Source organism: Pseudomonadales bacterium (genome assembly GCA_024234215.1).
Classification (GTDB): Bacteria; Pseudomonadota; Gammaproteobacteria; order Pseudomonadales; family UBA5862; genus JACKOQ01.
In genome coordinates, this window is the sequence record JACKOQ010000002.1 from 1 (window position 1) to 57671 (window position 57671).

General features: G+C 64.5%; 51 protein-coding genes, 1 tRNA gene and 1 pseudogene (1 of these 53 running past the window's edge). 17 read left to right on the plus strand and 36 right to left on the minus strand.

Translation table 11 applies throughout. The annotated features are described in order from the left end of the window. The coding region (locus H7A13_04310; GenBank protein ID MCP5332564.1) for a circularly permuted type 2 ATP-grasp protein at positions 1-784 on the plus strand (784 nt) is incomplete at its 5' end. 2 nt (positions 785-786) lie between these two features. Continuing rightward, positions 787-1761, plus strand: a complete 975-nt coding sequence (locus H7A13_04315) for an alpha-E domain-containing protein (GenBank protein MCP5332565.1) — start codon at positions 787-789, stop codon at positions 1759-1761. Positions 1762-1837: 76 nt separating this feature from the next. On the opposite strand, the gene H7A13_04320 is transcribed toward H7A13_04315, so the two are convergent. Further along, positions 1838-2101, minus strand: a complete 264-nt coding sequence (locus H7A13_04320; protein MCP5332566.1) for a hypothetical protein — start codon at positions 2099-2101, stop codon at positions 1838-1840. A gap of 410 nt (positions 2102-2511) precedes the next feature. On the opposite strand from H7A13_04320, the gene H7A13_04325 reads away from it, so the two are divergent. From H7A13_04325 to H7A13_04340, 4 genes and pseudogenes are all read left to right on the plus strand, one after another. After that, entirely contained in the window at positions 2512-4269 is a 1758-nt protein-coding gene (locus H7A13_04325) for an arginine--tRNA ligase (GenBank protein MCP5332567.1), read from the plus strand. A 12-nt stretch (positions 4270-4281) separates the two neighbouring features. Continuing rightward, positions 4282-4974 (plus strand): SPOR domain-containing protein, encoded by a 693-nt coding sequence (locus H7A13_04330; GenBank protein ID MCP5332568.1) that lies wholly within the window; start codon positions 4282-4284, stop codon positions 4972-4974. Between the two features lie 794 nt (positions 4975-5768). Continuing rightward, positions 5769-5855: pseudogene (locus tag H7A13_04335) on the plus strand (VPLPA-CTERM sorting domain-containing protein). Between the two features lie 313 nt (positions 5856-6168). Next, entirely contained in the window at positions 6169-6768 is a 600-nt protein-coding gene (locus tag H7A13_04340) for a VPLPA-CTERM sorting domain-containing protein (GenBank protein ID MCP5332569.1), read from the plus strand. Positions 6769-6877: 109 nt separating this feature from the next. Here H7A13_04340 and nuoN read toward each other — a convergent pair whose 3' ends face one another. From nuoN to H7A13_04405, 13 genes are all read right to left on the minus strand, one after another. Further along, positions 6878-8338 (minus strand): NADH-quinone oxidoreductase subunit NuoN, encoded by a 1461-nt coding sequence (nuoN, locus tag H7A13_04345; protein MCP5332570.1) that lies wholly within the window; start codon positions 8336-8338, stop codon positions 6878-6880. Next, complete coding sequence (gene nuoM / locus H7A13_04350; protein MCP5332571.1) at positions 8335-9867, minus strand: NADH-quinone oxidoreductase subunit M; 1533 nt, start codon at positions 9865-9867, stop codon at positions 8335-8337. The genes nuoN and nuoM overlap by 4 nt, the downstream gene beginning before the upstream one ends. Before the next feature lie 21 nt (positions 9868-9888). Beyond that, positions 9889-11736 (minus strand): NADH-quinone oxidoreductase subunit L, encoded by a 1848-nt coding sequence (gene nuoL, locus H7A13_04355; protein ID MCP5332572.1) that lies wholly within the window; start codon positions 11734-11736, stop codon positions 9889-9891. Next, the gene (gene nuoK / locus H7A13_04360) at positions 11733-12041 is read right to left on the minus strand and encodes an NADH-quinone oxidoreductase subunit NuoK (protein ID MCP5332573.1); all 309 of its coding nucleotides are present in this window, start codon (positions 12039-12041) and stop codon (positions 11733-11735) included. Before nuoK ends, nuoL begins: the two co-directional genes overlap by 4 nt. Positions 12042-12113: 72 nt before the next feature. Then, positions 12114-12620: an NADH-quinone oxidoreductase subunit J gene (gene nuoJ, locus H7A13_04365; GenBank protein ID MCP5332574.1), complete on the minus strand. Its 507-nt coding sequence runs from the start codon at positions 12618-12620 to the stop codon at positions 12114-12116. A gap of 38 nt (positions 12621-12658) precedes the next feature. Continuing rightward, positions 12659-13198, minus strand: coding sequence for an NADH-quinone oxidoreductase subunit NuoI (nuoI, locus tag H7A13_04370; GenBank protein ID MCP5332575.1), 540 nt, complete (start codon positions 13196-13198; stop codon positions 12659-12661). Positions 13199-13208: 10 nt separating this feature from the next. Further along, on the minus strand, positions 13209-14201 hold the full coding sequence (nuoH, locus tag H7A13_04375) for an NADH-quinone oxidoreductase subunit NuoH (protein ID MCP5332576.1): 993 nt from the start codon (positions 14199-14201) through the stop codon (positions 13209-13211). Beyond that, positions 14198-16939, minus strand: a complete 2742-nt coding sequence (nuoG, locus tag H7A13_04380) for an NADH-quinone oxidoreductase subunit NuoG (GenBank protein ID MCP5332577.1) — start codon at positions 16937-16939, stop codon at positions 14198-14200. The genes nuoH and nuoG overlap by 4 nt, the downstream gene beginning before the upstream one ends. Before the next feature lie 48 nt (positions 16940-16987). Next, a complete protein-coding gene (gene nuoF / locus H7A13_04385; protein MCP5332578.1) occupies positions 16988-18283 on the minus strand; it encodes an NADH-quinone oxidoreductase subunit NuoF in 1296 nt (431 codons plus the stop codon). Between the two features lie 8 nt (positions 18284-18291). Further along, positions 18292-18825: an NADH-quinone oxidoreductase subunit NuoE gene (gene nuoE / locus H7A13_04390; GenBank protein ID MCP5332579.1), complete on the minus strand. Its 534-nt coding sequence runs from the start codon at positions 18823-18825 to the stop codon at positions 18292-18294. Beyond that, the gene (nuoC, locus tag H7A13_04395) at positions 18812-20590 is read right to left on the minus strand and encodes an NADH-quinone oxidoreductase subunit C/D (protein ID MCP5332580.1); all 1779 of its coding nucleotides are present in this window, start codon (positions 20588-20590) and stop codon (positions 18812-18814) included. The genes nuoE and nuoC overlap by 14 nt, the downstream gene beginning before the upstream one ends. A gap of 45 nt (positions 20591-20635) precedes the next feature. After that, the gene (locus H7A13_04400) at positions 20636-21304 is read right to left on the minus strand and encodes an NADH-quinone oxidoreductase subunit B (protein ID MCP5332581.1); all 669 of its coding nucleotides are present in this window, start codon (positions 21302-21304) and stop codon (positions 20636-20638) included. Between the two features lie 2 nt (positions 21305-21306). Further along, complete coding sequence (locus H7A13_04405) at positions 21307-21723, minus strand: NADH-quinone oxidoreductase subunit A (GenBank protein ID MCP5332582.1); 417 nt, start codon at positions 21721-21723, stop codon at positions 21307-21309. A 266-nt stretch (positions 21724-21989) separates the two neighbouring features. Between H7A13_04405 and uvrD the strand changes: the two genes are divergently transcribed. Then, a complete protein-coding gene (uvrD, locus tag H7A13_04410; protein ID MCP5332583.1) occupies positions 21990-24161 on the plus strand; it encodes a DNA helicase II in 2172 nt (723 codons plus the stop codon). Between the two features lie 42 nt (positions 24162-24203). On the opposite strand, the gene H7A13_04415 is transcribed toward uvrD, so the two are convergent. Next, positions 24204-24280 (minus strand) — tRNA-Arg (locus H7A13_04415). Positions 24281-24496: 216 nt separating this feature from the next. After that, a complete protein-coding gene (locus tag H7A13_04420) occupies positions 24497-25558 on the minus strand; it encodes a VPLPA-CTERM sorting domain-containing protein (protein ID MCP5332584.1) in 1062 nt (353 codons plus the stop codon). Between the two features lie 210 nt (positions 25559-25768). Here H7A13_04420 and rnr point away from each other — a divergent pair, with 210 nt between their 5' ends. Further along, entirely contained in the window at positions 25769-28102 is a 2334-nt protein-coding gene (gene rnr / locus H7A13_04425; protein MCP5332585.1) for a ribonuclease R, read from the plus strand. Positions 28103-28135: 33 nt separating this feature from the next. After that, positions 28136-28870 carry a 23S rRNA (guanosine(2251)-2'-O)-methyltransferase RlmB gene (gene rlmB / locus H7A13_04430; GenBank protein ID MCP5332586.1) on the plus strand — a complete coding sequence of 245 codons (735 nt, stop codon included), beginning with the start codon at positions 28136-28138 and terminating at the stop codon, positions 28868-28870. Positions 28871-28876: 6 nt separating this feature from the next. Here rlmB and H7A13_04435 read toward each other — a convergent pair whose 3' ends face one another. Both H7A13_04435 and mscL read right to left on the minus strand, forming a co-directional pair. After that, on the minus strand, positions 28877-30691 hold the full coding sequence (locus H7A13_04435) for a pyruvate kinase (GenBank protein ID MCP5332587.1): 1815 nt from the start codon (positions 30689-30691) through the stop codon (positions 28877-28879). Between the two features lie 177 nt (positions 30692-30868). Further along, positions 30869-31258 carry a large-conductance mechanosensitive channel protein MscL gene (mscL, locus tag H7A13_04440; protein ID MCP5332588.1) on the minus strand — a complete coding sequence of 130 codons (390 nt, stop codon included), beginning with the start codon at positions 31256-31258 and terminating at the stop codon, positions 30869-30871. Between the two features lie 237 nt (positions 31259-31495). Between mscL and H7A13_04445 the strand changes: the two genes are divergently transcribed. The 4 genes from H7A13_04445 to uvrC all read left to right on the plus strand — a co-directional run bounded on the left by H7A13_04445 (position 31496) and on the right by uvrC (position 37544). Beyond that, entirely contained in the window at positions 31496-34336 is a 2841-nt protein-coding gene (locus H7A13_04445; GenBank protein MCP5332589.1) for a valine--tRNA ligase, read from the plus strand. A 272-nt stretch (positions 34337-34608) separates the two neighbouring features. Continuing rightward, on the plus strand, positions 34609-34959 hold the full coding sequence (locus H7A13_04450; protein MCP5332590.1) for a cold-shock protein: 351 nt from the start codon (positions 34609-34611) through the stop codon (positions 34957-34959). A 58-nt stretch (positions 34960-35017) separates the two neighbouring features. Beyond that, positions 35018-35656: a UvrY/SirA/GacA family response regulator transcription factor gene (uvrY, locus tag H7A13_04455; GenBank protein ID MCP5332591.1), complete on the plus strand. Its 639-nt coding sequence runs from the start codon at positions 35018-35020 to the stop codon at positions 35654-35656. A 61-nt stretch (positions 35657-35717) separates the two neighbouring features. Next, positions 35718-37544 carry an excinuclease ABC subunit UvrC gene (uvrC, locus tag H7A13_04460; GenBank protein ID MCP5332592.1) on the plus strand — a complete coding sequence of 609 codons (1827 nt, stop codon included), beginning with the start codon at positions 35718-35720 and terminating at the stop codon, positions 37542-37544. A 379-nt stretch (positions 37545-37923) separates the two neighbouring features. On the opposite strand, the gene H7A13_04465 is transcribed toward uvrC, so the two are convergent. From H7A13_04465 to H7A13_04495, 7 genes are all read right to left on the minus strand, one after another. Then, positions 37924-39435, minus strand: coding sequence for a trehalose-6-phosphate synthase (locus H7A13_04465; GenBank protein ID MCP5332593.1), 1512 nt, complete (start codon positions 39433-39435; stop codon positions 37924-37926). Further along, entirely contained in the window at positions 39428-40531 is a 1104-nt protein-coding gene (locus tag H7A13_04470; protein ID MCP5332594.1) for a mechanosensitive ion channel family protein, read from the minus strand. The genes H7A13_04465 and H7A13_04470 overlap by 8 nt, the downstream gene beginning before the upstream one ends. Further along, entirely contained in the window at positions 40528-41316 is a 789-nt protein-coding gene (gene otsB / locus H7A13_04475) for a trehalose-phosphatase (GenBank protein ID MCP5332595.1), read from the minus strand. The genes H7A13_04470 and otsB overlap by 4 nt, the downstream gene beginning before the upstream one ends. After that, positions 41309-42550 (minus strand): glycosyltransferase, encoded by a 1242-nt coding sequence (locus H7A13_04480; GenBank protein MCP5332596.1) that lies wholly within the window; start codon positions 42548-42550, stop codon positions 41309-41311. Before H7A13_04480 ends, otsB begins: the two co-directional genes overlap by 8 nt. Then, a complete protein-coding gene (locus tag H7A13_04485; GenBank protein ID MCP5332597.1) occupies positions 42547-43212 on the minus strand; it encodes a hypothetical protein in 666 nt (221 codons plus the stop codon). Before H7A13_04485 ends, H7A13_04480 begins: the two co-directional genes overlap by 4 nt. Before the next feature lie 583 nt (positions 43213-43795). Next, the gene (locus tag H7A13_04490) at positions 43796-45532 is read right to left on the minus strand and encodes a bifunctional protein-serine/threonine kinase/phosphatase (GenBank protein MCP5332598.1); all 1737 of its coding nucleotides are present in this window, start codon (positions 45530-45532) and stop codon (positions 43796-43798) included. A 39-nt stretch (positions 45533-45571) separates the two neighbouring features. After that, positions 45572-46390, minus strand: coding sequence for a formate/nitrite transporter family protein (locus H7A13_04495; GenBank protein ID MCP5332599.1), 819 nt, complete (start codon positions 46388-46390; stop codon positions 45572-45574). Positions 46391-46658: 268 nt separating this feature from the next. Here H7A13_04495 and pgsA point away from each other — a divergent pair, with 268 nt between their 5' ends. The 3 genes from pgsA to H7A13_04510 all read left to right on the plus strand — a co-directional run bounded on the left by pgsA (position 46659) and on the right by H7A13_04510 (position 48568). Next, positions 46659-47252, plus strand: a complete 594-nt coding sequence (pgsA, locus tag H7A13_04500) for a CDP-diacylglycerol--glycerol-3-phosphate 3-phosphatidyltransferase (GenBank protein ID MCP5332600.1) — start codon at positions 46659-46661, stop codon at positions 47250-47252. Positions 47253-47296: 44 nt separating this feature from the next. Further along, positions 47297-47800, plus strand: a complete 504-nt coding sequence (locus tag H7A13_04505; GenBank protein MCP5332601.1) for a hypothetical protein — start codon at positions 47297-47299, stop codon at positions 47798-47800. 225 nt (positions 47801-48025) lie between these two features. Further along, on the plus strand, positions 48026-48568 hold the full coding sequence (locus tag H7A13_04510) for a DUF4188 domain-containing protein (protein MCP5332602.1): 543 nt from the start codon (positions 48026-48028) through the stop codon (positions 48566-48568). Between the two features lie 61 nt (positions 48569-48629). Here H7A13_04510 and H7A13_04515 read toward each other — a convergent pair whose 3' ends face one another. Genes H7A13_04515 through H7A13_04550 form a run of 8 tightly spaced genes read right to left on the minus strand, consistent with a single transcriptional unit; the run spans position 48630 to position 55334 of the window. After that, positions 48630-49079, minus strand: a complete 450-nt coding sequence (locus tag H7A13_04515) for a nuclear transport factor 2 family protein (protein MCP5332603.1) — start codon at positions 49077-49079, stop codon at positions 48630-48632. After that, on the minus strand, positions 49076-49837 hold the full coding sequence (locus tag H7A13_04520; protein MCP5332604.1) for an SDR family NAD(P)-dependent oxidoreductase: 762 nt from the start codon (positions 49835-49837) through the stop codon (positions 49076-49078). The genes H7A13_04515 and H7A13_04520 overlap by 4 nt, the downstream gene beginning before the upstream one ends. Further along, positions 49834-50364 carry a DUF3833 domain-containing protein gene (locus H7A13_04525; GenBank protein MCP5332605.1) on the minus strand — a complete coding sequence of 177 codons (531 nt, stop codon included), beginning with the start codon at positions 50362-50364 and terminating at the stop codon, positions 49834-49836. The genes H7A13_04520 and H7A13_04525 overlap by 4 nt, the downstream gene beginning before the upstream one ends. Further along, entirely contained in the window at positions 50358-51602 is a 1245-nt protein-coding gene (locus H7A13_04530; protein ID MCP5332606.1) for an MFS transporter, read from the minus strand. Before H7A13_04530 ends, H7A13_04525 begins: the two co-directional genes overlap by 7 nt. Continuing rightward, on the minus strand, positions 51599-52138 hold the full coding sequence (locus H7A13_04535; protein ID MCP5332607.1) for a chalcone isomerase family protein: 540 nt from the start codon (positions 52136-52138) through the stop codon (positions 51599-51601). The genes H7A13_04530 and H7A13_04535 overlap by 4 nt, the downstream gene beginning before the upstream one ends. Further along, positions 52104-53318: a class I SAM-dependent methyltransferase gene (locus tag H7A13_04540; GenBank protein ID MCP5332608.1), complete on the minus strand. Its 1215-nt coding sequence runs from the start codon at positions 53316-53318 to the stop codon at positions 52104-52106. Before H7A13_04540 ends, H7A13_04535 begins: the two co-directional genes overlap by 35 nt. Further along, complete coding sequence (locus H7A13_04545; protein ID MCP5332609.1) at positions 53315-54088, minus strand: DUF1365 domain-containing protein; 774 nt, start codon at positions 54086-54088, stop codon at positions 53315-53317. Before H7A13_04545 ends, H7A13_04540 begins: the two co-directional genes overlap by 4 nt. After that, the gene (locus tag H7A13_04550) at positions 54048-55334 is read right to left on the minus strand and encodes an FAD-dependent oxidoreductase (GenBank protein ID MCP5332610.1); all 1287 of its coding nucleotides are present in this window, start codon (positions 55332-55334) and stop codon (positions 54048-54050) included. Before H7A13_04550 ends, H7A13_04545 begins: the two co-directional genes overlap by 41 nt. 152 nt (positions 55335-55486) lie before the next feature. Between H7A13_04550 and H7A13_04555 the strand changes: the two genes are divergently transcribed. Next, entirely contained in the window at positions 55487-56428 is a 942-nt protein-coding gene (locus H7A13_04555) for a MerR family transcriptional regulator (protein MCP5332611.1), read from the plus strand. Between the two features lie 71 nt (positions 56429-56499). Here H7A13_04555 and H7A13_04560 read toward each other — a convergent pair whose 3' ends face one another. The 3 genes in view from H7A13_04560 to nth are tightly spaced (at most 34 nt apart) and all read right to left on the minus strand, a layout consistent with a single transcriptional unit that may run on beyond the window. Next, entirely contained in the window at positions 56500-56793 is a 294-nt protein-coding gene (locus tag H7A13_04560; GenBank protein ID MCP5332612.1) for an antibiotic biosynthesis monooxygenase, read from the minus strand. A 34-nt stretch (positions 56794-56827) separates the two neighbouring features. Further along, positions 56828-57634 (minus strand): thioesterase family protein, encoded by an 807-nt coding sequence (locus tag H7A13_04565; protein MCP5332613.1) that lies wholly within the window; start codon positions 57632-57634, stop codon positions 56828-56830. Next, positions 57631-57671, minus strand: partial view of an endonuclease III gene (gene nth / locus H7A13_04570; GenBank protein MCP5332614.1) — the 3' end only. Its footprint extends 706 nt past the window's final position; 41 of the gene's 747 nt are visible here — the last part of the coding sequence; its start codon lies beyond the right edge, outside the window; it ends in the stop codon at positions 57631-57633. Before nth ends, H7A13_04565 begins: the two co-directional genes overlap by 4 nt.

A 57671-nucleotide genomic window follows, 5' to 3' on the forward strand; every position in this document is an offset into this window, starting at 1 on the left:
CCAGGTGGTGGTGCTGACACCGGGCATCTACAACTCCGCCTACTTCGAACACGCCTACCTCGCCCAGCAGATGGGCTGCGAACTGGTCGAAGGACGCGACCTGGTGGTCGGCAAGGATGACATCGTCTACATGCAGACGATGGCGGGACTGAAACGGGTCGATGTGATCTACCGCCGCATCGACGACCTGTTCATGGATCCGGAGGCGTTCAACCCGACATCGCTGCTCGGCGTTCCCGGCCTGATGCGCGCCTGGAAGGCAGGCAATGTCGCCCTCGCCAACGCCCCGGGCGCCGGTGTCGCCGACGACAAGGTGGTCTACGCCTTCGTCCCCGAGGTGATCCGCTACTATCTGGGCGAGGAGATCGCGCTGCCCAACGTCCCCACCTGGCTCTGCATGAAGCCGGGCGACCGGGAGTATGTGCTCGACCATCTGGCCGAGCTGGTGATCAAACCGGCCAACGAATCGGGCGGCTACGGCATGCTGATCGGCCCCCACGCCAGCAAAAAGGAGCTGGCCCAGTTCGCCAGACTGATTCAGGACAACCCGCGCAACTACATTGCCCAGCCGACCCTCAGCCTCTCCACCGTGCCGACTCTGGTCGATCAGAAGATCGAACCGCGCCATGTCGACCTGCGTCCGTTCATCCTCTCCGGCCGCCAGACCTTCGTCACCATGGGCGGCCTGACCCGGGTCGCACTGCGCAAGGGCTCACTGGTGGTCAACTCCTCGCAGGGTGGGGGCAGCAAGGACACCTGGATCGTCGATGAGGAGAACCGCTGATGCTGCTCGCGCGCGTTGCCGAAAACCTTTACTGGATGGGTCGCTACCTGGAGCGGGCCGAGAACCTGGCACGGCTGATCAATGTCAACAGTCACCTGCTGCTCGACCTGCCCAAGGGCATCGCCCCCGGCTGGCGGCCGCTGATCGAGATCACCGGCAACATGGCGCTCTACAGCGAGCGCCAGAGCGAATTCGACGAAGTGCGGGTGCTGCGCTTTCTGGTCACCGCCGACGACAACCCGGGGTCGATTCTGGCAAGCCTCTACTACGCGCGCGAAAACGCCCGCACCATCCGCGACATCATCCCGCGCGAAGCCTGGGAGCTGATCAACGCGCTCCACCACTATGCCAGAGAAAACCAGGCCAGCGCCCTCTCCAAACGGGGACGGTTCGACTACCTCAACCAGATCATCCTGCGCAACCAGACCCTCACCGGCTGCCTGGTCGGCACGATGAACCGCGATGCCGGGTACACCTTCGTCAGCCTGGGGCAGAACATCGAGCGCGCCGACATGACCAGCCGCTTCATCGACGTCCAGTCGGCCAACCTGATCGATGACGAACAGCCCGAGGAGCATCCCCGCAACGCCATCCAGTGGATCAGCGTGCTCAAATCACTCTCGGGTTATCAGGCCTATCGGCGGGCCATGCAGGTGCGGGTGCGTCGCACCGCTGTGCTGCGCTTTCTGCTGCAACATCGGGAATTTCCACGCACCGTGCGCCATGCCCTCGCCGAAGTCGCGGCCAGCCTGCGCAGCCTGCCCAACCATGACCGGCCATTGGCGCTGGCGCTGCGACTCGAACAGGGCATCGAGAACAGCGACGTCGAACGGCTGTCGCAGCAGGCACTGCATCGGCTGATCGACGAGTTGCAGATCGGGTTGGGGGAACTGAGTCAGGCAATCGCCGAGCGCTACTTTCTCAAGCCACATCCGACCGTCGCGGAACAGTCGCAGGATGCATTGGACGTGGAGTGAGCGACTCGCCAAAAAAACGGCCGCTCCAGAACAGAGCGGCCGTCATGTACCGACAGGCAAACCTGCCCTGCAAGTCCTACTTGCAGGGAACCACCTTGCGCAAGGTGTCCTTGGCCCACAGCGCCTGATCATCCGGTGTTGCGCCATCTTCATGCCACTTCTCTTTCACTTCGAGACAGAAAGAGCCGGCATTCTCGATCTGCGGTGCCGGATCGACCGGCTGCTTGCCACCCACCTGCAGGTTGGGGTTCGAGCTGCTGTAGTTCGGGGTAATGGTGTTGCCCATGCAACCGGCCAGAACCAACGCCATCATGCCCAATACAACGGGACGAACGGACATCAAACCCTCCTGGCGCCAGAAGCGCGACGACGAATCAAAACAGTGGAGCGGGCCACGGTCGAAACCGCGCTGCCCGAGCGGCCGCGCATTTTCAGGCGCCCAGTAAAAAGTGTCAATTCAAGGTGTTGGTCCAGCACCTTTGGCACTCTGGACAGTTTTTGCTGAGCCGGCTTGCCGAGGAGAGCAGACCGAAGCGATGGCACGGATGACGCGTAGCGTTTCGTGGCAGTGGGTGAATTGCGCCCGGATGACTGCAGTGGCGACGCGCGACCAGAGGGTTCTGAAGCTGAGTTCTGCCGCCGCCACGCGCGCTTTGGCCGATCTGGTCGATCTGGCATAATGGCTGCTCTTTCGCAGTCCGTTGCGAGCCGGTTTTGGCCGGAGAACCTTCCGCAGTTTCACGCTCCTTCATGAAAGAATCCCTCGCCGCACTGCTTAAGACCGCCCTCACACAGCTCCAGAATCTCGGCGAGCTGCCTGCCGAACTGACCTTCGACCCGCAACTGGAGCGGACCCGCGACCGCCAGTTTGGCGACTATGCCAGCAACATCGCCATGGAGCTCGCCAAGGCGGCACGGCAGAACCCCCGCCAACTGGCCAGCCGCATCGTGGCAACGCTGCCACCCAGTGAGCTGCTGCTGAAGGTGGAAGTGGCCGGCCCTGGCTTCATCAACTTTCACCTGGCGACCGCCCGCCAACATGCGGTGATCGACCAGATTCTGGCGCAGGGTGCCGGGTTTGGCCGCTCCAGCCTCGGCAGCGGCCAGCGGGTGCAGGTCGAATTCGTCTCGGCCAACCCCAATGGCCCGCTGCATGTCGGCCACGGCCGGGGCGCCGCCTATGGCGCAGCAGTCGCCAGCCTCTTTGCCGCCTGCGGCTTCGAGGTGACCCGCGAGTACTATCTCAACGATGCCGGCCGACAGATGGACATCCTCTCCATCAGTCTCTGGCTGCGCTATCTGGAGCTGCTGGGTGAAGCCATCCCCTTTCCCAGCAACGGCTATCGGGGTGACTACGTCATCGACATCGCCCGGTTGCTGCAAGCCGAGGTCGGCAATGGCTGGTACCAGCGAGCAGCGGCCCTGTTCGATGGCCTGCCGCCCGACGAACCGGCCGGTGGCGACAAGGAGGCGCATGTCGATGCACTGATCGAGCGCGCCAAACAGCTGCTCGGTGCTGACTATGGCCGGCTGTTCGATTTTGGACTGACCCACATCCAGCGTGAAATCGCCGCCGACCTGGCCGAGTTCGGCGTCCACCATGACCAGTGGTTCTCCGAGCGCAGCCTGACCGAAAATGGCGAGGTGGAGGCCGCGCTGGCGCTGCTGCAGCGTCAGGGGCTGCTCTACGAAGCCGAGGGCGCGCTCTGGTTCCGCTCCACCCGGTTCGGTGATGACAAGGATCGGGTGGTCCGCCGCGAGAATGGCGTCCACACCTATTTCGCCTCCGACATCGCCTACCACCACAACAAGTTTCAGCGCGGCTTCGACCGCATCGTCAATGTCTGGGGCTCCGACCACCACGGCTACATCGCCCGGGTGAAGGCCGCGATCGCCGGCCTCGGTCATGACCCCGACCGGCTCACCGTGCAACTGGTGCAGTTCGTGATTCTCTATCGCGGCAGCGAGCGAGTGCAGATGTCGACCCGCAGCGGCTCTTTCACCACCCTGCGCGAGCTGCGCAGCGAGGTCGGCAACGATGCGGCGCGCTTCTTCTATGTGACGCGCAAGTCGGACCAGCACATGGATTTCGACCTCGATCTGGCCAAGTCACAGAGCAAGGACAACCCGGTCTACTACATCCAGTACGCCCACGCCCGCATCGCCAGCATGGTGCGCAAACTGGCCGAACAGGGCGAGGCCTGCGACGATATCGCCACCGCCGAACAGTTGACGCTGCTGAGTGAAACGCGAGAACAGCAGCTGGTTGCCGAGCTTGCGCGCTATCCAGAGGTGATCGAACAGGCCGCGCTCCAGTGTGATCCCCACCTGCTCGCCCACTACCTGCGCGACCTGGCCAGCCACTTTCACATCTACTACAACGGCCATCGGGTGCTGGTCGAAGAGCGCGTCCTGCGCACCGCCCGCATCGCCCTCTGCCGCGCCGTGCAGCAGGTCATCGCCAACGGTCTGGGACTGCTCGGTGTAGCAGCCCCCAGTACCATGTAGCGCGGAATCGCCATGCCTGCCGCCAAAAAACCGCAAACCCACGCCACCCGACGCCGCCAATCGGCCGCTGATTCACGCAAATCGGCGCTGATCTGGTATGGCAGCGGCGTGGTCAGCGGCGCGCTGGCTTCGCTGCTGGTGGGCCTGTCGCTCTGGCCGGTCGGCCCGGCAGCCATCACCGCACCCGGCATACCGGGTGATGCCGCAACCGCACCAGCGGCAAAGAGCCACAACGGCCCCGCCAAACCGCGCTTCGATTTCTACACTGTGCTGCATGATCAGGAGGTCAGGGTCTCGGAAGATGATCCGGTGCTGGCAGGCAGCAAAAACCCGCCCACCGCGAGTACGCCGGTCACGCCCACCGAACCCGCCAGAACGGCACCCGCCGTCGCAAGCGCCACGCCTCCCGGCAAACCGCCAACCAGCGACAAAACTGCGGAGAGCCCCAAACCCGTGGCCAGCGAAACCGGCAAGGAGCGCTATCTGCTGCAGGTCGGCTCCTTCACCCAGCCCGAAGAGGCCGACCGGCTCCGCGCCCAGTTGCTGCTGCTCGGCCTGCAGGCGTCAGTCCAGAAGATTCCGCGCGACGGACAGACCTGGCACCGGGTTCAGGTCGGCCCATTCTCATCGCAGGAGCAGCTCAACACCGCCCGCCGCAGCATGAGCCAGCAGCAGATCGAGAGCATCGTGCTGAAGCTGCGCTGACTGCACACCTCCCGGCGCGCATGACGCCGACCCCGGATCACTCTCCCCTTCCCGAAAGACTCGACACCGTTCCCCGCCAGAGAGAAATTGTCCATTTTTTTTACAAAAAGAATGTTTTTAGTGCTAATACTTTTTTGATATATTTTTAATAATATGATTTTAAAGATAAAAAAATAATTGGACCAATCATTGCTTTAAATTTTTAGGAGAGAAGTGATTCCTCTCCCATCCCCTTCAATCGAAGTCTCAGGAGTTGTGCAATGATCAAAACCGCCATCAAACAGACCAGCCTGGCCTCGCTCTGCGCCGCTTCGCTGCTCGCGCTGAGCGCACAGGCTGCCTCGGTCAGCTATCTGCTGAACGAATCGAATTCGCTGCCCGATGCCCCATATGCCACGGTCACCATCGACGACCTTGGCACGTCCGACACCATCCAGTTCACCGTCACGCCGAACCATGCCGAACTGGCGCCCGGATCGAACTACGGTGTGCAGCAGTTCGGTTTCAACGTGATCGGCAGCATTGCCCCGGGCACGACGTGGACTCTGCCCAGCAACTGGTCACAAAGCGGGTCTCAAACCATGAGCACATTCGGCAACTTTGAGGTCGAGGTCAAGAAAGCGGGTCAAGGTGTCCGCCAGGATCCACTGGTCTTCAGCCTGAAAAATTCCGGCCTGACGGTGAACAGCTTCGCCGAGGGTTCGACGACCGAAGGCTATTACTTTGCCGCGCACATCGCGGGCTTTACTGCCCCCGTGGTGACTGGACAAAGCACCTGGGTCGGGGGCTCGACGGTGGCTCCGGTTCCGGTTCCGGCCGCAGCCTGGCTGTTCGGTACTGGCTTGGCTGCCCTGGGCCTGGTGCGCCGCCGCGGCGCCTGAGAGTTCGGGCGCTTGGGATGTCCTCAGGCAGAGCAATCTGCCTGAGGATCCACCATGCAACAGCGTGATCGACAAAGAGGCAGGACTTCTGCCCGTGCACCCCAAAATATCGATATTGCGTGCCGGTTCGCATCATTCCAGTTGCATGTTTTCGCTTCATTTATCCATATTATTGATTTAAAAAAATAAAAAATAATTGGCGCTTTCATTGCTGGCCATGGGTGTGACAGGAGTGCTTGCAATCCCGTCCTGATCCAAAGGCGGTCCTGCCCCTTTGGTTGCCCGCTGAACTTGAAGTATCAGGAGCAATGCAATGAGCAAAACCATCGAACAGGCCGGAATGGTCTCACTCTGTTTCGCCTCCCTGCTCGCGGCAAGCGCGCAGGCTGCCTCGGTCAGCTATCTGCTGGATCAGTCGAATGAACTGACCGATGGCGTGCCCTATGCCAAGGTCACCATCGACGACGATGCCGCAAACACCCTCACCTTCACCGTCAAGCCGCTTGGAGTCTTCACACCCGACAGCAATTTCGGCGTGCAGGAGTTTGGCTTCAACGTGAACGGCAGCATGGCAACGGGCGTAACATGGAATCTGCCCACCGATTGGGAGTCCAGCGGGCCGAAGAACCTCAGCGAATTCGGAACCTTTGACTTCGTCGTCAGCGGGAAAGGCAACGCGCGTCAGGATCCGCTGATCTTCAGCCTGCACGATGCCGGGTTGACGCTGGACAGCTTCGCTGATGCCTCAACCAAAGGCTACTACTTCGCCGCGCACATTGCGGGTTTTGCCACCCTGGAAGGGCAAACCAGCGCCTTCGTCGCTGGCTCGACCACGGTGCCGGTTCCAGCCCCCGCCTGGCTGCTCGGCACTGGTCTGGCAGCTCTGAGCCTGGTGCGCCGCCGTAACGATTGAATCAACTGTTCGCTGCGCCTCACCAAGCTGATCCCCAATCAGATGGATCTGGAAAATGAAAGGGGTGGCGTCCGAGACGCCACCCCTTTCATCGAGCGCCGCTGGCGTCTCAGACCGCGCTGGAGAGAATGAAGATCTGGATCAAATCGAGCAGCGGCTCGGGATAGATGCCGACCACCACGGTCAGCGCGAACAGAATCGACACCATGATGCCGCCGGCGCGCTGCCCCCAGTCGAACTTCGGCTCGTAGCGGCGCATGCCCGGCTTGGCCATGTAGAGTGCCGCCATCGCCTTCAGGTAGTAGAAGACGCTCAGCGCACTGCCGACCACCACCACCCCCAGCAGTCCCCACAACTGGGCGTTGGCGCCGGCGGTGAAGACATAGAACTTGCCGATGAAACCGGCCGTCAGCGGAATGCCCGCCAGTGACAGCAGCGCAATGGTGAGCACGGCGGCGAGATAAGGCCGTTGCCAGAACAGTCCGCGGTAGTCAGCCAGCATGTCGGCATCGCGCTCCTTCTCGGCCCGCGACATCAGCGCCACCACGCCAAAGGCCGTCATGGTGGCCAGCACATAGGTGAGCAGATAGACCAGCACCGCCTCCAGACTGATGGCATGCCCCGCCAGCACGGCAACCAGCAGGTAGCCGAAGTGGGCGATCGACGAGTAGCCAAGCATCCGCTTGAGGTTGGCCTGATTCAGCGCCAACAGGTTGCCGAACAGGATCGACAGCACTGCGATGACCTGCAGCAACATGTAGAAGGCCTCGCTGCCGCTGGCGGGCGTCACCGAGAGAAAGCGGAAGAAGACCGCGAACACCGCAATCTTGCTGACGGTGGCCAGAAAGGCGCCGACCGGCGCGGGCGCACCCTCATAGACATCGGGCGTCCACAGATGAAAGGGCACGAAAGAGAGCTTGAAGCCCAGCCCCACCACCATCAGGCCGGTACCGATCAGCATCAGCGGCTCAAGAATCGCCTCGGGCGACAGGTAGGCACTGATGCCCTGGAACGACAGTGCACCGCTCTTGGCGTAGATCAGCGCCATGCCGAACAGGATGAAGGCCGAGCCGGCGGCCGACAGAACCAGGTATTTGATGCCCGCCTCCAGCGAATGGCGCTGGTTACGGGTGTAGGCGACCATGCCATAGAGCGGCACCGACAGCAGTTCCAGACCGATGAACAGTGCGGCCAGATGGTTGCTGGCCACCAGCACCATGCCACCGGTGGCGGCAATCAGCAGCAGCATGTAGAACTCTTCGCGGTTGCCGTGATAGCCGTTCAGATAGACATGGGCCAAGGTGGCGCAACCGAGGGTCGCGATCAGGATCAGCACCATGAAGAACGCCGCATAGGCATCGACCACCAGCAGTTCGGTCACATTGGCCAGATGACCCTGCCACAGCCCCCACAGCAGCACGAGGAGCGCCAAATTCAGCCCGACGACCGTCAGGGTGGCATTCCAGAAATGATTCCGGCGAAAGGCAACGGTCAACATCACCGCGATGGCTGTGGCCGAGGTGATCAGAACCGGCGCGAGCGGCAGCAGATCGGTCAAGGCAATGGTCATGGCGCAGCGGCCTCGGCAGCTTGAATGGCGGCGGCATAGATCTGCTGAACCTGACCGATGGCGGCCGCCGATGTGTTCAGCAGGGGTTGCGGGTAGAAACCGATCCAGAGCGTCAGCACCACCAATCCCAGCAGCATGACGGTTTCGCGACCGGTGGCCGCCTCGATCGGCTCCGAAGATTGGGCTGGACCAAAAAAGGCACGCTGCACCAGCCGCAGCGAGTAGATCGACGCCAGCACCAAACCACCCGTGGCCGCCATCACCGCGTAGGGCGCAGCCTGGTAGGAACCCAGCAGGATCAGGAATTCGCCAATGAAATTACCGGTGCCGGGAATGCCGAGCGATGCCGCCGCGAAAAACAGCGCCACCGCCGGCAGCAGCGGCAGCCGCGACCAGAGTCCGCCCATCTGCCGCAGATCGCGGGTGTGCAACCGCTCATAGAGCATGCCGCAGAGGATGAAGAGCGCAGCCGCCGACAGCCCATGTGCCACCATCTGCACCACCACTCCTTGCAGCGACACCGTGCTGCCGGCGTAGATGCCAATCAGCACGAAGCCCATATGCGAGATGCTGGTGTAGGCGACCATCCGCTTGATGTCATGCTGGCTGAAGGCCAGCACGGCGCCATAGATGATGCCGACCAGCGCCAAGCCGATGGCGATCGGCGCAAACTCATGGCTGGCATTCGGGAACATCGGCAGCACGAACCGCAACAGGCCGTAGGCGGCGGTCTTCAGCAACAGCCCGGCCAGATCGACGCTGCCGGCGGTTGGCGCCTGCGAGTGGGCATCGGGCAGCCAGGAGTGCAGCGGCACGATCGGCAGCTTGACGGCAAAGGCCATGAAGAAGCCCAGCATCAGCGCATATTCAAGCTCGGGCGCCAGGATGGCGTGACGCAGCACCTCGTAATCGAAACTCAGCTCCCCGCTGACCGAGTAGTGGGTCAGCACCAGCCCGAGGATCGCCAGCAGCATCAGCAGACCGCCCGCCTGGGTGAAGATGAAGAACTTGATCGCCGCCTGGATCCGGGATGAGCCCTTGGCCCCCTTGTGTCCCCACAACGAGATCAGGAAGTACATCGGGATCAGCATCATCTCCCAGAAAAAGAAGAACAGAAACAGGTCAATGGCCAGAAAGACACCGATCACGCCACTCAGCAGCAGCAGCAGGTTGAAGTGGAAGAAGCCGACATGGCGGTTGATCTCCCGCCACGAGCAGACCACCGACAGGATGCCGATGAAGGCGGTCAGCATCACCATCACCAGCGACAGCCCATCCAGCGCGAAATGAAACGAGATGCCGAAGCGGCTGATCCAGGGTGCCTGAAACTCCAACTGCCACTGCGGCTGCGCGGAGACGCCCTGTCCAAGGCTGTAGTCACCCTGTTGCCACAGCAGCAGCGAGAGCACGAAGACCGACGTGATCGACAGCAGCGAGACCCAGCGCGGGATGCCCGAACCGTAACGCTCGCCGCCCCAGGCGAGCAAGCCGCCCAGGGTGGGAATCAGAAAGAGCCAGACCAGAATCATTGCCGATGAAGTTCCTGTTGGTTAACCGAGCAGCAGAAGCGCGACCACCAGCACCGCGCCCAGACCGATGGAGGCCACATACCAGCGCAACCTGCCATTCTGGACCCGACTGAGTGCATCATGGCCGGTGCGCGCCAGAAATGGGATGACAAGGATGGCCTGATCGACCGGATCATTGCGATGCAGGTGGGCCAGCCAGACATAGGGTTTGACGAACAGCCTGTTGTAGAGCCAATCGAAGCCCCAGGCATTCAGCCAGAGTTGGCCGATCAATCGTCCCGGTCCGGCGGTGGCGACGCGGTCAACGAACTGCCGCTTGCCGAGAAACAGCAGCGCCGCCATGGCAATGCCGGCCACCGCCACGCCGCCGGAGATCCACTCCAGCAGATGCTTCGCTTCGCCACCGGCCGCACCGGGATCGGTGGGCAGAACTGCCGTCAGCGGCGGCGTGATCCAGGCTCCGACCAAGGTGGAGAGCAGCAGCAGAAACAGCAGCGGCAGGCCATGGGCCAAGCCATGACCGGCATGGGCATCGCACTGACTCTCGCCATGGAAGACGATGAAGATCAGCCTGAAGGTGTAGAGCGAGGTGAGAAAGGCACCCACCAGCCCCGCGACGACCAGCAGATCATGCCCCGATGCCAGCGCACCCCACAGAATCGCATCCTTGCTGTAGAAGCCGGCGGTCAGCAACGGCAGTGCCGCCAGCGCCGAGCCACCCACCAGAAAGGCGGCGTAGACCAGTGGCAACTTCTTGCGCAGGCCACCCATCTTGAAGATGTTCTGCTCATGGTGACAGGCGATGATCACCGCACCGGCCGACAGAAACAGCAGTGCCTTGAAAAAAGCATGGGTCATCAAGTGGAAGATGGCGGCATTCCAGGCGCCAACCCCCAGCGCCAGGAACATGTAGCCGATCTGGCTCATCGTCGAATAGGCCAGGATCCGCTTGATGTCGGTTTGCACCAGGGCCGCGCAGCCCGCCAGCAGCAGTGTCAGCGTGCCGACCAGCGCCACCAGTTCGAGCACCTGTGGCGCCAGCAGGAACAACCCATGGGTGCGGGCAATCAGGTAGACACCGGCCGTCACCATGGTGGCAGCGTGAATCAGCGCCGAGACCGGTGTCGGCCCGGCCATGGCGTCGGCAAGCCAGGTCTGCAACGGCAACTGTGCCGACTTGCCGACTGCGCCACCCAGCAGCAGCAGCGCCACCAGCGTCGGCGCGGCGCCGCCGCTCTGCCACACCTGCGGCGCCTGGGCCAGCAGGGTCTGGATGTCCAGGGTGCCGAACTGCACATAGAGCGCGAAGAGCGCAATGGCCATGAAGACATCGCCGACACGGGTGACGATGAAGGCCTTCTGCGCTGCCGCGCCATTGGCCGACTCCTTGTAGTAGAAGCCAATCAACAGGTAGCTGCAAAGGCCGACCCCTTCCCAGCCGAGATAGAGCAGCAGCAGGTTGTCGCCCAGCACCAGACAGAGCATGCTGGCCACGAACAGGTTCATGTAGGCGAAGAAGCGCGAGTAGCCCTCTTCACCGCGCATGTACCAGGAGGCGAACAGATGGATCAGAAAACCGACCCCGCTGACCACGCCGAGCATGGTCAGCGACAGGCCATCGAGCCGCAACGTGAAGTCCGACTTGAAGTTGCCCGCTTCGATCCAGTTCCACAGCAACTGCGTGTAGCCAATCACGCCACGCGGCTGTTGCAGAAACTCGACGCCCACCCAACCGGCCACCCCGGCCGCGAATGCGACCGAACCCACGCCGACCAGCGCCACCTGACGCTCGGACCAGCGGCCACGGCTGAATGCCAGCAGCAGATAGCCGAGCAGCGGAAAAAGAATGGTCAGGAACAACAGGTTCATCCGTGCATCTCGCTGGCAACGTCGATATCGAGCGTGTGGTGGCGATGGTAGAGCTGAATCAGCACCGCCAGCCCAATGGAGGCCTCGGCAGCGGCCAGGGTCAGGATCAGGATGAACATGATCTGTCCATCCGGCTGGAGCCAGTGCGACCCCGCCATCACGAAGGCGAGCGCAGCGGCGTTCATCATGACTTCGATACACATCAACATGAACAGCAGATTGCGCCGCACCATCAGGCCGGCCAATCCGAGGGTGAAGAGCATGGCGGACAAAGCCAGACCATGCGCCATCGGTATTCCTGTCATTGCAACACTCTCCACGACTCGTCAGCCACGCTCCGTGCCGGTTTCAGCCGGCAGCCACCGACCAACCCGAATCTATTTTTTGTCTTTATCGCTCTCGATGTGCCCCAGATGGTAGGCCGCCACCAGGGCGCCCAGCAGCAACAGCGAGGCCAACTCCACCGCCAGCAGGTAGGGCCCGAACAGTGCAATGCCCACCTGCTTGGCCCCCACGCTCTCCAGACCGGCCAACTGGCTGGCATCGGCCAGAATCACCCTCAGCAATCCAGCCAGCAGCAGCGCACTCAGAAGACTCGGCCCGATCCAGAGGCGCGGCTGGGTCCAGAGGCGCTCCTGTTCGGTGACGCTGGGCCCGAGATTGAGCATCATCACCACGAAGACGAACAGCACCATGATCGCACCGGCATAGACGATCACCTCCAGCGCGCCGGCAAAGGGTGCACCGATGGCGAAAAAGATCATGGCCACCGCCAGCAGCGACACCACCAGATAGAGCAGCGCATGCACCGGATTGCGGGCGATGATGACGCCGAGCGTGGCCAGCAGCGCGACGGCTGCCGAGAGATAGAAAGCCAGTTCCACAGTCGCTCCTCAGACCCGTTGCGTGCCGCTGCCACGATTCATGGCAGCAACGTCTTGACACTGATCGGCTCCGCCTCGTTGTTGGCCGCGCCCTTGGGTTTTCCGGCAATGGCCATGCCGGCCTGCCGATAGAAGTTGTAATCGGGGTTCTTGCCGCAGCCGGCGATCAGCAGATCCTCTTTTTCATACACCAGATCCTGGCGGCGGTATTCGGCCAGCTCGAAATCGGGGATCAACTGGATCGCGGTGGTCGGACAGGCCTCTTCGCACATGCCACAGAAGATGCAGCGCGAGAAGTTGATGCGAAAGAACTCCGGATACCAGCGTCCATCCTCAGTTTCGGTCTTCTGCAGAGCGATGCAGCCCACCGGACAGGCCACCGCACAGAGGTTACAGGAGACGCAGCGCTCCTCGCCATCGGGGTCACGGGTCAGAACGATGCGACCACGGTAGCGCGGCGGCAGATAGACCTTCTGTTCCGGGTATTGAATGGTGTCGCGCTTGCGAAAGGCGTGGGCGAACACCATCCACATGCTGCGCAGCTGGCTGCCAAAACCGGTGATCAGTTTAATCAGCATGGCGGCCTCCTCATCCTGCCTGATTCACGCCGCTCTGACTGAGCACCACCGCAGCGGTCACCAGCAGATTGATCAATGTGAGCGGCAGACAGACCTTCCAGCCCACCGCCATGATCTGGTCATAGCGCGGGCGTGGCAACGCACCACGAATCAGGATGAACAGCATGACAAAAAACAGCGTCTTGAGAATGAACCAGAGTGCCGGCGGCAGGAATGGACCGTGCCAGCCACCGAAGAAGAGCGTCACCAGCAACGCGGAGACCAGCACCACGCCGACATACTCGCCGACGAAGAACATCCCCCATTTCAGACCCGAATACTCGGTGTGGTAGCCGGCGGCCAGCTCCTGCTCCGCCTCGGGCAGGTCGAAGGGGCTGCGGTGGGCGACGGCCACGCCGGCCAGTGCAAAGGTGATAAAGCCGAAGAACTGCGGCACGATGAACCAGAGCTGCTCCTGGGCTGCGACGATCTCACGCATGTTGAACGAGCCGGCCTGCGCCACCACGCCCATCAGCGACAGCCCCATGAACACTTCGTAGCTGACCGTCTGCGCCGCCGAGCGCAGCCCGCCCAGCAAGGAATATTTGCTGTTGCTCGACCAGCCGGCGAACATCACCGCATAGACCGACAAGCCGGCCAGCGCAAAGAACAGCAGAATGCCGATCTCGAGATCGGCCACCCCCCAGTCGGGGCTGATCGGCACGATCGCGAAGGCGATCAGCAACGCACTCATCGCGATCACCGGCGCCAGCACGAAGGTGAGCCGGTCGACGAAGTGGGGCGTCCAATCCTCCTTGAAGAACATCTTGATCATGTCGGCAACGATCTGGAAGGCGCCAAAGGGACCGACCCGGTTGGGCCCGTAGCGGTCCTGCCACAGCGCCAGCAGGCGCCGCTCGATCCAGCTCAGGACCGCAGCGAACAGCACCACCACCAGCAGAATCACCACCGCCTTGACGACGGCAAGGGTGATGGTGAGCAGATCAGGGGTGAGCCAGTTCATGCCGTCGCCACCTTGCCCGTTTCGAGCCGTTTCAGTTCACTCCAGCCCAGCGCCGGCAGTGGCGGCAGGCCGGTCAACCCCGCCGGCAGACCGACGGTGCCGGCCACCAGTGTCGCGCTGACCCGCGCCGGCAGCCGCAGCAGCCGGGTGCCGATGGTGACCTCGACCTGGTCCGCCTCGGCAATGCCCAGGCGGCTGGCATCGGCCTGCGCCACGGCCAGATAGGGTTGGGGCGCCCGGCTGGCGACCGCTGGAGCCCGAATCGAGAGCTCTTCGCTGCCGAAGATGTGATAAAGCGGCAGCAGGCGGAAGCGACCCTCGGCGGAGATTGGCAGCACAGGCTGCTCACGGAAGTACTCCCCGACTTGAGGCGTCGACGCTTCGAACAGGCGCACACCACCATCGCCGCCGCGCAGATGGCCACCCACCTCGTCCTGGAATCGGGTCCAGGATTGCGGGGAGTTCCAGCCGGGCGCCCAGGCGAAAGGAATCAGCGCGCCGGGTTCGGCCGGTCCACCATAGCCCTCCATCGAAAAGGTCAGCGCCGAGTCGCCATCCTGCGATGCGCGCGGCTCGTGCACCGACAGGTTGGCGCGCATCGCCGTGCGGCCGCTGTAACGCAGCGGCTGGCGGGCAATCTTGCGGCCCGCGACCCGGAAATTCGCATCGGGCGCCGCCTCGCTGATGCGGCGCAATGCCGGCACCTTCGCGGCACAGGCGGCGGTGATCTGATCGAGCAGATCCCAGCCCGGCAGCTCACCACCGATCACGCTGTGCAGCCCTTCGAGCCAGCGCCAACTCTCCTTCAGCTGGCTGGCGAGGTTGTAATAGCCAGGGTCATAGACCTGAAAGAACCGCTGGGCGCGCCCCTCCTGGCTGACCACGGTGCCGTCGCCTTCGGCGAAGCTGGCGGCCGGCAGCGTCACCTGGGATCGGGCCACGGTGGCGGTCAGTTGGTGATCGACCGTCACCACCATCCGCGCTGAGTCAAGGGCGGCATCGACGGTCGCGGCATCGACCCGCCGGTAGAGGTCGTTCTCGAGCACGATCAATCCATCGGCGGCACCCTGTTGCAGTTCGGCCAGCGCGACATCGACCGACACCCCTCCCAGCATCGCCACGCCCAGCGTATTGACCTCGGGCACCACCAGCGTGATGGCAGCTGCCCTGCCCTGCCTGCGCAGCGCAGTGGCGATGTTGGCAGTGGCGTCGATCAGCGCTTCGCAGCCGAGACTGCTGCCAGAAACCAGCAGCGGCCGCTCGGCCGCCAGCAACGTGGCGGCGATCCGTTGCGCCCGTTCGAGCTGCTCCGGAGCAAGTGCAACCGCCGGCGCCTCGGCATCGATGGCATGCGCCACTGCGAAACCGAGCTGCGCCAGCGCTTCGGGCGTGTCGCGATGCAATTCGCTGGCAGTATCGTCGAGCCGGCTTTCGATCACCCCGGTGACGATCAGCGGATGACGCGCCTGCTGACCAATGTTGCGGATCGCCTCATCCTGCCAGACAAAGGCCTTCTTGGCCGCGGCCAGCGCGCGCGCCTTACCCTTGGTCGCCTGACGCAATGCCAGCGCGATGCGCGGCGCGGTCTGGGTCACATCCTCGCCAAGAATGAACACCGCATCGCGCTCTTCCATCTCGCGCAGCGTCGGAATTTCGGCCGTCGTGCTGCCGAGCACGTCGAGGATCTTGCGCACGACACGCCACTCCTGATCGGCCATGCCAACCGAGAAGTTGTCAGCACCGACCAGTTCACGCAGCGCGAAGTTGGCCTCCACACTGGCGCGCGGCGAGCCGATGCCGATGATTCTGCGCACGTGGCGCAACGCTTCGCCGGCCGTGGTCAATGCGGTGTCGATGGTGGCCGATACCAAGGCATCGCCCTGACGCAGCAGCGGAGTGCGCGGCCGTTCGGCGCTGTTGACATGACCATGGCCGAAACGGCCACGGTCACAGAGAAAATAGTGGTTGACCGCACCGTTGTAGCGGTTTTCGACCCGTCGTAACTCGCCATAGCGTTCGCCGGGGCTGATGTTGCAGCCCACCGCACAGTGCTGGCAGACGCTGGGCGCGAACTGCATGTCCCACTTGCGGTTGTAACGGGCCGAGTGGGTCTTGTCGGTGAAGACACCGGTCGGACAGACCTCGACCAGATTGCCGGAGAATTCGTTCTCAAGCACCCCCTCTTCGAGGCGGCCGAAATAGAGGTTGTCATGGGCGCCGTAGACACCGAAATCCTCGCCCTCGGCATAGTCGCGGTAGTAGCGCACGCAGCGGTAGCAGGCGATGCAGCGATTCATCTCATGACCGATGAAGGGGCCAAGCTCCTGGTTCGGGTGCGTGCGCTTGGTGAAACGGTAGCGGCGCCGGTCATGGCCCGTCATCACCGTCATGTCCTGCAGGTGGCAGTTGCCGCCCTCTTCGCAGACCGGACAGTCATGCGGATGGTTGATCATCAGCCACTCGATGACGCTGGCGCGAAACTGCCTGGCCTCTTCGTCATCGATCGAGATGTAGCTGTTGTCGGCCGCCGGGGTCATGCAGGACATCACCAGCCGGCCGCGGCTGTCATCGGCATTGGCATACTGCTTCACCGCGCACTGGCGGCAGGCGCCCACGCTGCCGAGCGCCGGATGCCAGCAGAAATAGGGCACATTGAGGCCCAGCGAGAGACAGGCGCTCAACAGGTTGTCGGCGCCATCGACCTCGTACTCTTTGCCATCTACATGAATCGTTGCCATGCGTCTCTCTATCCAGCCCTGTCGAAAAGTGGCCGCATCGTCACGCCATCAGGCCCGCTCGGCCTCTGGCGCCGCGATGCCGCGCTCGAACTCTTCGCGAAAAAATTTGATTGCACTCTGCAACGGCTCCACCGCTCCCGGCGCGTGGGCACAGAAGGTCTTGCCCGGACCCAGTTGACGGGCGATCTGCTCCAGAATCTCGATCTCGCCGGCCTGACCCTCGCCACGCTCGAGGGCAGAGAGGATCTTGACCGTCCAAGGCAGGCCATCGCGACAGGGGCTGCACCAGCCGCAGGATTCGCGGGCGAAGAAGATCTCCAGATTGCGCACCACCGAGACCATGCTCTGCCGATCATCGATCGCCATGATCAGCCCGGTGCCCATGCGGCTACCGGCCTTCATGATGGTGTCGAAATCCATCGCAAGATCGAGGTGACTGGGCAGCAGGAAGTCGGTCGAGGCCCCGCCGGGCAGCCAAGCCTTCAGCGCCAGGCCATCCTGCATGCCACCGGCGTGCTGTTCGAGAATCTCCCGCGCCGTGGTGCCGATCGGCAACTCCCAGACCCCAGTCCGCTTCACCCGGCCAGAAGCGCCATACAACTTGGTACCGCCATCCGGACTCTTGCCCTGCGACAGCCCCTTGAACCAGTCGGCCCCATGCAGCACGATCGGGGCGACATTGTTGAGCGTCTCGCAATTGTTGACCACGGTCGGCTTGCCCCACAAACCGGCGATTTGCGGAAAGGGTGGCTTGGAACGCGGGTTGGCGCGCCGACCCTCAAGCGAGTTGATCAGCGCAGTCTCTTCACCGCAGATGTAACGGCCGGCACCGGTGTGGACGAACAGATCGAAGCTCCAGCCGGAGCCGAGAATGTTCTGGCCGAGATATCCAGCCTCGATGGCCTGGGCAATTGCCCGGTTGAGCCGCTCGGCGGCCAGCACATACTCGCCGCGCAGAAAGATGTAACCACGTGATGCCTGGATCGCATAGGCGGCAACGATCATCCCCTCGATCAGCTGATGAGGCAGTTTCTCCATCAACAGCCGGTCCTTGAAGGTGCCGGGTTCCATCTCATCGGCATTGCAGACCAGATATTTCTGTGCCGGCGCATCGGCGCCCATCGGCACCAGCCCCCATTTGATGCCGGCGGGAAAGCCCGCGCCACCCCGACCGCGCAGGTTGGCATCCTTCACCACCTGGGCCACCTCGGCAGGCGTCATCGCCGGCACCGCCTTGCGCAGGGCGGCATAGCCAGCGAGCGCCTCATACGCCTTGAGGTCGACCACCGGTTCACCGCTCTCCAGCCGATAGGTGAGCGGATGGGTCTCGGCACTGCGCGCCATCGCACCGCTCACGGGTAACCCTCCAACAGTGCGGCCACCTGCCCGGGCGCGACCGGACCATGCAGGTCATCATCGATCATCAGCGTCGGCCCCTTGTCGCAGTTGCCCAGACAGCAGATCGGCAGCAGGGTGAAGCGGTCGTCGGCCGTGGTCTGGCCGAAATCGATGCCCAGATGGGCGGTCAGCGCCGCCTTGAGCTCGTCATAGCCGGTCAGAAAACAGGCGATGCTGTCGCACAGCTTGATCACATGCCGCCCCACCGGCTGGCGGAAGATCAGATTGTAGAAGGTCGCGACCCCCTCGACATCGCTGGCCGGGATGCCGATCAGGTTACCGATGGCGGCAATGGCGCCATCGGGCACCCAGCCGCGCGCCTGCTGAACGATCTTGAGCGCACCGATCGATGCGGCGCGCGGATCTTCATAGTGCGACATCTCATGCTCGATCGCTGCCCGCTCGGCTGCGCTGAGCTCGAAGCCTCCGGGATGGCGCTCGCTGGTCAGGCGCTGCGCCGAAGTTGAGTTGGGGTTATCGGTCGACATCGGCCATCACGAAATCAATGCTTGCCAGGTAGGCGATCAGGTCGGGGATCATGCTGCCGCGGATCACCGACGGAATTTGTTGCAGGTGCGGGAAACTGGGCGTGCGAATCCGCGTGCGGTAGCTCATGGTGCCCCCGTCACTGGTCAGGTAGTAGCTGTTGATGCCCTTGGTCGCCTCGATCAGCTGACTCGACTCGCCGGCAGGCATCACCGGCCCCCAGGAGACCGACAGAAAGTGGGTGATCAGCGTCTCGATGTCCTGGAGCGTGCGCTCCTTGGGCGGCGGACAGGTCAGCGGATGGTCGGCCTTGTAGGGGCCGGCCGGCATCTGCTCGAGACACTGCTTGATGATGCGCAGGCTCTGGCGCATCTCTTCGAGTCGCACCATCGCCCGGTCATAGGCATCGCCATTGGCCGCCACCGGCACCTCGAATTCGAAATTCTCATAGCCCGAATAGGGGCGAGCCTTGCGCAGGTCATAGCCAAGGCCGGTGGCACGCAGGCCAGCCCCGGTCACCCCCCAGGCCAGCGCCGCAGCGGTGTCATACTGCGCCACACCGATGGTGCGCGCACGCAGAATGCCGTTGCGCATCGCCGCCTTCTCATATTCGTCGAGCCGCTTCGGCAGCCAGTTGACGAATTCCCGCACCAAACGCTCCCAGCCGGTCGGCAGGTCATGGGCCACGCCACCGATGCGGTACCAGGCCGGATGCATGCGCCCGCCGGTGATCGCCTCGATGACGTCATAGGCCTTCATGCGGTCGGTGAACATAAAGAAGATCGGCGTCATGCCGCCGACATCCTGGATATAGGTGCCCAGGAACAGCAGATGGCTGGTGATGCGGAAGAACTCCGCCATCATCACCCGGATGGTCTTGACCCGATCCGGCACCTCGATGCCGGCCAGCTTCTCGACCGCCAGCACATAGGGCAGGTTGTTCATCACCCCGCCCAGATAGTCGATGCGGTCGGTGTAGGGAATGTAGCTGTGCCAGCTCTGCCGCTCGGCCATCTTCTCGGCGCCACGGTGGTGGTAGCCGATGTCCGGCACGCAGTCGAGGATCTCCTCGCCATCGAGCTGCAACACGATGCGGAAAGCACCATGGGCCGAGGGGTGGTTGGGGCCCAGGTTGAGGAACATGAAGTCGGCATCACTCGAATGGCGCTTCATCCCCCACTCTTCAGGGACGAAACGCAGCGACTCCTGCTCCAGATCCTGCTTGGCCGCATCGAGCATGAAGGGATCGAACTCGGTGGCGCGGGCCGGATAGTCCTTGCGCAGCGGATGGCCGCTCCAGGTCCGCGGCAGCATGATCCGCTCGAGATGGGGATGGCCATCGAACTCGATGCCGAACAGATCCCACACCTCACGCTCATACCAGTTGGCATTGGGCCAGATCGACACGGTGCTCGGCAGACGCAGATCATCCTGCGACAGCGCCACCTTGATGCGCAGATCGCTGTTGCGCTCGATCGACAGCAGATGATAGAAAACCGAAAAATCGGCCTTCGGCAGCCCGGGCCGCTGCGTGCGCAGCCGCTCGTCGACCGCACTCAGGTCATACAGCATCACGTAGGGTTGTGGCAGCTGCCGCAAATGGCGCAACAGGTCGAGCAGCCGCTCGCGCGGCACCCACAGCGTGGGGAGTTCATCGAGGGTGGGCTGAAAAACCAGCTCGACATCGGCAAAGCGTGCGCGCAGCGCACGCACCACCTGATGCTGGTCCCCGGATGCCATCTGTGCGGCGAGCGCTGGGTCGCTCATCGAGAGCTCACTTGGTAGCTGTTCCTGAAGAAAACGTGCACCGGACTACACCTGGTCTGGCGTGCGCAGCGTGGTCATGCTCATGCGCTCCTCACGGCGCAACTCGCGCTGCGAGGGCGCTTCTGCCCGATAGACGCCCTGCTCGCCCACCACCCAGGAGAGCGGCCGGCGCTCCCGGCCGATCGACTCCTGCAGCAGCATCAACCCCTGCAGAAAGGCCTCGGGACGCGGCGGACAACCCGGAATGTAGACATCGACCGGCAAAAATTTATCCACGCCCTGCACCACCGAGTAGATGTCGTACATGCCGCCCGAATTGGCACAGGAGCCCATCGAGATCACCCACTTCGGCTCCAGCATCTGCTCATAGAGCCGCTGCACCACTGGCGCCATCTTGATGAAGCAGGTGCCGGCAATCACCATGAAATCGGCCTGCCGTGGCGAGGCGCGAATCACCTCTGCGCCAAAACGGGCCACGTCATGCGGCGCCGTGAACGAGGTCGCCATCTCCACATAGCAGCAGGAGAGGCCGAAGTTGTAGGGCCACAGGGAGTGCTTGCGCCCCCAGTTGACGGCATTGTGCAGCACCTGCTCGAGCTTGCCCAGGTAGATGCTTTTGTGCACATGCTGCTCGAGCGGGTCGGCCACCGGAATGCGCTGCTCCAGCGGATAGCGCTGCTGCTCTTCATCAACCCGCGTCAGCGTGTAGTCCATCGCTATTTCTCACCCCTGGGTTGCGCTCTTTGACCGCGCCCCTGCGGGGCCCAGTCCAGCGCGCCGATGCGCCACAGATAGACCAGACCCACCAGCAGCACGAAGATGAAGATGGTGGCCTCGACGAAGCCCGCCCAGCCGCTCTCGCGCAGCGAAATGGCCCAGGCATAGAGAAACAGCGCTTCGACATCGAAGATGACGAAGAACATCGCCACCAGATAGAACTTGGCCGAGAAGCGCAAACGGGCGCCACCGACCGACACCACACCCGACTCGAAGGCCTCGCTCTTCGCTCGCCCCCAGGCGCGGCCGCCCAGCAGCCAGGAGAGCAGCAGCATCAGCGCACAGACCCCGGCGATCGCAAACAGATAGATGCCGAATGACCAGTTGTGCGCCAGCAGTTGGGTGGATGCGGACATGAGAATCCTTGTTGTGCGACCGCCCTGACCACGCGACAGGGCGGGAGTTTTTCTTGTTCGTCGCGACCCGGAGGTCGGGAAGCCGCCGCGGCATCCATCTCGGCCGGGGCCAGCACGGCCCGCTCCATTGGCTGTACATTCTACCCAGTCGACACCCCCTTTTCCAAGCCCTGCCCAACCTTGGGGCATCCCATGCCGCGCATGGCCCAAGCGTCCGGGCCGGCAGCGCAGCCCGGCGATGGAGGCATCTTTGCTACAATCGCCCGATGAACAGCTCCACGCCCATCGACCAGCTCAATCCCGCCCAGCGCGACGCAGTGCGGGCATCCGCCACCCACCAACTGATACTGGCCGGCGCCGGCAGCGGCAAGACCCAGGTGCTGGTGCACCGCATCGCCTGGCTGATCCAACGGCACCAGGTGCCCCCCCATGCAATCCTGGCGGTCACCTTCACCAACAAGGCGGCGCGGGAGATGCGCGAGCGGATCGAGTCACTGCTCGGCCACGACATCCGCCAGATGTGGGTCGGCACCTTCCATGGCCTGGCCCATCGGCTGCTGCGCCTGCACTGGCACGATGCCGGCCTCGCCGAGGATTTCCAGATTCTCGACAGCGATGACCAGCAGCGGCTGATCAAACGCACGCTGCGCGAGTTGGGCCTGAACGAGGAGCAGTGGCCGGCCCGGCAGGCGCAGTGGTTCATCAATGCGCAGAAGGATGAGGGCATCCGACCAAACCGGATCGAGCCGCAGGGCGACCGGCAACTGGCCACGCTGGTCGAGATTTACCAGGCCTACGAAGCCGCCTGCCAGCGCGCCAACGTGATCGATTTCGCCGAGCTGCTGCTGCGCGCCCATGAGCTGTGGCTCAACCACCCCGAACTGCTGCACCACTACCAGAACCGCTTTCGCCATCTGCTGGTGGATGAGTTCCAGGACACCAACAGCATCCAGTATGCCTGGATCCGGCTGCTGGCCGGCGGTGGTGCCCGGGTCACCGCGGTGGGCGACGACGACCAGTCGATCTACGGTTGGCGTGGCGCCCGCATCGAGAACATCCACCGTTTCAGCCGCGACTTCGCCGATGTCCAGACCGTCCGCCTGGAGCAGAACTACCGCTCCACCGCCACCATTCTCGATGCCGCCAATGCGGTGATCGCCCGCAACCGCGAACGGCTGGGCAAGGCACTGTGGACCGACGGCAGCCCGGGCGAGCCGATCGCTCTCTACACCGCCTACAACGAAGAGGATGAGGCGCGCTTCGTCGTCGGCCAGATTCGCCAGCAGCTCGCCCAGGGGCTGGCCTGTCGCGAAATCGCCATTCTCTACCGCTCCAATGCCCAGTCACGGCTGCTCGAAGAGGCACTGCTGCGCGCCGGCATCGCCTACCGCATCCATGGCGGCCAGCGCTTCTACGAACGGCTCGAGATCAAGAATGCGCTGGCCTATCTGCGGCTGATGCTCAACCGCCACGACGACACCTCGCTGGAGCGGGTGCTGACCGCGCCACCGCGCGGCATCGGCGGCAAGACCCTGGAGTTGCTGCGCAGCGAGGCCAGAGGGCAACAGTGGTCGCTGTGGCGCGCCATGCAGCAGATGGTCACCGCCCGCGCGCTGCCGGCCCGCGCCCTCACCGCGCTGGCCGCCTTCACTCAGAACATCGATGAACTCGACCGGGCGACCCGCGATCTGGCGCTGTCGCAACGGGTCGAGCAGGTGATCCAGCGCAGCGGACTGATCGAGTTTCATGCCAGCGAACGGGGTGAAAAGGGGCGCGGTCGGGTCGAGAACCTGCAGGAGCTGGTGAGCGCCAGCGGCCAGTTCAGCGAACTGCTGCGCAGTGAGGATGAGACCCTCCTCGCCACTGCCGCCCACGACGAACTGGCGCTGCTGCTCGACAGCGTCGCGCTCGACGCCGGTGCGGAACAGGGCGGTGAAGTGCTCGACGCGGTGCAGTTGATGACGCTGCACTCGGCCAAGGGGCTGGAGTTTCCGGTGGTCTTCATCGTCGGCATCGAAGAGGGGCTGTTCCCGCACCAGATGTCGCTCGAAGAGCCCGGCCGGCTCGAAGAGGAGCGGCGCCTCTGCTACGTCGGTCTCACCCGCGCCATGCACAAGCTCTACTTGAGCCACACCGAGAGCCGCCGGCTGCATGGCACCCTCTGCCACAACCGCCTGTCGCGCTTCGTGCGCGAGATTCCGCCCCACCTGCTGCAACAGGCCAGCAGCGGCGGCAGCGTCGGCCACGGCCAGATCAGGACCGATGTCGGCGAAGAGCAGGGATTGCAACTCGGCGCGCGGGTGCACCACGGCCGGTTTGGCGATGGCACGGTGATCGACTGCGAGGGATCGGGCAACCAGACCCGGGTGCGGGTCAACTTCGACCGCGAAGGAGAGAAGTGGCTGGTGCTGGCCTATGCGCGGCTGGAGCCGATCTGACCGGCTTCGCCGCAAGAGTGACTCAGTCTAAATCCGCTGACATGGCGCGCCGGGAGGGATTCGAACCCCCGACCCTTTGGTTCGTAGCCAAATACTCTATCCAACTGAGCTACCGGCGCCGACATGACAGGGAGGGCGCATTATAGAAGCGCCGCCCATCACGTCAAGAGTCCGCACTGCTCCGGCAGTTGTGGTTCTCGGAGTGGTTTTTGCTGCGCCGGGGTGTCGAAGCGATCACGCCGAGGCCGTGTGCGTACGCCGTGAAACAGCCGCAGCCGAGTGATCGAACAAAAAACAAAAGGCACCTCCCTGTGCCTTCAGCAATGGCGAACGGCTCAGACGCCCCTGGAGTGGCGGCGCGCCAGCGCGGTGAGTCCGAACAGTCCTGAACCCAGCAGCCAGACCGAGGCCGGCAGCGGCACCGGCGCCGGCGGCAGGGCGCCATCGAGGTTGAGCGCCACCATCTGCTGGCCGATCAGCGCGCCGACATAGTCCATATGCTCTCCTGCTTCCGCCAGATCTTCACAGTTGCCCACTTCGGTGCAGGTGGCCTCGTGGCTTGCATCATAGGTGCCGGCGAACTTGTAAAAGCGGTAGGTGCGCAGCACCTGCTCCATGCCATCGCCCACCTCCTGCTCGCCGCTGTCGAGCAGGTTGGCAGGGTCGTCTCCCGGCTTGCGCTGGAACAGCTTCCACTCGATTTCGACGCCATCGCCCTCATCGGCCACGACGCCGCCATTGTCGGCCATCAGATCATCGAGTTCGACCTCGCCCTCTTGATCATTGTCGACCTCGCGCTTGAACACCTGCACCCAGATCGCGTCGGAACGGCCATTGGCCTTGATCACTTCCGGCGCCTCGACTTCGGCGCGAACGATGGCGGGCTGCGGCGGGTTGCCGTTCTGCGCCGGCACCGCAGGCTGCACCACCGTCATCACCGGTGCCAGCAGATTGACCTGGGTCGAACGGTTGCCATTCTCGTCGAGCCAGAAGTAGCGGGTGGCGGTGGGCGCGCCATTGAGCGACACACCGAAGTGTTCACAGCCAGCGATGGTGATGCAGGCATGGCCATTGGTGGCGACGACGTTGCCGCTGAACGGGGCGGTCTGCCCACCCGCCTTGCTGTAGCGGATGAGCACATTGGTGCCACTCTGGCTCACCTGACCGCTGCCATAGTGCCAGTTGGGGTAGGTGTAGTAGTTGCCGTTGTAGCCGGCAAGCTGCGACAGCGAGAAATCCTCGAGTTCGATCTCGAAGCCGTGGTAGGGTGTGGTCGAATCATTGTAGACATCGAAGTTGCTGAGCGTGCCATAGACGGCACTGGCTTGAGCAAGCTGCGGCAGGCCGATGCAGAGCAGGGCCGCCGCCGCGATGCGGGCGTGGGTCGGAAGTTTCATGGTTCGCCATCCTGTCGTTGCCGACAATGTTTGAGGGAGAGACTCGGGTTGCAGAACCGTCGATTCTGTGGCGCCATAATACCAAAAAAAAAGTGGATTTTGACGCTTTATCATCCTTGCCTCCTGCCACCGCACCCTTTTCTTGATCGTGGTCAACCGCCACAATGCCGGGCGAACCAGCAGATTTTTCATCTCTTTCAGGTCACTCCAATGGCAGGCCACCCCGGCAACGACGATCCTTTTCTGGCGCGCGAGCAGCAGAAGTACAGCCATCCGATCGTCAGCCGTGAATTCATCCTCAAGTGGCTGAGCGAACGCAAGGGGCCGGCCAGCCACGCCCGGCTCTGCGAAGAGCTGGGCATCGCCTCGGCCGATGATGTCGAGGCCTTGCGGCGGCGGCTGATCGCGATGGAGCGCGATGGGCAACTGATCCGCAACCGCCGTGACGCCTACCTGCCGGTCGACAAGATGGATTCGATCGCCGCCCGCGTGCAGGGCCACAAGGATGGCTTCGGCTTTGCGGTGCCGGGCGATGGCTCAGCCGACCTCTACCTCGGCGCACGCGAGATGCGCAAGGTGTTCGACGGCGACCTGGTGCTGGTGCGCAAGGTGGGCGAAGACCGTCGCGGCCGTCCCGAGGGGGTGATCGTCGAGGTGGTCGAGCACCGCACCTGGGCGTTGGTCGGCCGCTATTTCGAGGAGCGCGGCGTCGCCTTCGTGCGGGCGGAGAATCGCCGCATCCAGCATGAGATTCTGATCCCCCCTGGCGAAGCCGGTCATGCGCGCCATGGCAACTATGTGATGATCGAGCTGATCCAGCAGCCCGGTCCACGGCAGCTGCCACAGGGGCGGGTGGTCGAACTGCTGGGCGAATATCTGGCGCCGGGGCTGGAGATCGAGATCGCGCTGCGCAGCCACCAGTTGCCGCACCGCTGGAGCGAAGAGGTCGAGCGCGAAGCGGCGCGGCTCGGCGATTCGATCGCGGCCGATGAGCTGACGCGCCGGGTCGATCTGCGCAGCTTGCCGTTCGTCACCATCGATGGCGAGGATGCCCGCGACTTCGACGATGCCGTGCTCTGCGAGCGCCAGGCCCACGGCGGTTTTCTGCTGCGGGTCGCGATTGCCGATGTCGCGCACTATGTGCCGCCCGGCAGCGCGCTCGATGCCGCCGCCCACGAGCGCGGCACCTCGGTCTACTTTCCCTCCCAGGTGGTGCCGATGCTGCCGGAGGCGCTCTCCAACGGCCTCTGCTCGCTGAAGCCCAGGGTCGACCGTCTGGTGCTGGTCTGCGAGATGGTGATCGACCGCAAGGGGCAGATCGATGATTTCTGTTTTTATGAAGGAATCATCCACTCCCATGCCCGCCTCACCTACAGCGAAGTGGCCGAGTTGCTGGCCGCACCGGCAGAGGCGCCACTGCGCCAGCAGTCGCCACACCGCCCGCTGCTGCCGCAACTGGAGAACCTCCATGCGCTCTACCGGGTGCTGCATCAGGCGCGCCGGGCGCGTGGTGCCATCGATTTCGACACCCTCGAAACCCGCATCCTGTTCGATGCCGAGCGCAAGATCGAGCGCATCGTGCCAGTGGTGCGCAACGACGCCCATCGGCTGATCGAAGAGGCGATGCTGGCCGCCAACGTCTGCGCCGCCCGCCTGCTGCTGCACCACAAGGTTCCGGCGCTGTTTCGCGTCCACGAGGTGCCGGACGAAACCAAGCTGACCCGGCTGCACGCCTACCTGGCCGAACTGGGCCTGAGCCTCTCCGGCGGCAAAAAGCCGTCACCGAAGCAGATGCAGAAGCTGCTCGACACCATCGCCGCGCGGCCCGATGCCCACCACATCCAGATGGTGATGCTGCGCTCGATGCGGCAGGCGCTCTACCAGCCGGAAAACCTCGGTCACTTCGGCCTCGGCTACGAGGCCTACACCCACTTCACCTCGCCGATTCGCCGCTACCCCGATCTGCTGGTGCACCGCGCCATCCGTGCCACGCTGCGCAGCCGCAAGCCGGCCCAGCACCTGCGGCGGGTCAAGGGCGCCGGCGTGCTCAGAAAGCAGCAGGTCTACCCTTACGATCCGCAGGGGCTGGCGCTGATCGGCCAGCACTGCTCCCAGACCGAACGCCGCGCCGACGCCGCCACCCGCGACGTGGTCGACTGGCTGAAGTGCGAATACCTGCGCGCGCATGTCGGCAGCGAATTCGACGGCCTGATCACCAGCGTGGTGGCCTTTGGCCTCTTCGTCGAACTGCGCGACATCTTCGTCGAGGGGCTGGTGCACATCACCGCACTGCCCAACGACTACTACCACTTCGAGGAGAGCAAGCATCGCCTGGTCGGCGAGCGCGGCCGCGCGGTCTACCGCCTCGGCGACCCGCTGCGGGTCAAGGTGGTCAGGGTCGACCTCGATGAGCGCACCATCGACTTCGAACCGGTGCTGCAACGCCCCGCCGCCACGCCTGGTTCCGGCAAGGGCGGCAAGAAGAACAAGGCCACTCAGGACGGCACCGGCGGCGGCAAGCGTCGTCGGCGCAAATCGGGCTGAGCGAACGCCCCACCCTGCATGAGTTCACCGCCGATGAGCCAGACCGTCTATGGCGTCCATGCCGTCACTGCACTGCTGCACAGTGATCCCACCCGCATCAGCCGGGTGCTGCTGCAGCAGGGCCGCGAAGAGAAGCTGCAGGCCCTGATCAAGCAGCTCAGGGCGCAGGGCATTGCCATCGAACAGCGCTCACGCCGCGAACTCGACCAACTGGCGCCCGGCGTCCATCAGGGGGTGGTGGCGCTGGTCGAGACCAGTGTCGAGGCCGGCGAAAATGAGCTGTTCGCCCTGCTCGATGGCCTGCAACGACCGGCCTTCCTGCTGGTGCTCGATGGCATCACCGATCCGCACAACCTCGGCGCCTGCCTGCGCACGGCCAATGCCGCCGGTGCCGATGGCATCGTGCTGCCCAAGGACCGCTCGGCACCACTGAATGCCGTGGCACGCAAGGCCGCCTCCGGCGCGGCCGAACTGACCCCCTGCTTTCGGGTCACCAATCTGGCACGCACGCTGGGGGCGCTCAAGGCACAGGGCCTCTGGCTGGTGGCCGCCACCGCCGATGGCCCCGGCACGCTGTTTCAGGCCGATTTCAAGGGTCCGATCGCACTGGTGATGGGCGCCGAGGGCCATGGCCTGCGACGGCTGACCCGCGAGCAGTGCGACTTTGAGGTGGCGATTCCGATGAAGGGCGCGGTGGCCAGCCTCAATGTCTCGGTGGCCAGCGCACTGCTGCTGTACGAGGTGATGCGTCAGCGCGACAGCGGATGACCCACCTCACGCGGCGGGCCCGTCACCGTTCTCCAGCAACCGGCTGGCCAGCGACAGCGCGCGCAGTTGCGGATTTTTCTTCTGTTGATGGCCGGCCATGCGGGTGTGGATATCGACCAGCACCGACAGCGCACGCAGCAGATGTGGGCCCTTGTTGAGCATCACGCAGTCGGCGCGGGCCGAGGCCGCGGCATCGGTCAGCTCCGGCCGTGACAGGCTGCCGTCATGGGTCAGGCTCTCCAGCACCTGGGTGGCCCAGATCACCGGCACATGGGCCGCCTCGCAGAGCCACAGCATCTCTTCCTGCAACTCCGCCATTCGCTCGCCGCCGATCTCCACCATCAGGTCGCCACGGGCGATCATCACCCCAAAGGGGTGGCGATCGACCATCGCCAGCAGCATCTCGGGCAGGTTGCCGACACCGGCGGCGGTCTCGATCTTGGCAATGATCGGCAGCAGCGGCGCGCCACGCTCGGCCAGCGCCGTGCGCAGCGCTTCCAGATCGGCGCGCGACTGCGCGAACGACAGCCCGATCAGATCGGCATGGTGGATGGCAAAGTCGAGGTCACGGCGATCCTTGTCACTGAGCGCCGGCAACCGCAAGGCCGAATCGGGAAAGTTCAGCCCCTGGTCGGCGCGCAGACGACGCCCCTTCGGCCCTGCCGCGGTGATGCGCAGCAACGCGCCCTCGGCATCGATTCGTTCGACCAGGGCACCGATCTTGCCGTCATCGATCCAGACCGCCATGCCCGCGGTCAACTGATCCAGCACGGCAGGCTCACCACAGCCGATGCGTGCCGGGGTGCCATCGGGCTGTGCCGCAACACCAGGACGCGCTGCCCGATCGAGCAGCAACGAATCGCCTTCGAACAGGCGAATCTCGACCGGCGGCATCTGCATGGCGGCCCGTGCCTGCCTCCGCTGTCCGCCAAGGGTGATGCAGAACTCGGTCTGCGCGTCGATCTGCGCGGCGCGCTCGCACAGCGCGCGGCAACGTCCGTCCGGCTCCCTGCCCTCGATCAGCAATTCGCGTTTCTTTGCCCGTCGATCGCGCAGCGTGATGACATCTCCAGGCGCCAGTGCCGCGATCAATTCCGCCGGGAACCCGAGCAGACCGGCTTCGGTTGGCACCCCCGACACCAGCATCACCACACCCTTCAACCGCATGCAATCGGCCAATGCCACCGGCCCGGTACGCAATTTTGGACCGGCCAGATCCATCAGAATCCGGCATTCGCGGCCCGCAGCCAGCGCCGCGGCGCGCAGGTTGCGCACCATCGCCTCCCAGATTCCGGCATCATCATGGGCGCAGTTGATCCGCGCGCAGTCCATGCCGGCGGCGACCAGTTGCATGGCCAGGCCGGGGTCGCTGGCCACTGCCCGCGGCATGGTCACCATGATGTGGCTGGGGCGGTCGCTCGGCAACGGGCCGAACAGACGTATGCGGTTGGCAGACAACAACTGTCTGCCCATGTCGAATGTCACCGGTGCGGCGGGCTCGATCGGTTCCGACCGGCCCAGCACGGCAGCGATCAGCGCCAGCAGACAGTCGAGAGTCGCCATGACGTGGGCTTCGCTGCGCCCCAGCGACGAGAGTGCACACTGCCCAAGCAGCGCCTGCAGCGGCCGCAGGTCGTGACTGCGCAGCGCCAGATAATGGGCAAAGTTTCTCAGGCTGGGGGTGTCGTCGTCGCCACGGGAGGCGCTCTGGAGCCGAGCGGCGTCACCGATCACCGCTTGGCGCAACTGTTCGAGCTGATTGCCGATCTCGGCAAGCAGATGACGGTCTGGAAGGGTTTCTGGATTCCGCAGAGTTGACATTGCGATGACTGACGCTCGTGTTCATGACAGCACGGTCACAGCGTGACCGCACCGCATGACATTCATGTTTCAGTCCGGACGCTGCCCATCAAGGCCCAGATGCCGCTCCATGGGCAGCCGGCCCGCAGGACAATGACACAGCCCAGTTCGTGTCCGCAGGCAGCTGATGCGGCAAAATCAGCGTGACTGACTCTTCAGCAGATCACGAATCTCGCTCAGCAACTTCTCTTCGTTGGAGGGCGCGGTTGGCTTCTGTTGCTGCAACTGGTTGATCGCCTTGACGCCGACGAAGACCGCAGCGGCGATGATGATGAAGTCGATCACGGTCTGGATGAACTTGCCATAGCTGATCACCACCGCCGGCGCACCCTCGGCCGCCGCCTTCAGGGTGATCGCCAGATCGCTGAAGTCGACCCCACCCAGCAGCAGACCGATCGGCGGCATGATCAGATCGCCCACCAGTGACGAGACGATCTTGCCGAAGGCGGCCCCGATGATGATCCCCACCGCCATGTCGATGACATTGCCGCGGATTGCGAACTCCTTGAACTCCTTGATGAGGCTCATGAATGCTCCCGTCAGTTAAATGGAGCGGGAATTCGAGCACATTGCAATTTCAAGATCAATCAATTGGGCGGTGAAGGTGTCTGCCGCTCGATCAATGCTCTTTTCAGACACAGACAGCACGCTTCACAAGCCAGCGGCAGCTCACTAAACTGCCCGGTCCACCGATCGCCCGATGCGCGCTGTTCCGTGCCGGAACCCGTTGCCGATCGAACCCAACGAGCCACCATGACCACGACTCTGGACAAAAGCTATCAGCCGGCACAACTGGAGCAGCAGTGGTACGCCCGCTGGGAGGCGGGCGACCATTTCCGCCCCGATCCGGCGCAGAGCGGCGAGCCGCCCTACTGCATCATGATCCCGCCGCCCAACGTCACCGGCACGCTGCACATGGGCCACGCCTTCCAGGACACGCTGATGGACGTGCTGACGCGTTACCACCGCATGCGCGGCGCGCCGACACTGTGGCAGCCGGGCACCGACCACGCCGGCATCGCGACGCAAATGGTGGTCGAACGTCAGCTCGCCGCCCAGGGCCTGTCGCGCCACGACCTCGGCCGTGAGGCTTTTCTGGAGCGGGTCTGGCAGTGGAAAGCCGAGTCGGGCAACACCATCTCGCGGCAGTTGCGCCGCATGGGCGCCTCGGCCGATTGGTCGCGCGAGCGCTTCACCATGGACGCGGGGCTGTCGGCGGCGGTGACCGAGGTGTTCGTGCGCCTGTACGAAGAGGGGCTGATCTATCGCGGCCAGCGACTGGTGAACTGGGATCCGGTGCTGCACACCGCCATCTCGGATCTGGAGGTGGTGAGCGAGGAGGAAGAGGGCTCGCTGTGGCACATCCGCTACCCGATCGCCGATGCCGCCGGCCAGCCGACGCCGGAATGGCTGATCGTCGCCACCACCCGCCCGGAGACCCTGCTCGGCGACACCGCCGTCGCGGTGCATCCAGAAGATGAACGCTACCGCCACCTGATCGGCCAGCAGGTGCTGCTGCCGCTGACCGGCCGGCTGATCCCGATCATCGCCGATGAGTACGTCGACCCGGCCTTCGGCACCGGTTGCGTCAAGATCACCCCGGCGCACGACTTCAACGACCACGCCGTCGGCAGCCGGCACAACCTGCCGCTGATCAACATCTTCACCATCGATGCCCGCATCAACGACGCAGCGCCGGCCGCCTATCAGGGCCTCGACCGCTTCGAGGCCCGCGCCCGCATCGTCGCAGACCTCGAGGCCGAAGGGCTGCTGGAAGCGGTCAAGCCGCACCGGCTGATGGTGCCGCGCGGCGATCGCACCGGCGCCGTGATCGAGCCCTATCTGACCGACCAGTGGTACGTGGATCTCACCCGCGACACCCAGCCTGACGGCCGCCCCGGCGGACGCGCCGCCATCACGCGCCCGGCGATCGCGGCCGTTGCAGAAGGTCGCATCCGCTTCGTGCCCGAGAACTGGGCCAGGACCTACTTCCAGTGGCTGGAGAACATCCAGGACTGGTGCATCAGCCGGCAGATCTGGTGGGGCCACCGCATCCCGGCCTGGTATGACGAGAGCGGCGCGGTCTATGTCGGCCATTCGGAAGCCGAGGTGCGCGCCCGCCACGGCATCGCGCCCGAGCAGGTGCTGCGCCAGGACGAGGATGTACTCGACACCTGGTTCTCCTCGGCGCTGTGGCCCTTCTCGACGCTGGGCTGGCCCGAACAGACGCCGGAGCTCGGCACCTTCTATCCCACCTCGGTGCTGGTGACCGGCTTCGACATCATCTTCTTCTGGGTCGCCCGCATGATCATGATGGGGCTCAAATTCACTGGCGAGGTGCCGTTCCGCGAGGTCTACATCCACGGCCTGGTGCGCGACGCCGAAGGCCAGAAGATGTCCAAGTCCAAGGGCAACGTGCTCGACCCGATCGATCTCATCGACGGCATCACCCTGCCGGAGCTCATCGCCAAGCGCACCAGCGGCCTGATGCAGCCGCAGATGGCCCAGAAGATCGAACAGGCGACGCGACGCCAGTTTCCCGATGGAATTCCAGCGTTCGGCACCGACGCCCTGCGCTACACCTTCTGCTCGCTCGCCTCCACCGGCCGCGACATCAAGTTCGACCTCGGCCGCATCGAAGGCTACCGCAACTTCTGCAACAAGCTGTGGAATGCCGCCCGCTTCGTGCTGATGAACTGCGAGGGACAGGACACCGGACTCAATGATGCACCGGTCAGCCTCGGCTTGGCCGAGCGCTGGATCATCTCACGGCTGCAGCGCACTGAGGCCACGGTGCGCGAGCAGCTCGACGGCTACCGCTTCGATCTGGCGGCGAGCGCCGCCTATGAATTCGTCTGGGGCGAGTACTGCGACTGGTATCTGGAACTGGCCAAGACCACGCTGCAGGATGCCGGGGCCGATGCGGCCGTGCTGCGCGGCACCCGCCGCACGCTGGTGCGGGTGCTGGAAACCGCGCTGCGGCTGCTGCACCCCTTCATGCCCTTCATCACCGAAGCGCTGTGGCAGAGCGTCGCGCCGCTGGCCGGCCGCAGCGGGGCGACCGTCATGACGGCCCCTTATCCCGCGCCCGATGCAGCGCGCATCGACGCGGTCGCCGAGGCGGACATGGCGTGGCTGCAAGCGGTGGTGATGGCGGTGCGCAACATCCGTGGCGAGATGAACATCCCGCCCGGCAAACGGCTGCCGATCCTGCTGAACCGGGGCTCGACACAGGACCGGCAACGGCTGGAGAGCGCCAGAGCCGCCATCGAGGCCCTGGTGCGGGCCGAGTCGATCTTCTGGCTGCCGCCCTCGCTCACCGCACCGCCCAGCGCCATCCAACTGGTCGGCGAACTGGAGATTCTGGTGCCGATGGCCGATCTGATCGATGTGGCCGCCGAACGGGCCCGACTGGAGCGTGAGCTGGAGAAGATCGACCATGAACTGGGACGCATCGCCACCAAACTCGACAACGCCGATTTCGTCGCCCGTGCACCGGAAGCGGTGGTGACCCGGGAGCGGGACCGCCGGACAGAACTGCTCGCTGCCCGCGAGAAACTGCAGGCGCAGCATGCACAGGTGAGCGCACTCGGAGCGGCGGGTTGAACGATGCCCTTTCGTGACACCACCGTTTTTTCTTAGAATGAGACGGGAAGAACCTTCTGCGTGGCGCCCTGCGCGCTTCAGTCAGAATGTTCAACCTTTTGATTCTGAACTTTTTATTTTTCACCCACACCAAACCATCGAAAATCGAGATTCGCATGACAGCTTTCAAGAATGTGGCCCGGGCCTCGGCCCTCTCCCTGTTGGCCAGTGTCCCGGTTGGACTGATCTATCTGATCGCGGTGGCGCGGATCAGCGAACCGCTGCCCGAGGCGATGGGCATTGCGGCCTTCATCCTCTGTGGCGTGGTCGGCGTGCTGCTCGGCGCCAGGATCGCCAGTCAGGCAGCACCGCAGCGTTCGGGCACTGCGTCACCACACCGAAGCCGCAGCCGCCCCGAGGCGGCACCGATTCCGATCGGCGAGCGTGAGCAGGGTGCGGTCAAGTGGTTCAATGCCAGCAAGGGGTTCGGCTTCATCAGCCGTGACAGCGGCGGCGATGTCTTCGTGCACTTTCGCTCGATTCGCGGCACCGGTCACCGCGCCCTGCGCGAAGCGCAGCGGGTCGAATTCAACATCGCCGACGGCGACAAGGGGTTGCAGGCGATCGAGGTCGAGGTCCTGTAGTCAGCCAGTTTGTCCGTGCCGACCGGGATGCCGGCCTCGCTCTCCCTGAGGTGCAGACTTGATCAAATTGCTGATCGTCGATGACCACGAGCTGGTGCGCACCGCGCTGACCTGCATGCTCGACAGCATCTCCGGCGTGCAGGTGGTGGGGCAGGCCGCCAATGGCGAAGAAGCGGTGCAGAAATCATCGTTGCTGCAACCCGATGTGGTGCTGATGGATGTGCGCATGCCCGGTATCGGCGGCGTCGAGGCCACCCGACGCATCCTGCGCCACCAGCCCGAGACCCGGGTGATCGCACTGACCGCCTATGATGACGACCCCTTCCCCAACCGGCTGTTGCAGGCTGGCGCGATGGGCTACATCACCAAGGATTCGAACCTCGACGAGATGCTGAACGCCATCCGCAAGGTGCACAGCGGCCAGCGCTACATCAGCGTCAAGATTGCTCAGGAGCTGGCGCTGAAACGGTTCAGCGGCGATGCCGACACCTCACCGTTTGATCTGCTCTCTGAACGGGAAATGCAGATCGCGCTGATGATCATCCACTGCCAGAAGGTGGCGGAGATCTCCGCAAAGCTGCACCTGAGCCCCAAGACGGTCAACAGCCACCGCTACAACATCTTCGAGAAACTGGGCATCGACAGCGATGTCGCGCTGACCCATCTGGCACTGCGCTGGGGACTGATCGACGCGTGAACCGCGGCAACCGCCTGGCGCCGTTTTACCTCCAGGATCGCCGATGAACGATTTGCAGCCGATGGTGGTCTCTGCCCTCATCGATGCCAAGCTGGCACAACTGCCGGCCCGCCCCGGCGTCTACCGCATGTTCGATGCCGAGAGCAGGCTGCTCTATGTCGGCAAGGCGAAGAACCTGCGCAACCGGGTGCGCAGCTACTTTCGCGGTCGTCCGCTCGATGGCAAAACCATGGCGATGGTCGGGCGCATCGCCGACCTCGACATCACCCTCACCCCCAGCGAGACCGAGGCGCTGCTGCTCGAGCAGAACCTGATCAAGGCCCACCATCCGCCCTACAACATCGAATTGCGCGATGGCAAATCCTACCCCTTCATCCGACTCTCCGGCGACACGGCATTCCCGCGCCTCAGCTTCTATCGCGGCGCCCGCAAAACCGATTCGCGCTACTTCGGCCCCTACCCCAGTGCCGCCGCGGTGCGTGAGAGCCTCGGCCTGCTGCAGAAGATGTTCCGGATCCGGCAGTGCGAGGAGAGCATCTTTCGCAACCGCTCCCGCCCCTGCCTGCAGTACCAGATCGGCCGCTGCAGCGCGCCCTGCGTCGGCCTGATCGACAGTGAAGCGTATCAACAGGACATGGCCGATGCACTGCTGTTTCTGCAAGGGCGCAGCAGCGACCTGATCGACACACTGGCCAACCGCATGGAGCAGGCGGCCACGGCGCTCGACTACGAGCGCGCGGCACGGCTGCGCGACCAGATCGCCCAACTGAAACGGATGCAGGCACAACAGGTGGTGGTCGGCGACGGTGGCGATGCCGATGTGCTGGCCGCCCATCTGCAGCCGGGTGGCGCCTGCGTCACCCTGCTGTCGATTCGCAATGGCCAACTGCTGGGCAGCCAGAGTTACTTTCCACGCGCGGCGCTGGTGTCGACCCCGGCCGAGCTGCTCAGCGCCTTCATTCCGCAGTTCTACCTCGATGACAACGCCGGCAGAGCGATTCCGCCGCAACTGCTGCTCAGCGACGCACCGGACGACCAGGCCTGCCTGACCGAAGTGCTGAGCAGCGCCGCCGGCCATGCCGTCACGCTCAGAAGCGGCACGCGCGGGCAGCGCGCACGCTGGATCGACCTCGCACTGGAGAATGCCCGCCAGCAACTGACCGCCCATCTGGCCAACCGGCTGAAGATGGCGCAGCGGTTCGAGGCACTGCGCGAATCGCTTGGACTGACTCAGACACCACAGCGCATCGAATGCTTCGACATCAGCCACACCTCCGGCGAACAGACCGTCGCCTCCTGCGTGCTCTTCACCAGCCAGGGCGCGCTCAAGAGCGACTACCGCCGCTTCAACATCAGCGACATCACCCCCGGCGACGACTACGCCGCCATGCAGCAGGCACTGACGCGCCGCTATGTCCGACTCAAACGGGGTGAGGAGCCACTGCCCGACCTGCTGCTGATCGATGGCGGCAAGGGACAGTTGCGTCAGGCCCGCGAGGTGCTCGCGGCCCTCGGCATCACCGGCGTCATGCTGCTGGGCATCGCCAAGGGGACGAGCCGCAAGCCGGGTCTGGAGACCCTGCTGTTCGACGATGGCAGTGAGCGGACGTTGCCGGCACACGATCCGGCACTGCACCTGTTGCAGCAGATCCGTGACGAGGCGCACCGCTTTGCCATCACCGGCCATCGCCAGCGCCGCAAACGCGACCAGAACAGCTCACCGCTGGAGCTGATCGAAGGGATCGGCCCGAAGCGCCGGCGCGAACTGCTGCGCCACTTCGGCGGCATCCAGGGGCTGGAGCGGGCCGGCATCGCCGAATTGACCCAGGTGCCGGGCATCAACCGCCCGCTGGCCGAACGCATCTTCAACGCCCTGCACCGGCTCTGACGCGAGGCGCTGCGCGCCTGTTCAAGCAGGAAAATCACCTCTAACCGGTACAGATACTGCGTGGCTGACAAAAAGCATCGCAGAAACAGGGAGACCACTCTCCAGAACGCGCGCGGGTTGCATTCGATCAGCATCAGGTGACACAGAAAAGCTTCTCGACGACTCCTCTCACAGATGCGAGACGCTCTTGCCACGCATCAGTTGGGCCGTCATCGATGCACAGACGTGGATCTGGCAGATCGGGGCCGGCAGCGACGACCACGATGTCAGGTGCAAACAGCGACCGACGCAGCGGATGCAGGATCGACAAGAACCGGCTTCTGCCCAGGAGTGACGGATCGGCCGGTATACGTGGCGGGCACGCCAAGACCCGTCATCTTCAGGCCAACTCGGTGTCCCAGTACGCCTGCTCAGCCTCGGCGCTCGGCCGGTAGTCCTCCGGCAGCGGAAAGGCATCGAGGTCACGCGCGATGGCGGCTTCAAGAAAATCGTTCACCCAGCCGAACACGTCCTGGCGGCGCACCGCGCGGCGCAGCGCCGTCATGCGTCGGCGCCGTTCGGACTGCGGCAGCTCGCAGGCCTGGTGGATGGCGTCGGCGGTGCCCTCGACGTCGTAGGGGTTCACCAGCAGCGCGCCGTGCTGCATCTGCGCGGCAGCGCCGGCAAACTCGGACAGGATCAGCACGCCGTCGCCGCCCACCGAGCAGGCGCAGAACTCCTTCGCCACCAGGTTCATGCCGTCCTTGAGCGGCGTGACCAGCGCGATGTGCGCGGCGCGGTAGTAGGCGACCAGGTCCAGGCGGTCGAGCGCGCGGTACACGTAGTGGATAGGCACCCAGCCGCCGGGGCGGGTGAACTCGCCGTTGATCTCGCCGACCAGTTGCTCGATGCGGGTCTTGAGGTCCCGGTACTGCGGGATGTCGTCGCGGCTCGGCACCACCACCTGGATCAGCGTCACCCGCTCCTGCAGGTCGGGGTGTCTGCGCAGCGCCGTGCGAAACGCTTCCAGCCGCAGCGGGATACCCTTGGTGTAGTCCAGTCGATCGACGCCCAGGATCAGCTCGCGATTGGGCAGTTCCGCGCGCAGCGCCTCGGCGGCGGCGATCACCGCCGGCGAACTGGCCTGGCGCTTGAAGGCACCGGTGTCGATGCCGATCGGGAAACTGCCGACGCGCACTTCGCGACCGTCGATGCGTACCCGCCGCCCGCGCTGCATGACCCGTGCCGCCGGCAGCAGGGTGCGCACGCACTGCAGGAAGTTGCGCTGGTCGCGCAGGGTCTGAAAGCCGATCAGGTCGAAATCCAGCAGCGCCCGCAGCAGCGTGAAACGCCACGGCAGCTTCAGATAAATGTCGAGCGGCGGGAACGGGATGTGCAGAAAGAACCCCAGCCGTGCCCGGCTGCCGGCGCGGCGCAGTTCGCTCGCCAGCAACAGCAACTGGTAGTCGTGCACCCACACGAAGTCATCGGCGCGGGCGTGCGCCTGCACCACCCGCGCGTACTTGTGGTTGACCTCGCCGTAGCTGCGCCAGTAGGCGGGGTCGAAGTTGCACAGCGACTGCAGGTCGTGGAACAGCGGCCACAGCACCTCGTTCGAAAAGCCGTAGTAGAAGCCTGCCACCTCGTCCACGCCAAGCGCCACCGGCGCCAGCTGATAGCCGGCCTTGGCGGTGGCCGCCTCCAGGGCGGTGTCGACGTCAGGATCGTGATCGGCGATGCCGGGCCAGCCGATCCACACCCCGCCGCGATCGCGCAGCACCGGCAGCAGCGCGGTGACCAGACCACCGCTGCCGGGGCGGCTGACGAGCCCGCCATCGGCGGTGCGCGACAGCACGAACGGCAGGCGGTTGGAGACCACCAGCAGCCGCGGTGGCGTGTCGCGCTCAGCCATGCGCCGCAGCCGATGCGAGGGGCGGCAGCGTCTCCACGTGCAGCGTGCGGGTCGGGAAGGCGAAATCGACGCCTTCGGCGGCGCAGCGGCGCACCAGCGCGAGATTGATCGCCTGCTGGATATCCATGTAGCGGTTGTACGCCGGATCGAGCACGAAGTAGACCACTTCGAAATCGAGCGACGAGTCGCCGAAGCCCTTGAAGTGCGCGCGGTCGAAGCGTGTGCCGTCCAGCCCCTCGATGATCTCGCGCACCCAGCCGGGGATCGCCGCCAGCGTGTCCGGCGGGGTGCTGTAGAGCACGCCGAAGCCGAACAGCACGCGCCGCTCGTACAGGCGCTTGTAGTTGTGGATGCGGCTTCCCAACAGGCCGGCGTTGGCAAACACCACCTGCTGGCCCTCCAGGCTGCGCACGCGCGTGGTTTTCAGGCCCACGTACTCGACCGTGCCGGCGATGCCGTCCACGACGATGAAGTCGCCGATCACGAACGGCTTGTCGAGCGCGATCGACAGCGACGCGAACAGGTCACCCAGGATGTTCTGCACCGCCAGCGCCACCGCCACGCCGCCGATGCCCAGACTCGCCACCAGCGTGGTGATGTTGAAGCCAAGGTTGTCGAGGATCATCAGCAGCGCCACCGCCCACAGCGCGACGCGGCACACGAGGCCGAGCAGGCCCAGCGTGGTGGCGCCGGCGGCATCGGTGGCCCGCGCGCGTTCGAGCCGCTGCGCGAGCCACACGTTGAGCGCCCGCTGTGCCCACAGCGCCGCCTGCACCAGCAGCGCCGCCGCGGTGAGGCTGGCCAGCGCCGCGTCGATCTTGGGCGGCAGCGTAACGGCGCGGGCGCCGACGAACAGCGCCACCAGCCACAGCACGCTGCGTCGGGTACCGGCGACGATCTCGGCCGCGTAGCGGCTCAGCTGCGCCCCGTCGCGCTCGGCCAACCGCCCCAGGCGCCGGCCGAGCTGGCATTTCAGCAGCGGCAGCAGACTGCCGACCAGCAGCATCAACCCCAGCCCGATGCCCCAGGCGGCCAGCGTGTTGCCGAATACGGAAAGGTGCAGCCAGCCGGTCCAATCGATATCGCGCAAACTCATTGGACTCGCTCCCGGATGTCGGCCCACTGACCGAGAAAGGCGCACAACCCCTCCGGTGGGCGCAGCCACAGATCGGCCGCCGTGGCGCGCCACTTGGGCCGCACCAACACGCGCAGGCCACGTCCGGCGAGCGCGCGGAAGGCGTCCTCGTCGGTGTGGTCGTCGCCCAGATAGGCCACACAGGTGTCCCGACCCAACTCGTCCAGCACCTGCTGCACCGCCTCGCCCTTGTCGCAGCCGGGGGCGCGCAGCTCGATGCCGCCGTCGAAGGCGTGCCACAGCAGCGCGCCGGCCTGCGCCAGCGTCGCGAAGCGCTTTTCGAGATCGCGCGCCAGCCCGCGCTGGTGCCCCGGTGCGAGACCGCGCCAGTGAAACGCCAGCGAGCCCGGCTTGCGCTCGACGCGCCCGCCGAGCGCCGTCACCGTGGCGGTCCAGCTTTCGGCCTCGGCCAGCGCCTGCTGAGCCGTGTCGGATAACGGCGTGAAACTGTGGCGGCCGTCGGGCAGGCGCCGTTCGCGGCCGTGGCAGCCCCAGAACTCCGGCCGGGTGTCCAAGCGCAGCAACGGGCACAGATCGTCGAGCGCCCGCCCGGAGACGATCACCAGCCGGTCGTTCGACAGCCGGCCGATGCGATCGAGCAGGCCCTCGACGCCGGGATAGGGACGGGCCTCGGCGGGGTCGATGTGAAACGGCGCCAGCGTGCCGTCGTAGTCGAGCAGCAGGGCGGCCGTGGGAGCGGTCGCCAGGGCGGACCAGAAGTCCTGCAACAGGGGGGAATCAGGCAAGCGCAATACGTTCTTCTCCGGGGTGCATGAGGCCGGTCATCAGCGTGAGGTAGTCGCGCGCCTGGCGCGTCAGGAGAAAGTTCTGGCGCACGAACTCGCGCGCCTTGGCGCCCATCTGTTCGCGCAGCTCCGCGTGCTGGCGCAGGTAGCGCACGCGCAGCGCGGCGCCCTCGGGCGTGCTCACCAGAAAGCCGGTGTGGTGGTTGACCACCTGCAGGCGGATGCCGCCGGTGTCGCCGCCGATCACGGGTTTACCCTTCCACATCGCCTCGGTCACCGTCAACCCGAAGCCCTCGCGCAGCGACTTCTGCAACACGAACGGCGCCGCCTGCTGCAGTGCGTTGATGGTGGTGTGTGCATCCGACGGCAGCAGCAGCACCTTGAGGTCCCCATCACCCTCGGCGGCGGCGCGCACCTCGGCGAGCACCGCTTCACCCTCGGGGTCGTCGTTGGCGCCGCCGCCGGCCAGCACCAGTTGCAGGCCGGGGATGAAGCCGCGCGCCAGGCGGTAGGCGGCGATCACGCCGAGCGGGTCCTTGAAGCGGTCGAAGCGCGACACCTGCAGCATCAGCGGCCGGTCGGGGTCGATGTCGAAGCGCCGGCAGGTCTCCAGCACCTGCCAGGCCGGCAGCGGGCTGTTCTTCTCGGCCAGCGGATCGATGCTGGGCGGGATCAGGTAGACCGGATGCGGCAGGCGCTGGGCAAAATCGGCCAGCGAGAACACGCTGGCGTCGTACGTGGCCACGTGGCCGCGCAGGTAGCGCCACACGCCGCGCTGCGGGCGGCTGGCGTCGATGTGGCAGCGCCACACCCATTTGCCGCGCCGCTGCGGCAGGTGGCGGATCAGCGCCGCCGGCTGCGGGTCGTGGATGAACACCACGTCGGCCTCGCGCAGCACCGGTGCCAGCGTCTCGGCGGCGCGGGCGTTGGCCTCCTCGTAGGCCTGCAGCAGCACATCCGACAGCGGCGCCGGCTGGCCCTGCAGGCCGTTGTGCATGGCCTTGGTGCACTGGTAGAACGGCCCGTCGCCGCTGATCACCTCCCAGCGCGTGTCGAGCTCCAGCGCCTGCATCAGCGGCACCAGCTTGTGCAGAATCTCCGCCACACCGCCGCCGGCCCGGGTGGAGTTGACATGCACCACCTTCATGCCGCGCAGCGGCGCGGCCAGTTGCACCAGATGCTGCACGGCGTCGGCACCAGCCACCTCGGCGTAGGCTTCGAGCAGCGCGTTCATGCCGGCACCCCCGCGAAGTGGCTTTCGATCACGGCGGCGTACTGGGCGCGCAGTTCGGGCAGCGACACGAAGTAGGGATCGATCTGCCCCAGGCGCGCGATCAGGCCCTCGTGGCCGTCGTCGCGCGCGGCCAGCCAGGTATGGAAGTCGTCCTGCCCCGGCGGTTCGCGGCGACGGGCGTCGATCAAGTGATAGAACACGCTGCCCGGCGACAACTGCGGCAGCAGTTCCACCAGCTCGCGCGGATCGCGGATGCGCCGGCCGGTGTCAAACACCACCAGCTGCCCACGCAGGAAGTGGAACTGCCGGTCGCGCGGCGCCCAGGCCGGCGCCTCGATCTCGTCCAGGCGCTGCTCGACCACTTCCAGCACCTCCTGGCGCAGCGCCTCGGCGTCGGCGAAATCGGCCGGGTCGATCACCGCCAGTCGCTCGGCCAGCGGCAGGTCGTGCAAAGCGTGGCGCACCCACACGGCAAAGTCGTTGCTGAACTCGGGGTCGTCGAAGCGGGCGCGCAGCAGGCCGCCCCAGAAGTGGTAGTAAACGCTGTCGGCCGGCACGGCGAGCAGGCCGTCGCGCAAACCGGGCAGGTTTTGCGCGCGCACGCCGGTGGCCAGAGGCACCAAGGCGCAATCATTGACGACAAAATCTTGTGGATTTGGCATCGATTGGTACTCCTGTGATTGGCGCTGCGCGCAGGCACTTCCTCCACCGATTGGTCTACAGAAAAAGAAACCACCGAGGCCTTCTTTTTTAAAACCTTATCACATTGAATTTGCTCTCGTCTGCTCGACTCCCCCCTGTCGCCGCCTCGAACCCCTCTTTTCGCATCGATTTCGAAATCTTATCCATCCAATTTTTCAATGTCTTAAAAACAGATGACACCATGGCCGAGATAGATAAAAATCATTTAAAAACAATATCTTATAGTGATGATTGCCGTTAAGAACAGAACCGAAACACTGGATCAGAATGACTGCGCCCGTGTGGGCGCGCGCTGCTCAACGCGGTTTTTTGATTGCGTGGATGGCCAGCGCGCGATGACCGCCCCCGCACTTTACCCATCATGTCGGGCTCCTGAACCCGCAGAAAACGCAGCTCATGAAAGAAGCTCGACACCCACTGAAGCAGCAGCCCTTCCGGCAATACCGCATCAACGGACTGAACCGCACCTTCGATCATGCGTCTGGTACCGGCTCTGACGCGAGGCGCTGCGCGCCTCGGTTCAGGCGCGGAAATCACCCCTGGTCAGCGCAGCGCCGGATGAGTGGCAAGCAGCACCAGCAGCAGCACCAGCAGCAGCAGTGAAACCCCTTTCCAGAATGCGAGCGGGTTGCGTTCGATCAGCGGCGGCCGATGCCGGCCCAGGAATGCGGGGTTCGGGTGACGCAGATCCCAGACGAATTCGGACACCTCTTCGTAGCGCTGCCGCGGATCCGGATGCACGGCCTTGCGCAGCGCACCGTCGACCCACAGCGGAATGCGCCGGTCGAGTTCGTAGAGCGGCACATAGCGCAGCTTGCGCAGCTCGGCGTGGCGGCGCAGCCGCGCGACCTGAATGCCATAGGGCAGGCGGCCACTGAGCATCTGGTAGGCGATCACGCCCAGTGAAAAGAGATCGGCGCGGTTCGATGCCCCTTCGGCGAGCAGGTACTCCGGCGCGCTGTATTGCAGTGTGCCGAGCATCTCATGCTGTCGCTGCTCGGGCAGCAGCTCCATGACACTGGCGACGCGGGTGGCGCCGAAGTCGATGATCTTCAGCGTGCCCTCGCGGTCGATCATGACATTTTCCGGCCGCAGATCCTGATGCACCATCTCCATGCGATGAAAGGCCTGCAATCCCCGGGCGATCTGCTCGACCATGCCACGCACCGTCTCCAGATCCGGAGTCGGATGATCGGCCATCCATTGCGCCAGTGTCTGCCCTTCGAGGTACTCCAGCGTCACATAGAGCGCGCTGCGCTGGCGCCGCTGCGCCGCCGCGCGCAACACGTGGGGACTGTGGAGGCGCCGCGCCACCCACTCCTCGAGCAGAAAGCGCTCCAGGTAGGCGGCGTCCTCGCGCATGTCGATGGAGGGGACTTTCATCACCAGCCGCTCACCGCTCTCCTCGTCCTGCACCAGGTAGAGGTGGCTGCGGTGGCTGGCATGCAGCTCGCGAACGATGCGGTAGCCATCCAGCAGCGCGCCCGGTTCCGGCAATGGCGGCGGCCGCAGGCCGGCGGCCAACTGCGGCAATTCGGCGGCTTCCGGGTCCGGCAGCGCATCGACCCGCACGATCTGCACGGTCAGGTTGTCACCGCTGCCGCGCCGCAGCGCCTCCTCGACAATGGTGCGGGCAGCCAGATCGAGATCATCATGCAGCCGCGCCACGGTGGCGGCCACGAAAGCGCCATCCATCTGCTCATGAACACCATCGCTGGTCAGCACAAAGGTGTCGCCGACTTCGAGCGGCAGTGCCTGGTAGTCGAGATCGATCTGCTGCCAGATGCCGAGGGCACGGCTCAGATAGCTCTCGTCCGGCGCGACCACGACCCGATGATCAGTCGTCAACTGCTCCAGTGCCTGGCCGTGCAGGCGGTGGATGCGCGTGTCGCCGACGTGAAACAGGTGCGCCGTGGTCGAGCGCAGAACCAGCGCACTGAAAGTACAGACATGGCCACGCTCCTTGTCGAAGCGCCCCTGGCCGCGCTGCGTGTGCGCATGGAGCCAGGCATTGGTGGCCGCCAGCACCCGCTGGGCCGAACGCTTGACCGACCACGCCTCAGTCGTGCAGTAGTAGTCGGCGAGAAAGCTCTTGACCGCCGCCTCGCTGGCGATCTGGCCGGCCTCACTGCTGCTGATGCCATCGGCCAGCGCGACGGCGATGCCCTTGGCACTGAGCAGCGGCTCGCGCGGAATGCACAGGCCGTGAAAATCCTGATTGACTGGCTTGCGCCCGGCGCTGCTGTACTGGCCGGCACTGATCCTCAGTTGACTGGACATGCTCGCCACGCAACAGGTTCAGTGCCGAAGCCTGCTCGATCAACGCCCCGCGACGGTGCGTTTTGGAGCGGTCTTGTAATGCGTCGAATAGAGCGTTGCACCAACAAAGGTCAATCCGCCGACCAGATTGCCGACCACGGTCGGGATCTCGTTCCAGATGAAGTAGTCCATCAGCGTGAAGTTGCCGCCCAGCATCAAGCCCGACGGAAACAGGAACATGTTCACGATCGAGTGCTCGAAGCCCATGTAAAAGAAGACCAGGATCGGCATCCACATCGCGATCACCTTTCCCGACACCGAGGTCGACATGATGGCCGCCACCACACCGGTGGAGACCATCCAGTTGCACATCACCGCGCGGATGAACAGGGTCAGCATGCCGGCGGCACCGTGGGCAGCGTAACCGACCGTGCGGCTCTCACCAATCACGCCCAGTTTCTGACCCACCGCGTTGGGCGCCTCGGTGAAGCCGAAGGTGACGATGATCGCCATGAACAGCGCCACCGTCAGCGCACCGGCGAAATTGCCAAGGAACACCAGGGTCCAGTTGCGCATCACGCCGCCCCAGGTGGCGCCTGGCCGCTTGTCCATCACCGCCAGCGGCGCCAGCGTGAAGACGCCAGTGAGCAGATCGAATCCGAGCAGGTAGAGCATGCAGAAGCCGACCGGGAACAGCAGCGCGCCGACCAGTGCATTGCCGGTGTTGACCGTGACCGTCACCGCAAAGGCGGCGGCCAGCGCCAGGATGGCGCCGGCCATGTAGGCACGAATCAGGGTATCGCGGGTCGACATCAGCAGTTTGGATTCCCCGGCGTCGACCATCTTGGTGACGAATTCAGCGGGTGCGAGATAGGCCATGGTGGGCTCCTTGGTGAATGAATGAGACAACAGAGTGCCGGCCATCGAGGTGGCATCCGACCTCGATGGATGTCGCATCTCATAGCAACAAACCTGCCAAATAAACGGCCCCTCTGCGTTCTCCATGGCTCACGACGATGCAGCAGCGCCGGCATGACGCTGTGCTAGACTGACTCGCCAGCGCCAGACCGGCCCAGACATCAACCATCAACCCCCGCCCGCAGGCCTGTCCGCAACGCCCTGCGGCGGGCCTGACGGAACTCTTTCCATGTCCGATCCCGTGGCCAGCCACCACCTGCAATGGAATGTCCCCAACCTGCTGACCGCCTTTCGGGTGGTGCTGATTCCGGTCTTCGTGCTGGTCTTCTACCTGCCGGTCGAGTGGCGCTTCCTCGCGGCCGGGGTCATCTTCATCGTCGCCAGCATCACCGACTGGCTCGATGGCCATCTGGCGCGCCAGCTCGACCAGGCCACCCTGTTCGGCGCCTTTCTCGACCCGGTCGCCGACAAGCTGATGGTCGGCATCGCGATGGTGCTGCTGGTGACCCGCTATCCCACCGCTGCCTTCGCCATTCCGGCCGCCATCATCGTGGGCCGGGAGATCGCCGTCTCGGCACTGCGTGAATGGATGGCCGAGCTGGGCAAGCGTGCCAGCGTCGCCGTCTCCTATGTCGGCAAGGTGAAGACCGTGCTGCAGATGGTGGCCATCTCGATCCTGCTGCTCGAACCGAGCGCCGGCAGCGCCTGGTTGCGCATTCCCGGCTTCATCGCCATCTATCTGGCCGCGCTGCTGACCCTCTGGTCGATGCTGGTCTATCTGCTGGCCGCCTGGCCACTGCTGACCGGCCAATCGGAAGGGTGACCTGCGGCCTTCAATCGGACCACTCATCCAGGGAGCCTTGCACCATGACTGCACCGACCGATGACGAACCGACCCCGGAACCGAGCTCGCCCGCCTGTCTGATGCACGAAGCCGACGACAGCTACATGGGCTATGTCGGCAGGGATGAACTGGTGGCCTTCCTCAACGAGCTGCTCGAAGCCGAACGTGCCGGCGCCCGCATCACCCTGGAGAGCGCACAACTGGCCGGCGACACGCCAGTTGGCGCGCTGCTGCGCGACATCCAGCAGGACGAGGCACACTGGTGCGCCATGCTGCTCGGCCATCTGCGTTCACTGAATGCGGCGCCGTCGCCGAAGGTCGGCGCCTTTTACGACAAGGCGGCGGCCATTGCCGAGCTGGACGCACGCGTCACCTTCATCAACCGCGGCCAGCGCTGGGTGGTGCGCAAACTGTGCGAAATGATGCCGCGACTGCGCGATGCCGGGCTCAGAAGCGATCTGGAGCAGATGCTGCGCTCACACGAGGCCAACATCGCTTTGGTTGATGCAGCGACCGGCGCGGTCTGATCCGGTGCGCCGACAGGCACTGAGCTACGACACCGCGCTGGCCAGAATGGCCGAGGGTGTCTGTCCTGGTTGCGAGCGCACAGTCGACCTGAAAAACAGCGAGATCGATTTCTGTCCACACTGCGTCAAGTGCAACAGGCGCAGGAATGCCTTCTCACGCTTCTGCCATGCCTGCGCGGCGTGTCAGGCCAGCTCGACGGAGAGTCTCACCCCAGGAGCAGCCCCATGAGCCCGATTCATCATGGCCGCCACATCGCCCGGATCGAAGGCGATTTCGTCATCTTTCTGATCGGCATGCGCGTGAACAGATTGCGCGCCATCCACAAATGGCTGCCGGTGGCGCGGGCCATGGGTCCGATGGTGAAGCAACTGCTCCAAAGACCCGATCTGGGTCTGCTGCATGCGCAGCCCTGCCTGTATTGGCGGGGCGTCATGCTCGTTCAGTACTGGCGCTCGTTCGAACAGCTCGAACGCTTTGCACGCGATCCCGCCATGACCCACCTCGACGCCTGGAAGCGCTTCAACCAGGCCGTCGGTGCGGATGGCAGCGTCGGCATCTGGCATGAGACCTACCTCGTGCCCGCAGGTCACCATGAGTGCATCTATGGCAACATGCCGCGCACGGGACTGGCGCAGGCCGGCGAACATCTTCCTGCAACCGGTGCCAGGGAGACCGCCAAGCGGCGTCTGGGCCTGAAGGGCGAGCCGGCGGTGCCAAGCTACCCGACACCACCCACCGCGAACGAACCCGGCGCAGCCCATCGCTGAACCTCCACCCTGCCCGACCGCAAGGCCGGTTAAGTGATCGGATACGGATCAGGCCGTTCGCTCACTCTGCTGTGCTTCGCGCTGACGGAACCGGCGCGGCTGCCCGGCGGGCCAGACCGCGCATCAGCCACTTCAGCAGCGGCAGGCGGCCATAGAGCTCCTCGGCGGCATCCCAGTAGTCGCGGTGGCGAATCACCTTGCCGACGGCATCGAACGCAAAATGGGTGGCACCAACGATGGTGGTGGGCGCACTGGTGATCGGCATGACGAAATCCAGCTCCCACAGCAGCATGAGATCGCCATCGCTGGCGCTGAACTGCCGTGTCACCCGAAACCGGGCGCCCGGCAGCCGGTCGAAAGTGTGTCGCAGGATGGCACCAATGGCCTCGATGCCCTCGACCTCGTGGAAAGGATCCTTGAACCAGGCCGCTTGCGCATAGAAGCGATCGAGCTGATCCAGCGTCGCTGGGGAGAGCCGTTCGAAATAGTCGACCAGGGCATCGCTGTTCACAGCCCGGTGACCCGACGAATCAGCGCGAAGTAGAGCCGGTAAGGCAGCCAGTTCAACACTTTCATGACCCAGGTGAAGCGTCGCGGAAAGTGAATCTCGAACCTGCCAGCCGTGATTCCAGCCACGATGGCCCGCGCCGCCGCCTCGGCACTGATCAACGCCGGCATCTGGAAAGGGTTCCTGGCCGTGAGCGGGGTGCTGACGAATCCGGGGTTGATCAGATAGACCGCCACACCACGCGGCGCGAGATCGAGATGGAGCGTCTGGGCGAAGTTGATCAGCGCCGCCTTGGTGGCGCCATAGACCAATGCCGTGGGCAGGCCGCCATAACCGGCGACACTGCCGATCAGCGCAATGCCGCCACAGCCGCGCTCGACGAAGTACGGGGCTAGCAGGGCCACGACATTGATGACCCCGATCAGATTGACCTGCACCAGCGCCTCGGCGGCCTCGGCATCCAGCTCCCAGGCATGCATCGGCTGATGGGTGCCGGCACTCACCACCACCAGATCGATCTCTGCGAGTGCCGTACGAACCGCGTCGAAGGCGTGACGGAGCGCGGCGCGGTCGGTGATGTCGACCACCTCGACATGGCAGGCCCCCAGCGCGGCCAATGCCGCGCCATTGCGGCTGCTGACCGCCACCCGTGCCCCGAGCTCCACCAGTCGGCGACTCAACGCGGCACCAATGCCGGAGCTGGCGCCGATCACCCAGATCCGCTGGCCGGCCCAATCGACACAGGGGCGATTCAGACTCATGCTCCCCTCCTGAAGGCGATGAACACTTCACCGAGGCGGATGCCGAACTTGCGCATCTGCGACCGGTTCAGCAGCACCTCGTCGTCGATCAGGTACATCCAGTCATCGAACTGCACCTCATACACCTTGTCATCGACCGGCAGCAGCAGGGTGTAGCGCCACTGCAACGCGTTGCCCTCGGCAACGCCGGCGGCTTCACCCTTGACATCATCCGCCCGGCCCCTGTAATGGTTCGGGCCCTGCCGGGTGATGTGCCAGATGCGCTGTGAGCGGGTGCCATCCGACCAGGAAAAATCTTCGGTAAGCCGGCCCTGATCACCCTGCCAGACGCCGGTCATGCGCACCGTGAAGCGGCGGGTCACCTCGCCAGAGCGGTCGGCAAAGTAGCCCCAGCCGGTGAGTGGTCCATCGAAATATCGGGCCAGATCGAGTGGTGGTGTCTGACCGCGGTAGCTCTCGGGCGTGACCCCGGCGCAACCGCTCAACCCCAGCAAGGTGCAGAGTGCAATCAGCGATCTTTTCAGCATGTGACACCTCCAGTGGCGAAAAAGCGACGCAGCGGCCGGAACCAGGCCAGGGCGGCCAGCTTCAGCAGACAGGGCAGCAGCGCATAGGCAAACGAGAGCGGCCACAACTGCTCACCGCCCGGCTGGTAGCCCCACAGATCGAGCAGCGGCAACGCCAGGCCGGCCGCCAGGGCCAGTGCCAGCTTCGCCAGAAAGCTCATCAGACCGTAGTAGAGGCCGGGTTGACTGCCCTGATCGACATCGACCATCTCGGCCACCAGTGCAGAGGGCAGCGCCAGATCGGCCCCCAGTGCCACGCCGGAGGCGACGCAGATGAGGGCATAGCCCAGCCCATCACCGGCACCCAGCGTGAAGGCCGAGGCAAAGGTGAAAATGGCCAGCACCATCGACAGCAGCCAGGCATCGAAGAGGCCGATCCGATGTACCAGCCTCATCCACAATGGCAGTCCGGCCGCGCCGGCAATGAAATAGAGGGCAAGAAACAGCCCTGCCCAGGCACCCATCCGCAGCACGTCATCGATGAAGAAGAACACCAGCGAGGCCGGCAGCGCACTGGCCACGGCGCTCAGCAGGTAACCGGGTGCGAACCGCCTGAAGAGTGGTTGGGCAAAGGGGCGCAGCCACTGGGTGCGGGCGAACGGCTCCACGCGCAGGACGGTCCGCTGGGTCCCGAGCAGGGTCACGCCACCCAGAGCGATCAGCAACAGCAGAAACCAGGGGCCTGTCCGCGTCAGCCCCGTGGAGAGGGTCGGTGCCAGCAGGGTCGGCAGGCTGGCGGCCAGCACCACACCGGCCAGACCGAATGCCTCGCGGGATGCGAACAGTCGGGCCCGTTCTGCGGCAGTTGCACACAGCCGCGCGGCCCAGGCGTTGTGCACCACGGTGGCCAGACTGTAACCGACCGTGGTCAGCGTCAGCATCGTCAGCAACCAGGGTATCGGTGGCCAGGGTCGCTGCGGGACAAAGAGCCCCATCCAGCCCACACCCAATAGCGGCAGAGAGAGCGCTATCAACCCGCGTGGATGGGGAAACCGATCGAGCAGCACGCCGAGCAGCGGATCGATCACCGCATCGAAGAAGCGCAGCGCCAGCAGCAGGATGCCGAGCAGCGCAAGAGGGATGCTCTCGGCATAGAAAGGCACCAGATGGACATAGAGCGGCAAGGCGGCAAAGGCCAGCGGCAGACCCAGGGCGCCGTAGGCGATGAGCTGGCGGGATGGCAGCAGCGGCGTGGTCATGGCAGGCCGAGCAGTCGTCTGCGCAATCCGGGCGCGCTGCTCTGTTCGCCGACCCAGATGGCGAAAAAGGCAGCGGCCAGTTGTTCATCATCGATGCGGCCGATCTGACGCTCACCCAGATAGAAGGTGGCACCCGCCCCGGGTTGACGCAGACCGAGCAGCCGGTCGCCGGCGGCAACATCCGGAAAGAGCGCCCGCAACCGGGTTTGCCAGTTCGCCAGCAACAGGGCATCGTCGATCCCCTGACGACGGATCTCGACAATGCTGCGCTCGGCAATGGCCTCGGCGGTGAACGACCGGGCATAGATCAGTTCCAGCGCATAGGGTGCGTCCGGTTTCCAGAGGCCATCGCCATTCCACAGCCGGGCCTCATACAGCTGGATACCGAAATGGCGCAGGTTGCCGGCACCAACCTGCCGTGGCACGAAAGGCAATTCCGGCAATGGCGCCATCGCGACGACGGGCAGCGCCACCACCGTCAGCCACAGCAGCAGTGCGGCGCTAGAGCGCCGGCTGGAGCACGAACTGCGCGACATCGGTCGAACCACTGTTGAAGCCAGCCTGGCAGTAGGCCAGATAGAAGTGCCAAAGGCGCATGAAGCGCGCATCGAAACCGAGTGCACGCACCTCGTCCTGGCGGGCGATGAAGTTTCTTTCCCAGCGGTTCAGCGTCTCGGCGTAGTCGAGGCCGAAATGCTCCTGATGGGTGACGACCAGACCATTTTCGGCCGCCACCGCCCGGAAGCGTTCGGCCGAAGGCAACATGCCACCCGGAAAGATCTGTTGCTGAATGAAATCGGTACCGTTGCGATAGCGCTCGAACAGCGCATCGTCGATCAGAATGCTCTGCACCACCGCCCTTCCTCCCGGCCGGAGGGCCCGCCTGACGGCGGCGAAGTAGTCATTCCAATAGGCCTCGCCGACCGCCTCGAACATCTCGATCGAGACGATGCCATCGTACTGGCCCTGCTCATCACGGTAATCCTGCAACGCAAAACCGCACTGACCGGCCAGACCGGCTGCATCGATCCGCGCACTGGCATACTCCAGTTGCTGGCGCGACAGCGTGAGGCCGCGCACCCGATGACCGGCACTGCCTGCCGCCTGTTCGGCAAAGCCACCCCAGCCGCAACCGATCTCCAGCAGCGACTGTCCGCTGGGCAGATCGAGCAGCTCCAGCACCCGCTGATACTTGCGCTGCTGGGCTTCACCCAGATCGAGGCTCCAGTCACCGTCGAAGCGGGCACTGGAGTAGGTCATCGTCCGATCGAGCCAGAGCGCATAGAACGCATTGCCAAGGTCGTAGTGGAATGCAATGTTGCGCCGCGACCCCTTCAAGCTGTTGGCGTTGCGCAGATGGCGCAGGCGGTGCTGCAACCGTCCCAGCCATTGACCATGGATCAGATGGCCGAGCGCCGTCCGGTTGCGCGCCAACAGGGTGAGCAGCGCGGTCAGATCGGCGGTGTCCCACCCGCCATCGATATAGCCCTGGGCAAAGCCGATGTCGCCACTGGTGAGAATGCCCCGCAGCAGGCTCCAGCGCCGCAGCCGCAGTGAGACTTCCACTCCCCCCTGGCCGAGACGCACCGTGCGCCCGTTGGGCAGTTCCAGGCGAATGACCCCGCCTTCGATGCCATGCAGCCGCCTGACGACCGGCAAGGCATACCATGGGCTCTTGTTGTGTTGCAGACCGGCAGTCAGATCGACGCTGCTCATTCGGTGACCTCGATGGGAGAGGGAACAGGTTTCGGAAAGAGTCGCACCCGCTTGCGCAACAGTCGCACTGCCTGCAGATGAATGCGCACGATCACCGCCAAGGTCATCAGCGGATAGCGCCAGAAGGCGCGACGGCCACTGCGGGCAGTCAGGGGTTCCAGCTTGCCCCACCAGCGGGTCGCGAGGGCCAGGCCATCGCCATCGTCATAGTCGATCCGCGCGCAGAATCGACCGGCCTCGACATGAAAACCGAAGCGATAGCGACCCTGCCGCCCAAAGAACGGCGAGACGTGAAACACCTTTTGCGCTTCGAATGCCCCGGCTGGCTCTCCAGCGCGCAGCAGATAGACATGCCGCTCACCGAAGGTGTTGTTGACCTCGGCCAGCACTGCCACCAGTTGGCCGTCGGCACGGTGGCAATGCCAGAAGCTGACCGGCTTGAAGACATAGCCCAGTACACGGGGAAAGGTGGTCAACCAGATGGCGCCATCAGCCACCAGACCCTGCGCCTGAAGCAGGTCGCGCACCCAGCGCAGTGCATCGCCACCCTCGCCATGATCGCGATGATGGAAACTGAGCAGGTTGAAGCGGTCGATCGAGAAGCCGGGCACTGCCACCCCGGTCAGCTCATGCATCGGCAACCGCACGAAAAAGAGCGGATAGCTGAAGCGGTTCACCACTGGCTTCAGCCGCAGATGGCGCAGACCACCAAAACCGATCTGTGCCATCTCAGGCAGCATCGGCCAGACCCTCCCACGGCGAGACGACATCGAGTGCCCGTGCCACCCGCAGCGCCGAAGCCAGACCATCCTCATGGAACCCATGACCGAGCCAGGCACCCGCCAGCCAGATGCCCTGCTCGCCATTGCTCGCCGTGATCTGCTGCTGCACCTTTGCACTGTCGAACGAAAAGAGCGGATGGCTGTAGTCGAACCGGCGATGCACCAGGCCGGGGTCGATCGGCTCCACCGGGTTGAGCGAGACGATCACCGGTGTCGTGGTCGGCAGCGGCTGCAACCGATTGATCAGGTAGTGCACTGCCACCGCCCGGCCAGTGCCAGACTGCACCGCACCAGCTGCTGATGAAACCGCCTGATAGTTCCAGGCCGACCAGAGCTTGCGGCGGCGTGGCAGCACCCGCGGGTCACTGTGCAGCACCACCTGATTGTGCTGATAGGGAATGTGTCGCAGCCACTGCGCCCGCTGCGGAAAATCCCGCTCCAGCAGCAGCGCCGATTGATCGCTGTGGCAGGCCAGCACCACCTGGTCGTATCGACCCTGAAAGTCACCACTGCCCAACTCGATGAGTCCGCCACGGCGACGCAGTGAATCGACCGGCTGGCCAAGGCGAATCTGATCGATTCCCGCCGCCAGCCGCTGCACATATTCGCGCCCTCCGCCCTTGACCGTGTACCAGCGCGGCCGATCGAAGATCTGCAACAGGCCATGGTTGTTGCAGAAGGCCACGAAGGATGAGAGCGAAAACTCCAGGATGCGGGCCGTCGGCGCCGACCAGATGGCCGCCGCCATCGGCAGCAGATACCAGTCGATGAAGGGTCTGCCATAGCCACGCAGCCGGAGATAGTCACCGAGCGTCAGGTCACCATGCATCGGCAGGTCACGGGCCGCGCTGCGATTGAAACGCAGCATCTCGCCGAGCATCTGCCAGAAAGGCGGGCGCACCAGGTTGGCACGCTGCCCGAACAGGGTATCCAGGCTGCTGCCGGCCCACTCCAGTTCCGGCTCATCCATCCGAAAACTGAATGACATCTCGCTGGCGACCGTCTCGACCCCCAACTGGCGGAACAACTGCGTCAACTGCGGATAGGTGCGGTGGTTGAACACCAGAAAGCCGGTGTCCACCGCAAAGGTCTGGCCATCGAGCGTCAGGTCGACGGTATGGGTGTGGCCGCCCAGCCGCTGCTCCGCTTCGAACAGCGTGACCCGGTGCCGACGACTCAACAGCCAGGCTGTCGCCAGTCCGGAGATTCCGGAACCAATCACTGCCACCTGCATCATCTTTGCTGCCTCCAGCGCTGCGATTGCCAGTCGTGTCACCTTCACACAAGGTCAAACACGTCAATTTGTCTTGGTCAAAACTGATCTTTAGCGCTAAACTAGCCGTCAAATGCCAATCTGTCAACGCTTTGACATGGACAAATCAAAAAATGCAGCCAGATGATTCAGTGCCCGGCCTGCCCATCTCTTCAGTGGAGCGCGAAACGGGCCTGTCCAAGGACACCCTGCGGGTGTGGGAGCGCCGCTACGGCTTTCCGACACCCGAACGGGATGCGAACGGCGAACGCAGCTATTCGCTGCAGCAGGTGCGGCGGCTGACGCAGCTCAAGCGACTGCTAGACCAGGGCCATCGGCCGGGAAAACTGCTGAAACTCGATGAAGAAGCGTTGTCGGCACTGCTCGGCACCGCAGCGCCTTCCGCCATGCAGAGCACGCAGCAACCGCTCGATGAGTGGCTGCAACGGGTGCGCCTGCACGACAGCGATGCCTTGCAACGTGACCTGCAACGCGAAGTCAACCGCCATGGACTCGCCCGTTTTGTCCAGGACATTGCTGCTCCTTTGATCACCCACGTCGGTGCCGCCTGGTCAAACCGGGAGATCGGCGTGTTCGAGGAGCATCTGTTCTCGCAGAATCTTGAAAAGCTGTTTCACAGCGCGCTGGCCAATCTGTCGCAGCCACAAGGCCGCCCGAGAGTGCTGCTCACCACCCTCGCCGGCGAGGAGCACACCCTGGGACTGTTGATGGTGGAAGCCCTGCTGGCGCTGGAAGAGGCCTGCCCGATCCAGCTCGGAGCGCAGACGCCAGTCAGCGAGATCGCCCGCGCCGCACGGCTCGAACGGATCGATGTGGTCTGCCTCTCGTTCAGTTCGGCCTACCTGCCGGCACTGGCACAGCAGGGGCTGCGTGACCTGCGCCAGCAGCTGCCCACCGAGGTCGAACTCTGGGCCGGCGGCCATGGCATCAAGGCGATCCGCCGACCGATCGAGGGCATCGCTTTGACCCCGGAGTTCGACGACCTCCATGCCGCTCTGCGCCGCTGGCGAGCGCGCCAGGACAGCATGGCCGCTCATTCACGCTCTGGACAGTGAGTTCGGATCGAGCAACTGCATGAGGGGCTTCGGTTGCACCGGCCAATGGCCATGCAGCCATGATCCAGCCCTCAGCAGACCACCTGATAGTCGCGCACCACGGCCGCTACCTGCACCGAGTAGGCGCAATACCAGCGCTCACGGCCGGCGCGCTGCGCCAGCAGATGCTCGGGGTGCTGCTTCCACGCCAGGATCGCCGCCTCGCTGGGCCACCAGGAGATGGCGACCTCCTCCTCCCCTTGCGTCATCGACTGAAACTCGAGACAGCCAAACTGCTGCAGGGCCAGCTCGCGCATTCGCGCCGCGGTCTGCAGGTAGTCATCATCGAGTGCCCGGATTTTTGCGCGGAACAGCACGACATACATCGTCGCCCCCGGTGCCTGCGGGTTGCCCACGGACTCAACCACGGTAGAGCGGATTGGCCAGATTGGCCTGGGTCACCCGGCCGATTGGCCCCAAGTGGTCGTACAGCACGGTCTCGACCATGCCGATGCCGCAAGGCTGCGCCAATGTGCGGGCATCGATGCAGATCCACTCCCCTTGCGGCAGACGGTGCAGGTTGAGGCTGATGTCGGTGTTGATGAAGCCCACATCCTCGGCCTGCAACTGACCGATGCCGTTGCCGAGATCGGAGAGCGCGGTCACCCGCATCAGCGGAGTGGTTTCGAGCCCATCGATCAGCGGGATCGGGATGCGCAACCAGGCGCAGCCGGCACCCTGCCCCTTGCCGCCGCTGACCCGCTTGACCTCGATCGCAGTATGAAAGCCGGGCAGCAGCGCAAAGGCTGACTCTCCGGCCGCCGCATCGCGGATGCCGGTGATGGCCAGACCCTCGGGGCCGGCGGGCTTGTCGGCTGCCGGCAACAGGTTGGCTGGCAGATCGATCGGCGTGCGACGCAGCATGACGCCGCTGGCACGGCAGACCTCGACTGCATCGGCCCACAGCGAGACCTGGACCACATGGATCTTGCGGCCGGCGCGCACCACCTCGGAACTCAACCGCAGCGGCGCCATCGGCACCGGACGGAACAGGTCGATGGTCATCCGGGCCAGCTGCATCTCGGGCGAAGGCAGCAGCTGCTCCAGCGCGTGGCCAATCAGCCCGGCCGGCGCTGCGCCATGCAGGGTAGCGGGACCCCACGGACTGCCGGCATTGGGTTGCGGATGGAAAAATTCGCCTTCACGAATGAACACGGCGTCGCTCATGGATGCTCCTCAGGGTTGGGTTGAGTGGTCTCAGGCC

Bases quoted from the DNA above. Each gene is read 5' to 3' on its own strand.
- H7A13_04435 (MCP5332587.1), bottom strand. From the start codon at position 30,691: ATGTCAACTCTGCGGAATCCAGAAACCCTTCCAGACCGTCATCTGCTT.
- H7A13_04330 (MCP5332568.1), top strand. From the start codon at position 4,282: ATGCCTGCCGCCAAAAAACCGCAAACCCACGCCACCCGACGCCGCCAA.
- H7A13_04450 (MCP5332590.1), top strand. From the start codon at position 34,609: ATGGGCATTGCGGCCTTCATCCTCTGTGGCGTGGTCGGCGTGCTGCTC.
- H7A13_04560 (MCP5332612.1), bottom strand. From the start codon at position 56,793: ATGTATGTCGTGCTGTTCCGCGCAAAAATCCGGGCACTCGATGATGAC.
- H7A13_04530 (MCP5332606.1), bottom strand. From the start codon at position 51,602: ATGACCACGCCGCTGCTGCCATCCCGCCAGCTCATCGCCTACGGCGCC.
- H7A13_04510 (MCP5332602.1), top strand. From the start codon at position 48,026: ATGAGCCCGATTCATCATGGCCGCCACATCGCCCGGATCGAAGGCGAT.
- H7A13_04465 (MCP5332593.1), bottom strand. From the start codon at position 39,435: ATGGCTGAGCGCGACACGCCACCGCGGCTGCTGGTGGTCTCCAACCGC.
- H7A13_04565 (MCP5332613.1), bottom strand. From the start codon at position 57,634: ATGAGCGACGCCGTGTTCATTCGTGAAGGCGAATTTTTCCATCCGCAA.
- H7A13_04535 (MCP5332607.1), bottom strand. From the start codon at position 52,138: ATGTCGCGCAGTTCGTGCTCCAGCCGGCGCTCTAGCGCCGCACTGCTG.
- nuoN (MCP5332570.1), bottom strand. From the start codon at position 8,338: ATGACCATTGCCTTGACCGATCTGCTGCCGCTCGCGCCGGTTCTGATC.
- H7A13_04525 (MCP5332605.1), bottom strand. From the start codon at position 50,364: ATGCTGAAAAGATCGCTGATTGCACTCTGCACCTTGCTGGGGTTGAGC.
- nuoH (MCP5332576.1), bottom strand. From the start codon at position 14,201: ATGAACTGGCTCACCCCTGATCTGCTCACCATCACCCTTGCCGTCGTC.
- H7A13_04520 (MCP5332604.1), bottom strand. From the start codon at position 49,837: ATGAGTCTGAATCGCCCCTGTGTCGATTGGGCCGGCCAGCGGATCTGG.
- H7A13_04545 (MCP5332609.1), bottom strand. From the start codon at position 54,088: ATGTCGTCTCGCCGTGGGAGGGTCTGGCCGATGCTGCCTGAGATGGCA.
- H7A13_04540 (MCP5332608.1), bottom strand. From the start codon at position 53,318: ATGAGCAGCGTCGATCTGACTGCCGGTCTGCAACACAACAAGAGCCCA.
- rlmB (MCP5332586.1), top strand. From the start codon at position 28,136: ATGAGCCAGACCGTCTATGGCGTCCATGCCGTCACTGCACTGCTGCAC.
- nuoE (MCP5332579.1), bottom strand. From the start codon at position 18,825: ATGTCGACCGATAACCCCAACTCAACTTCGGCGCAGCGCCTGACCAGC.
- nuoI (MCP5332575.1), bottom strand. From the start codon at position 13,198: ATGCTGATTAAACTGATCACCGGTTTTGGCAGCCAGCTGCGCAGCATG.
- H7A13_04470 (MCP5332594.1), bottom strand. From the start codon at position 40,531: ATGAGTTTGCGCGATATCGATTGGACCGGCTGGCTGCACCTTTCCGTA.
- nuoL (MCP5332572.1), bottom strand. From the start codon at position 11,736: ATGAACCTGTTGTTCCTGACCATTCTTTTTCCGCTGCTCGGCTATCTG.
- H7A13_04490 (MCP5332598.1), bottom strand. From the start codon at position 45,532: ATGTCCAGTCAACTGAGGATCAGTGCCGGCCAGTACAGCAGCGCCGGG.
- nuoK (MCP5332573.1), bottom strand. From the start codon at position 12,041: ATGACAGGAATACCGATGGCGCATGGTCTGGCTTTGTCCGCCATGCTC.
- H7A13_04485 (MCP5332597.1), bottom strand. From the start codon at position 43,212: ATGCCAAATCCACAAGATTTTGTCGTCAATGATTGCGCCTTGGTGCCT.
- rnr (MCP5332585.1), top strand. From the start codon at position 25,769: ATGGCAGGCCACCCCGGCAACGACGATCCTTTTCTGGCGCGCGAGCAG.
- mscL (MCP5332588.1), bottom strand. From the start codon at position 31,258: ATGAGCCTCATCAAGGAGTTCAAGGAGTTCGCAATCCGCGGCAATGTC.
- H7A13_04420 (MCP5332584.1), bottom strand. From the start codon at position 25,558: ATGAAACTTCCGACCCACGCCCGCATCGCGGCGGCGGCCCTGCTCTGC.
- H7A13_04495 (MCP5332599.1), bottom strand. From the start codon at position 46,390: ATGGCCTATCTCGCACCCGCTGAATTCGTCACCAAGATGGTCGACGCC.
- nuoM (MCP5332571.1), bottom strand. From the start codon at position 9,867: ATGATTCTGGTCTGGCTCTTTCTGATTCCCACCCTGGGCGGCTTGCTC.
- H7A13_04340 (MCP5332569.1), top strand. From the start codon at position 6,169: ATGAGCAAAACCATCGAACAGGCCGGAATGGTCTCACTCTGTTTCGCC.
- uvrC (MCP5332592.1), top strand. From the start codon at position 35,718: ATGGTGGTCTCTGCCCTCATCGATGCCAAGCTGGCACAACTGCCGGCC.
- H7A13_04400 (MCP5332581.1), bottom strand. From the start codon at position 21,304: ATGGACTACACGCTGACGCGGGTTGATGAAGAGCAGCAGCGCTATCCG.
- H7A13_04480 (MCP5332596.1), bottom strand. From the start codon at position 42,550: ATGAACGCGCTGCTCGAAGCCTACGCCGAGGTGGCTGGTGCCGACGCC.
- nuoF (MCP5332578.1), bottom strand. From the start codon at position 18,283: ATGGCGCGCAGTGCCGAGACCCATCCGCTCACCTATCGGCTGGAGAGC.
- H7A13_04505 (MCP5332601.1), top strand. From the start codon at position 47,297: ATGACTGCACCGACCGATGACGAACCGACCCCGGAACCGAGCTCGCCC.
- H7A13_04320 (MCP5332566.1), bottom strand. From the start codon at position 2,101: ATGTCCGTTCGTCCCGTTGTATTGGGCATGATGGCGTTGGTTCTGGCC.
- H7A13_04550 (MCP5332610.1), bottom strand. From the start codon at position 55,334: ATGCAGGTGGCAGTGATTGGTTCCGGAATCTCCGGACTGGCGACAGCC.
- uvrD (MCP5332583.1), top strand. From the start codon at position 21,990: ATGAACAGCTCCACGCCCATCGACCAGCTCAATCCCGCCCAGCGCGAC.
- H7A13_04325 (MCP5332567.1), top strand. From the start codon at position 2,512: ATGAAAGAATCCCTCGCCGCACTGCTTAAGACCGCCCTCACACAGCTC.
- nuoG (MCP5332577.1), bottom strand. From the start codon at position 16,939: ATGGCAACGATTCATGTAGATGGCAAAGAGTACGAGGTCGATGGCGCC.
- nuoC (MCP5332580.1), bottom strand. From the start codon at position 20,590: ATGAGCGACCCAGCGCTCGCCGCACAGATGGCATCCGGGGACCAGCAT.
- pgsA (MCP5332600.1), top strand. From the start codon at position 46,659: ATGTCCGATCCCGTGGCCAGCCACCACCTGCAATGGAATGTCCCCAAC.
- H7A13_04555 (MCP5332611.1), top strand. From the start codon at position 55,487: ATGCAGCCAGATGATTCAGTGCCCGGCCTGCCCATCTCTTCAGTGGAG.
- H7A13_04405 (MCP5332582.1), bottom strand. From the start codon at position 21,723: ATGTCCGCATCCACCCAACTGCTGGCGCACAACTGGTCATTCGGCATC.